The 54,149-nt window shown below is 34.0% G+C and carries 51 protein-coding genes, 2 tRNA genes and 1 riboswitch; of the genes, 48 read left to right on the top strand and 5 right to left on the bottom strand.

Translation table 11 applies throughout. From position 1 onward, the window contains the following. Positions 1-134 precede the first annotated feature (134 nt). The 9 genes from RWR88_RS04590 (at position 135) to RWR88_RS04550 (ending at position 8,552) form a co-directional block, all read left to right on the top strand. Positions 135-803, top strand: coding sequence for a hypothetical protein (locus tag RWR88_RS04590; protein ID WP_314450851.1), 669 nt, complete (start codon positions 135-137; stop codon positions 801-803). Positions 804-1,009: 206 nt separating this feature from the next. After that, positions 1,010-1,771, top strand: a complete 762-nt coding sequence (locus RWR88_RS04585; RefSeq protein ID WP_314349616.1) for an AAA family ATPase — start codon at positions 1,010-1,012, stop codon at positions 1,769-1,771. Continuing rightward, positions 1,764-2,666, top strand: a complete 903-nt coding sequence (locus RWR88_RS04580; protein WP_314349618.1) for a ParB/RepB/Spo0J family partition protein — start codon at positions 1,764-1,766, stop codon at positions 2,664-2,666. Before RWR88_RS04585 ends, RWR88_RS04580 begins: the two co-directional genes overlap by 8 nt. An 11-nt stretch (positions 2,667-2,677) precedes the next feature. Next, on the top strand, positions 2,678-2,881 hold the full coding sequence (locus RWR88_RS04575) for a DUF951 domain-containing protein (protein ID WP_314257870.1): 204 nt from the start codon (positions 2,678-2,680) through the stop codon (positions 2,879-2,881). An 18-nt stretch (positions 2,882-2,899) separates the two neighbouring features. Next, positions 2,900-4,000, top strand: coding sequence for a redox-regulated ATPase YchF (gene ychF, locus RWR88_RS04570; protein WP_314450850.1), 1,101 nt, complete (start codon positions 2,900-2,902; stop codon positions 3,998-4,000). Between the two features lie 27 nt (positions 4,001-4,027). After that, positions 4,028-4,705, top strand: a complete 678-nt coding sequence (locus RWR88_RS04565) for a DUF1129 family protein (RefSeq protein WP_314450849.1) — start codon at positions 4,028-4,030, stop codon at positions 4,703-4,705. A gap of 105 nt (positions 4,706-4,810) precedes the next feature. Then, entirely contained in the window at positions 4,811-6,634 is a 1,824-nt protein-coding gene (locus tag RWR88_RS04560; RefSeq protein WP_314450848.1) for a DUF2207 domain-containing protein, read from the top strand. 33 nt (positions 6,635-6,667) lie between these two features. Then, positions 6,668-7,372, top strand: coding sequence for an O-methyltransferase (locus RWR88_RS04555; RefSeq protein ID WP_314450847.1), 705 nt, complete (start codon positions 6,668-6,670; stop codon positions 7,370-7,372). 163 nt (positions 7,373-7,535) lie between these two features. Then, a complete protein-coding gene (locus RWR88_RS04550) occupies positions 7,536-8,552 on the top strand; it encodes a glycosyltransferase family A protein (protein ID WP_314450846.1) in 1,017 nt (338 codons plus the stop codon). 58 nt (positions 8,553-8,610) lie between these two features. On the opposite strand, the gene RWR88_RS04545 is transcribed toward RWR88_RS04550, so the two are convergent. After that, positions 8,611-9,549 (bottom strand): LPXTG cell wall anchor domain-containing protein, encoded by a 939-nt coding sequence (locus tag RWR88_RS04545; RefSeq protein WP_314450845.1) that lies wholly within the window; start codon positions 9,547-9,549, stop codon positions 8,611-8,613. Positions 9,550-9,665: 116 nt separating this feature from the next. On the opposite strand from RWR88_RS04545, the gene glf reads away from it, so the two are divergent. Further along, positions 9,666-10,778 (top strand): UDP-galactopyranose mutase, encoded by a 1,113-nt coding sequence (gene glf / locus RWR88_RS04540; RefSeq protein WP_314450844.1) that lies wholly within the window; start codon positions 9,666-9,668, stop codon positions 10,776-10,778. Between the two features lie 149 nt (positions 10,779-10,927). Here the strand turns inward: glf and RWR88_RS04535 are convergent, their stop codons facing one another. Further along, positions 10,928-11,812: a LysR family transcriptional regulator gene (locus tag RWR88_RS04535; protein ID WP_314450843.1), complete on the bottom strand. Its 885-nt coding sequence runs from the start codon at positions 11,810-11,812 to the stop codon at positions 10,928-10,930. Between the two features lie 90 nt (positions 11,813-11,902). Here RWR88_RS04535 and RWR88_RS04530 point away from each other — a divergent pair, with 90 nt between their 5' ends. The 6 genes from RWR88_RS04530 (at position 11,903) to nadE (ending at position 19,486) form a co-directional block, all read left to right on the top strand. Then, on the top strand, positions 11,903-12,844 hold the full coding sequence (locus RWR88_RS04530) for a 2-dehydropantoate 2-reductase (RefSeq protein WP_314450842.1): 942 nt from the start codon (positions 11,903-11,905) through the stop codon (positions 12,842-12,844). Positions 12,845-12,942: 98 nt separating this feature from the next. Next, entirely contained in the window at positions 12,943-13,986 is a 1,044-nt protein-coding gene (locus RWR88_RS04525; RefSeq protein WP_314450841.1) for a PTS sugar transporter subunit IIC, read from the top strand. Positions 13,987-14,107: 121 nt separating this feature from the next. After that, positions 14,108-15,040 carry a LysR family transcriptional regulator gene (locus RWR88_RS04520; protein WP_314450840.1) on the top strand — a complete coding sequence of 311 codons (933 nt, stop codon included), beginning with the start codon at positions 14,108-14,110 and terminating at the stop codon, positions 15,038-15,040. Between the two features lie 19 nt (positions 15,041-15,059). Next, positions 15,060-16,772 carry a phospho-sugar mutase gene (locus tag RWR88_RS04515; protein WP_314450839.1) on the top strand — a complete coding sequence of 571 codons (1,713 nt, stop codon included), beginning with the start codon at positions 15,060-15,062 and terminating at the stop codon, positions 16,770-16,772. A 388-nt stretch (positions 16,773-17,160) separates the two neighbouring features. Next, positions 17,161-18,636, top strand: coding sequence for a nicotinate phosphoribosyltransferase (locus tag RWR88_RS04510; protein ID WP_314450838.1), 1,476 nt, complete (start codon positions 17,161-17,163; stop codon positions 18,634-18,636). Between the two features lie 22 nt (positions 18,637-18,658). Further along, on the top strand, positions 18,659-19,486 hold the full coding sequence (gene nadE, locus RWR88_RS04505; RefSeq protein ID WP_314450837.1) for an ammonia-dependent NAD(+) synthetase: 828 nt from the start codon (positions 18,659-18,661) through the stop codon (positions 19,484-19,486). Between the two features lie 64 nt (positions 19,487-19,550). On the opposite strand, the gene RWR88_RS04500 is transcribed toward nadE, so the two are convergent. Continuing rightward, complete coding sequence (locus RWR88_RS04500; RefSeq protein WP_314450836.1) at positions 19,551-20,480, bottom strand: XRE family transcriptional regulator; 930 nt, start codon at positions 20,478-20,480, stop codon at positions 19,551-19,553. Between the two features lie 209 nt (positions 20,481-20,689). Here RWR88_RS04500 and RWR88_RS04495 point away from each other — a divergent pair, with 209 nt between their 5' ends. The 10 genes from RWR88_RS04495 (at position 20,690) to RWR88_RS04450 (ending at position 30,878) form a co-directional block, all read left to right on the top strand. Next, the gene (locus tag RWR88_RS04495; RefSeq protein WP_314450835.1) at positions 20,690-21,409 is read left to right on the top strand and encodes a hypothetical protein; all 720 of its coding nucleotides are present in this window, start codon (positions 20,690-20,692) and stop codon (positions 21,407-21,409) included. A gap of 150 nt (positions 21,410-21,559) precedes the next feature. Beyond that, the gene (locus RWR88_RS04490; RefSeq protein ID WP_314450834.1) at positions 21,560-22,267 is read left to right on the top strand and encodes a glucosamine-6-phosphate deaminase; all 708 of its coding nucleotides are present in this window, start codon (positions 21,560-21,562) and stop codon (positions 22,265-22,267) included. A gap of 58 nt (positions 22,268-22,325) precedes the next feature. After that, the gene (locus tag RWR88_RS04485) at positions 22,326-23,018 is read left to right on the top strand and encodes a phosphoglycerate mutase (RefSeq protein WP_314450852.1); all 693 of its coding nucleotides are present in this window, start codon (positions 22,326-22,328) and stop codon (positions 23,016-23,018) included. Between the two features lie 325 nt (positions 23,019-23,343). Further along, the gene (locus tag RWR88_RS04480; RefSeq protein WP_314450833.1) at positions 23,344-24,018 is read left to right on the top strand and encodes an N-acetylmannosamine-6-phosphate 2-epimerase; all 675 of its coding nucleotides are present in this window, start codon (positions 23,344-23,346) and stop codon (positions 24,016-24,018) included. A gap of 31 nt (positions 24,019-24,049) precedes the next feature. Further along, positions 24,050-25,555, top strand: a complete 1,506-nt coding sequence (locus RWR88_RS04475) for a PTS transporter subunit EIIC (protein ID WP_314450832.1) — start codon at positions 24,050-24,052, stop codon at positions 25,553-25,555. A gap of 121 nt (positions 25,556-25,676) precedes the next feature. Next, positions 25,677-26,507 (top strand): MurR/RpiR family transcriptional regulator, encoded by an 831-nt coding sequence (locus tag RWR88_RS04470; RefSeq protein WP_314450831.1) that lies wholly within the window; start codon positions 25,677-25,679, stop codon positions 26,505-26,507. Between the two features lie 172 nt (positions 26,508-26,679). Further along, the gene (locus tag RWR88_RS04465) at positions 26,680-27,960 is read left to right on the top strand and encodes an ISL3 family transposase (protein WP_314450830.1); all 1,281 of its coding nucleotides are present in this window, start codon (positions 26,680-26,682) and stop codon (positions 27,958-27,960) included. A 413-nt stretch (positions 27,961-28,373) separates the two neighbouring features. Beyond that, the gene (locus tag RWR88_RS04460; RefSeq protein WP_314450829.1) at positions 28,374-29,108 is read left to right on the top strand and encodes a metal ABC transporter ATP-binding protein; all 735 of its coding nucleotides are present in this window, start codon (positions 28,374-28,376) and stop codon (positions 29,106-29,108) included. Beyond that, the gene (locus tag RWR88_RS04455) at positions 29,101-29,931 is read left to right on the top strand and encodes a metal ABC transporter permease (protein WP_314349963.1); all 831 of its coding nucleotides are present in this window, start codon (positions 29,101-29,103) and stop codon (positions 29,929-29,931) included. The genes RWR88_RS04460 and RWR88_RS04455 overlap by 8 nt, the downstream gene beginning before the upstream one ends. Beyond that, a complete protein-coding gene (locus RWR88_RS04450) occupies positions 29,928-30,878 on the top strand; it encodes a metal ABC transporter substrate-binding protein (RefSeq protein WP_314450828.1) in 951 nt (316 codons plus the stop codon). Before RWR88_RS04455 ends, RWR88_RS04450 begins: the two co-directional genes overlap by 4 nt. 91 nt (positions 30,879-30,969) lie before the next feature. Here RWR88_RS04450 and RWR88_RS04445 read toward each other — a convergent pair. Beyond that, positions 30,970-31,041, bottom strand: a tRNA-Arg gene (locus tag RWR88_RS04445). Between the two features lie 305 nt (positions 31,042-31,346). On the opposite strand from RWR88_RS04445, the gene RWR88_RS04440 reads away from it, so the two are divergent. The 22 genes from RWR88_RS04440 (at position 31,347) to pepT (ending at position 53,830) form a co-directional block, all read left to right on the top strand. Next, positions 31,347-32,375, top strand: coding sequence for a sugar-binding domain-containing protein (locus RWR88_RS04440; protein WP_314349514.1), 1,029 nt, complete (start codon positions 31,347-31,349; stop codon positions 32,373-32,375). A gap of 36 nt (positions 32,376-32,411) precedes the next feature. Next, complete coding sequence (gene gap / locus RWR88_RS04435; protein WP_314450827.1) at positions 32,412-33,413, top strand: type I glyceraldehyde-3-phosphate dehydrogenase; 1,002 nt, start codon at positions 32,412-32,414, stop codon at positions 33,411-33,413. 128 nt (positions 33,414-33,541) lie between these two features. Then, entirely contained in the window at positions 33,542-34,732 is a 1,191-nt protein-coding gene (gene pgk, locus RWR88_RS04430; RefSeq protein WP_314450826.1) for a phosphoglycerate kinase, read from the top strand. A gap of 80 nt (positions 34,733-34,812) precedes the next feature. Continuing rightward, positions 34,813-35,571 (top strand): triose-phosphate isomerase, encoded by a 759-nt coding sequence (gene tpiA / locus RWR88_RS04425; protein WP_040507405.1) that lies wholly within the window; start codon positions 34,813-34,815, stop codon positions 35,569-35,571. Then, complete coding sequence (gene gpmI / locus RWR88_RS04420; RefSeq protein ID WP_314450825.1) at positions 35,571-37,100, top strand: 2,3-bisphosphoglycerate-independent phosphoglycerate mutase; 1,530 nt, start codon at positions 35,571-35,573, stop codon at positions 37,098-37,100. Before tpiA ends, gpmI begins: the two co-directional genes overlap by 1 nt. Before the next feature lie 99 nt (positions 37,101-37,199). Beyond that, entirely contained in the window at positions 37,200-38,498 is a 1,299-nt protein-coding gene (gene eno / locus RWR88_RS04415; RefSeq protein WP_006703959.1) for a phosphopyruvate hydratase, read from the top strand. 72 nt (positions 38,499-38,570) lie between these two features. Further along, entirely contained in the window at positions 38,571-39,509 is a 939-nt protein-coding gene (gene pfkB / locus RWR88_RS04410; protein ID WP_314450824.1) for a 1-phosphofructokinase, read from the top strand. 57 nt (positions 39,510-39,566) lie between these two features. Beyond that, positions 39,567-39,661: riboswitch (TPP riboswitch) on the top strand. A 40-nt stretch (positions 39,662-39,701) separates the two neighbouring features. After that, entirely contained in the window at positions 39,702-40,253 is a 552-nt protein-coding gene (thiT, locus tag RWR88_RS04405) for an energy-coupled thiamine transporter ThiT (protein WP_314450823.1), read from the top strand. 176 nt (positions 40,254-40,429) lie between these two features. Continuing rightward, positions 40,430-41,572 carry a 5-methyltetrahydropteroyltriglutamate--homocysteine S-methyltransferase gene (locus RWR88_RS04400; RefSeq protein WP_314450822.1) on the top strand — a complete coding sequence of 381 codons (1,143 nt, stop codon included), beginning with the start codon at positions 40,430-40,432 and terminating at the stop codon, positions 41,570-41,572. 150 nt (positions 41,573-41,722) lie between these two features. Continuing rightward, positions 41,723-42,088, top strand: a complete 366-nt coding sequence (locus tag RWR88_RS04395; RefSeq protein WP_314450821.1) for a MerR family transcriptional regulator — start codon at positions 41,723-41,725, stop codon at positions 42,086-42,088. A gap of 12 nt (positions 42,089-42,100) precedes the next feature. After that, a complete protein-coding gene (gene glnA, locus RWR88_RS04390; protein ID WP_314450820.1) occupies positions 42,101-43,435 on the top strand; it encodes a type I glutamate--ammonia ligase in 1,335 nt (444 codons plus the stop codon). Positions 43,436-43,554: 119 nt separating this feature from the next. After that, complete coding sequence (locus tag RWR88_RS04385; RefSeq protein WP_314450819.1) at positions 43,555-44,856, top strand: peptidoglycan bridge formation glycyltransferase FemA/FemB family protein; 1,302 nt, start codon at positions 43,555-43,557, stop codon at positions 44,854-44,856. A gap of 135 nt (positions 44,857-44,991) precedes the next feature. Continuing rightward, entirely contained in the window at positions 44,992-45,528 is a 537-nt protein-coding gene (locus tag RWR88_RS04380) for a Gx transporter family protein (RefSeq protein WP_314450818.1), read from the top strand. 100 nt (positions 45,529-45,628) lie between these two features. Beyond that, positions 45,629-47,545 (top strand): NAD(P)/FAD-dependent oxidoreductase, encoded by a 1,917-nt coding sequence (locus RWR88_RS04375; RefSeq protein ID WP_314450817.1) that lies wholly within the window; start codon positions 45,629-45,631, stop codon positions 47,543-47,545. A gap of 56 nt (positions 47,546-47,601) precedes the next feature. Next, the gene (locus RWR88_RS04370; RefSeq protein ID WP_314450816.1) at positions 47,602-48,579 is read left to right on the top strand and encodes a polyprenyl synthetase family protein; all 978 of its coding nucleotides are present in this window, start codon (positions 47,602-47,604) and stop codon (positions 48,577-48,579) included. Positions 48,580-48,828: 249 nt separating this feature from the next. After that, on the top strand, positions 48,829-49,365 hold the full coding sequence (locus tag RWR88_RS04365) for an FMN-binding protein (RefSeq protein WP_314349530.1): 537 nt from the start codon (positions 48,829-48,831) through the stop codon (positions 49,363-49,365). 124 nt (positions 49,366-49,489) lie between these two features. Next, a complete protein-coding gene (locus RWR88_RS04360) occupies positions 49,490-50,590 on the top strand; it encodes an FAD:protein FMN transferase (RefSeq protein ID WP_314450815.1) in 1,101 nt (366 codons plus the stop codon). Position 50,591: 1 nt separating this feature from the next. Continuing rightward, positions 50,592-51,530 (top strand): 1,4-dihydroxy-2-naphthoate polyprenyltransferase, encoded by a 939-nt coding sequence (locus RWR88_RS04355; protein WP_314450814.1) that lies wholly within the window; start codon positions 50,592-50,594, stop codon positions 51,528-51,530. 74 nt (positions 51,531-51,604) lie between these two features. Next, positions 51,605-51,757 (top strand): 50S ribosomal protein L33, encoded by a 153-nt coding sequence (gene rpmG / locus RWR88_RS04350; RefSeq protein WP_006703972.1) that lies wholly within the window; start codon positions 51,605-51,607, stop codon positions 51,755-51,757. Positions 51,758-51,776: 19 nt separating this feature from the next. Next, positions 51,777-51,947: a preprotein translocase subunit SecE gene (gene secE, locus RWR88_RS04345; RefSeq protein ID WP_314349533.1), complete on the top strand. Its 171-nt coding sequence runs from the start codon at positions 51,777-51,779 to the stop codon at positions 51,945-51,947. A gap of 96 nt (positions 51,948-52,043) precedes the next feature. Next, a complete protein-coding gene (nusG, locus tag RWR88_RS04340) occupies positions 52,044-52,598 on the top strand; it encodes a transcription termination/antitermination protein NusG (protein WP_314450813.1) in 555 nt (184 codons plus the stop codon). Further along, positions 52,598-53,830 carry a peptidase T gene (gene pepT, locus RWR88_RS04335; RefSeq protein ID WP_314450812.1) on the top strand — a complete coding sequence of 411 codons (1,233 nt, stop codon included), beginning with the start codon at positions 52,598-52,600 and terminating at the stop codon, positions 53,828-53,830. Before nusG ends, pepT begins: the two co-directional genes overlap by 1 nt. Positions 53,831-53,917: 87 nt before the next feature. Here pepT and RWR88_RS04330 read toward each other — a convergent pair. Continuing rightward, positions 53,918-53,990, bottom strand: a tRNA-Thr gene (locus RWR88_RS04330). Positions 53,991-54,149 lie beyond the last annotated feature (159 nt).

Below are 54,149 nucleotides of genomic sequence, written 5' to 3'. Positions count from 1 at the left end.
AGCGCCGATAGTAGTTGGGGGTTTCCCCCTGTGAGGGTAGGACGTTGCCACGCTTCTGATTAGAAGGAGAATTTCTGGAAGGAAATTCTCTTTTTTTGTATACTATTTTTATAAACGATATTGGAGAATATGACATGAAAAAAGTAAATTTTTGGATAATTTGTTTACTAGGAGTTTTTCTAGTAGGCTGTAGCGAAGTAGTTGAAGATAAAGGTTTACAAGATAAATTAGTACAACAAGAAACACAAGTTAAAAACTATCATTTAACATTAAAGCAAAATGAAGTAAAGAAAAAAGACGTAACAAGTTCGACTCAAGTCATTGCGAATGCCTCTGTTTGGAGTGATGGTACAGGATTTGGAACTCGTATTGATAAGACAGACGGTAAAGCTACAAATCAAATTGAAGTAATAAGTGAAGGCAGTAAAGGAGCTATTCGTTATTATCAAGATAAATGGGAGCCAACTATTTCTGCTCAATCAAGCTTACAAAATGTTATAGGATTTACGTATCACAGTGTATTACAACTAGCTCAAGATTTGTCGAATGTTGCTACTTGGCAATCAGATGGAAGTTTTGACTATCAAGGGAGTGATTCTGTTGTACGATTAGCATTAGCTTCAATGAATATTCAAGTTCACGAGAATACGAAAATTATGGTGAAGATGAAAGCTGATGTTAAGACAAACATCATTCAAAGTTTCTCATTAATTTTAAATGAAGAAGACGAAACGATTCAAAAAACTTATGAAGTGATTTTTAATGGAATGAATCAACAGCATAAGAAAGAATTACCACTTTAGTTAGTTTCAAGTTGCGATAAATTAGTTAAAAAGATATTTCATGTTTCAATGGATTTCCTAGGAAAAGACTACTCATATTCCTGTTTTTTTGTTACAATAGGAATGGATAAATTTAAAGAATTGCGAGAAATGGAAAACATTTTGTAGACATGCGAGAGGGAGAATGCTTGCATTCTCCTTTTTTTATGAAGATTGGAGGTAAGACAATGGGAAGAATTATTTCAGTTGCGAATCAAAAAGGTGGAGTTGGTAAGACAACAACAACTGTCAGTTTAGCAGCTTCCCTAGCAAAACTTGGTCAAAAAGTTTTAATTATCGATAGTGACCCTCAAGGTAATGCCACTAGTGGATTAGGGGTGCAAAAAGCTGAGTTAGCTTATGATGTTTATGATGTTATTGTAAATGAAGTGAATGTTCATGAAGTAATTGTACCTACGACACGTGAAAATTTAATGATAGTACCTTCAACTATTCAGTTGGCAGGAGCTGAAATTGAATTAACAAATCAGACACATCGTGAACAAAGATTAAAACAAGCATTAACAACGATTCGTGATGAATATGATTATATTTTTATAGATTGTCCTCCTTCTTTAGGACATTTGACAATGAACGCCTTTACTGCTAGTGATACTGTTTTAATTCCCGTGCAATGCGAATATTATGCATTAGAAGGTTTATCTCAATTGATGAATACTATTACGATGGTTCGTAAGCACTTCAATCCACAATTAAAAATTGAAGGTGTTTTACTAACAATGTTTGATGCACGAACAAACTTAGGTAATGAAGTAAAAGATGATGTCATCAAATATTTCAGAGAAAAAGTATACCGCACCATTATTCCGAGAAATGTTCGTTTATCAGAAGCACCAAGTTATGGACAAGCCATTGTAGACTATGATCCTCGTTCAAGAGGAGCAGAAGTTTATCTTGAATTAGCAAAGGAAGTGTTATCAAATGGTTAAAAATCAAAAATCAAAAGGCCTAGGTCGTGGAATTGATGCACTTTTTGGTGGAAATTTTGATAGTATCGAAAATTTAGAAAAGGTAGATACAACAAATGAAAAGGTTGAAGAAATTTCCATTAGTGAAATTCGTCCAAACCCTTATCAACCTCGAAAAGATTTTAATGAAGAAGCTTTACAAGAATTAGCGGATTCGATTCGTGAACAAGGAGTTTTTCAACCGATTATCGTGCGAAAATCAAGTATTAAAGGCTATGAATTAGTAGCAGGAGAAAGAAGATTACGAGCTTCTAAACTTGCTGGAAAAGAAACTATTCCAGCTATTATTCGTGAATATAGCGAAGAAATTATGATTCAAGTAGCCGTTGTAGAAAATTTACAAAGGGAAGATTTACGACCAATTGATGAAGCATTAGCGTATAAATCTTTAATGGATGCATTAAAACTAAACCAAGAAGAAGTCGCAAAGAAAATTGGGAAAAGTCGTCCTTATATTGCGAACTTCCTTCGACTATTATCACTACCATTAGAAGTTCAAACACAATTACAAGAAGGTCAATTATCAGTGGGGCATGCTCGTGCTTTATTAGGTTTGAAAAAAGCGGACAAAATAATTCCTTTATCTAAAAAAGTGATTGAAGAAGGAATGACGGTTCGAGCGCTAGAAGAATTGATTCAGACAATGAATGAGCCTATTGAAAAAGTGAAGAAACTCAAAAAGATTCAACCAAAACCAGCTTATATTGTTGAATCTGAAGAAAGATTAATGGATAAATTTGGAACATCTGTCCAAATCACTCCGAAAGGAGAACGTGGAAAAATCGAGATTGAATACCTTTCTCAAAAAGATTTAACTCGTATTTTAGATGTATTAGAAATTGAATTAGATGATTAGGAGTGAATAGAATGGCTGTAGTGGAATATGCTCTTGGGGATTGTGTCGAAATGAAAAAACCTCATGCATGTCAAACCAATTCATGGACGATCATTCGAATGGGAATGGATATTCGTATCAAATGTAATCATTGTGGGCAAATGGTCTTAATGCCAAGACGAGAATTTGAACGCAAAATGAAAAAAGTAACTTTGAAGAAAGAAAATAATGAATAGAAAGAGTGTGAAATATACATGGCGTTAACAGCAGGAATCGTTGGATTACCAAACGTTGGGAAATCAACATTATTTAATGCAATTACAAAAGCAGGAGTAGAGGCAGCAAACTATCCGTTTGCGACGATTGACCCAAACGTTGGGGTAGTAGAAGTTCCAGATGAAAGACTTCAAAAATTAACAGAATTAGTAAAACCGAAAAAGACAGTTCCAACAACATTTGAATTTACTGATATTGCAGGGATTGTAAAAGGTGCTAGCCGTGGGGAAGGTTTAGGAAATAAATTCTTAAGCCACATTCGTCAAGTAGATGCAATTTGCCAAGTCGTGCGTTGTTTCGAAGATGAAAATATTACACACGTTGCTGGTAAAGTAGATCCAATTGCCGATATTGAAACAATTAATTTAGAATTAGTATTAGCAGATTTAGAATCAGTTGATAAACGAATTGCTCGTGTTGCTAAAATTGCCAAAACAAAAGATAAAGATGCAGTAGCAGAATTAGCAGTTTTAGAAAAAATCAAACCAGTATTAGAAGATGGTCAATTAGCACGTACGATTGAATTTACAGATGAAGAATTACCAATCGTGAAAGGTTTATTCTTATTAACAACAAAACCGATGTTATATATTGCTAATATTTCAGAAGATGATGTAGCAGAAGGTGGACATAATCAATATGTTCAATTAGTAGAAGAATATGCTGCAAAAGAAGATGCAGAAGTAGTCGTTATTTGTGCACGTGTAGAAGAAGAAGTTGCTGAATTAGAAGAAGAAGAAAAACAAGTTTTCTTAGAAGAAATGGGAATTGAAACTTCAGGTTTAGATATTTTAATTCAAAAAGCTTACCATTTATTAGGATTAGCCACTTACTTCACTGCTGGAGAACAAGAAGTTCGTGCGTGGACTTTCCGCAGAGGAATGAAAGCTCCACAATGTGCTGGAATTATTCACTCTGACTTTGAAAGAGGATTTATTCGAGCTGAAACAGTAGCTTATGCAGACTTATTAGAATTTGGTAGTATGGGTGTTGCAAAAGAAAATGGAAAAGTACGTCAAGAAGGAAAAGAGTATATCGTACAAGATGGCGATGTTATGCTTTTCAGATTTAACGTGTAATCATCATATCTTGTGGGGGATTGAATCATGACAGAAAATCAAACTGAAGTAAAAAAAGTAGATGTTACTACATTACGTAGTCAATTAACGAAAAAAAACGAACAATATGTATTACAACTAGAACGTTCTCTAAAAGAAGCTCAAGTTTCTAAAGCAAAAATCACTTCAACTTTAGAAGAAATGCTTCCAGTTTTAGTAGAAAAACAGAAAAAAGGTTTAACAGCTCGCCAATTATTTGGTACTGTGACACAACAAACACAATCTGTATTGGAAGGGCCTAAAAAAGATCCAACGGTGAAATCACCAGATTGGCAAATTGCTGTAGATGGTGGATTAATGGTCGGAGGATTCTTCGCATTAATTGCTGGAATTACATTATTCTTAAATCCAGAACAATCAGAAGCAATGGGAGTTATTTCCTTACTCATGAACTTTGTAGTAGGTGGTTTAGCATTATTAGCTCTTTCTAAAGTAACTCCAGATATTAATCAACCAAAAGGAAAACGTGGCTATATTCGTTATTTAGTGGTTAGCTCATTAGTGATGCTCGCATGGTTAGTCCTTGTAATGGGAACACAATTGTTGATTCCAACAAGCATTAATTATGTCTTCCCAGCCATCGTGTACTTATTTATTGGATCGGGCGCACTTGTTTTAAAATGGTATTTGAAAAAAACATTGGATATTCGAGGCGGTATTTTATAAGCAAATTTTTGATGATTTAAGGTTAATAAGACTTGATTAGGATAATGGAAGTGGGAGTAGAAATCTGTTATTTCATCCCACTTTCAGTGTATCGGAGGGAATAAAATGAAACCATTACGAAAAATAATAGTAATGCTGATGTTTTTAATGCTACCTCTATTCATTTTTACTTCAACAATTGAAGCTAAAAGTTTAGAAGTAACAAAATATAATATCGATGTTGATGTAAGACCAAATGGGGATGTTCGTTTTAAAGAAGAAATGACCTTTACTGCTGATGGAAGTTATAATGGTATTTTTTATAATTTAGATTATTTTGGAGAAAAAGAACCAAAAGATGTAACCGTTGATTTTAAAACAAGCGATGGAGAAGTTGTTACACTATTAAAAAGTGATACAGGGCATAATAGCACTTATTCAACAGAAACTCTTGGATCTTTATTAAAATTTAAGGTGTTCTTACCTTTCGCAGATAGTTCGAGAACCGTTGTTTTTAATTATACAATTCCACAGTTGATTAAAAATTATAAAGATACAGCGGAATTAAACAGACGAGTAGTTGGACAAGAGTGGGAAGTTACGCAAAAAAATATTCATGTTCATGTTAGTTTACCAGGTGCAGCAACAAAAGAAACATTAAGAGCTTGGGGACATGGAGGAATTGGTGGTAAGGTAGAAATTGATCCGGATTACAAAGGGGTTACATTTACCGTTAAGAAAAATGAACCAAAGAGTTTTGTAGAAACGCATATGGTATTTCCTGTAGAATTAACAAAAGATAATCCTGTGACAAACGATTTTAACGCTTTTGCTGGAATTGTAGATATAGAAGAACGATTAGTGAAAAGAGATCAAGAGGAACGTTCTGTAAAATGGGGTGTAGCAGGTTTTGGAGGACTACTTAGTTTAGTCGCTTTAGTTTGGGCATATTTTAAAGGGAATTTAGCTGATAAAAAGCGTCTTGAAAAAGTACCGTTTGTACCAGAACATTTATATGAATTGCCAGAAGATTTGACACCAGCCATTATGTCAGCAGCTATTTATGATGGTGTAACGATTGATGATTTTAGTGCAACGATAATGGATTTAGTACGTAAAAAAGTTCTAACGATGACGAGTGAAGAACCTTATATTTTAGAGTTGAAACAACATTCGTATCATTTACTACCTCATGAACAATTAGCTTTAGATATTTTATTCAAAAAAATTGCTAAAGGAAATAGTTTAGAATTAGATTTAGTTTCTGAATTTGCAGAGAATTGCCCAGAAAGATATACAGATATGCTAGATAATTGGTATGAAGGAGTAGATGATGCTGCTGATGAATATAGTGTTTATCGTTTCGAGGAGGGAGAAACTGCTCCAAAGGCAAATGGAGCAATTCTTTTAGGGATAGCAGGGCTTCTTCTGTTTGTTGGCGGTGTATTTTGGGCTACTAAGAATCTGTTCCCGACTATTATTGCAGGGATTATTAGTTTTATTATTTATCTTGTAACAGTTCGTTTTAGTAAATCAAATGCTCTACAAAGAAGCTTAAAAGGTGAATATGAATATCGTCGTTGGGAAGCATTCCGTCAAATGTTAGTTGATATTTCTAGTTTAGATAGAGCTGATTTACCAAGTATTCAAATCTGGGATCATTTATTAGTTTATGCCATTTCTTTAGGAGTTGCTGAACAAGTCATTGAAGTATTAGAAGAAAAATTCCCTGATTGGATTCAAGAAAGTGTATTCTATTCACCAACCTATGGTTGGCAAATGGCTGTCTATAATGAGATTCTACAGGATTCATTCACTGATAGTTATCTTTCAGCAGTGGATGAAGTTAGTTCAAGTTCCGATTCATCGAATAGCGGTGGATTTGGAGGAGGATTTAGTGGCGGTAGTTCGTTTGGATCTGGTGGAGGATCCGGCGGTGGAGGTTTCTAATTTCCTCATGATAAATCGATAAAAGGAGCAAGTATGTTAAATGAAATGATGTTTCGACCAGTCGTTAAACCTGAAGTGGTCGAATATATGAGAAAAAGTCAACGTTCCTTTCCTGGTAAATTAGGAGAGCTAGAACAAATGGCGAATGATTTAGGAATTCCAATTATTCCTCATGAAACAGCGGTATATTTAGATTTCTTATTAGGACTATATCGTCCAACTCACATTTTAGAAATTGGAACTGCTATTGGTTTTTCTGCTAGCTTAATGGCGCAATATGTACCTAAAGGCGGTTCTGTAACAACAATTGATCGATATGAATTAATGTATTCAAGAGCAAAAGAGAATTTTAAAAAATTAGGCATTGATGACGTTGTAACTCAAATTGAAGGGGATGCAGCACATGTGTTGCCAACTTTAGAACAACAATATGACTTTATTTTTATGGATAGTGCAAAAGCGAAATACATTGAATTTTTCCCTCATTGTATGCGAGTATTAAAAACTGGTGGAGTACTTGTGGTAGATGATATTTTCCAAGGTGGAACAATTTTACAAGATGAGAGTGAAATACCACGAAAAGTTCGAAAAATTCATCGCCGTCTAAACTTATTTTTAGACTTTGTTCAAAAAGATGAAGCGTTGAAATCCACTCTAGTTCCATTAGGAGATGGCATTATTATGATTCAAAAATTAGAAGAAAAAGATTATCTTCCGATGATTGAAGCATTATTATAAAAATGAGACTCTTTCTTTTCTATGAAAGTAGGAAAGGAAGAGTTTTTTGTGTTTTGATAAAGAGAAAAGTATAGATTAGAAATAAAATGTATATTTTATTGACAAAAAGCATATAAAAAATGGTAGAATAGATAAAAGAAATAGAACCCGAAAGGACTTAGAAATGAAATTACTAACCATAGCAGTTCCTTGTTATAATTCACAAGAATATATGCATTACTGTATCCAATCATTAGTGACCGGTGGAAATCTAGTAGAGGTCTTAATTATTAATGATGGTTCAAGTGATAATACACAAAATATAGCAGAAAAGTTTGAACAACAATATCCAGGTATTGTCCGTGCGATTTCTCAAGAAAATAAAGGGCATGGTGGTGCTGTTAATACAGGCATGCAACATGCAACTGGGAAATATTTTAAAGTAGTAGATAGCGATGATTGGGTCGATGTCCGTGCTTATTTAAAAATTTTAGAGCATCTGCAACAATTAGAAGATGCACAAGAAGAAGTTGATGTAGTCATTACAAACTTTGTTTATGAAAAAGAACAAGCTAGAAGAAAGAAAATTATGAGATATCAGTCTTCTTTCCCTGAAAACACAGTGTTTACTTGGCAGGATGCAAAGCCGCTTCGAAAAGGAAAGTATATGATGATGCATTCCTTAATGTATCGACTAGATATTTTAAAACAATCAAAATTACAATTGCCAGAACATACTTTTTATGTGGATAATTTATTTGTATTTATTCCACTTCAGTATTGTCAAAAATTGTATTATATCAATGTCGATTTCTACCGTTATTTTATCGGACGAGAAGATCAATCGGTTAATGAACAAGTGATGATTCGCAGAATTGATCAACAAATTAGAGTGAATCAATTATTGATGGAAGCTTATCATAGTGATTGGGAATTTCCAAAAGTTTTAAATGACTATTTATTAAATCATTTAGAAATTACAACATTGATTTCTTGTGCCTTATTAAATAAAGCAGGTACACAGGAACACCAAGAGAAAAAGAAAGCTTTATTAGAAAAATTAAAAGAAACCAATACGCCAGTTTATAAAGAAATTCGTAAAAATGTAATTAGTAAAATTGCGATGAACGATAATGCACCTGCTAGACAAATGTCGAATTTGATTTATACCGTGACTCAAAAAATAGTTGGATTTAATTAGAAAATCCCCAACGATTGGAGAAAAGTCTCAATCGTTGGGGATTTTGAATTGTTGTTATTTATTCGTTATTTGAAGTATTTGTATTACTGATAGCTTCAGTAGTTGGTTTCGCGTTATCTGAGGAAGCTTCAACATTTGATTCTGCAATAGTTACAGCAGAAGCTGTAGTTGTCGTAGGCTCAGTTGAAGTTGTAGTTGTTGCAGTAGTTACCGTAGCTTCAGTTGAAGTTCCTGCAGTAGTAGTAGTAGGTACTTCATATTCTGGTAATTCAGGTTGTACCAGAGGTTCACCTTTTTCTGACAAAACTTCAGCTTTTTTATGCGCTTCAGGCATTCTAGGAACTTCGCCTTTGAATTCAGGTTTTTCGTATACCAAAGATTCACCTTTAGTAGTTTCAAACTTAGTAGTTTCACTTGTATTTGGAATAATGATATAACCATATAGACAGTGGTCTGAAGTTGGTACAAATGTAGTAACTGGAATGGTTGTTATTTTTGTTTCATTTTCTGCCATCACATTTCTTAAATTATAAAGAGATGTCACAGAAGCTGTAATCAATAATACCATCCATACTTTTTTCTTATGGTATTTAATCATAAGAAATGCTAAAGCAACTAATACTCCTGCAGTTAAAACAATCGTTAAGGATTGTTGTGTTCCAGTTTGTGGCAATGATTGTTTTGCTTGAGCTTTTAAAACAGTTGTAAGTGTTGTTGTTTGTGGGGCACTTTCAATTGTTTTCTTTTGTGTAGCTTCACTTGTTTTTTCTATTTCATCCGTCAATTTACAGTGTTGCTTTGAATACACAAGAGTATAGGTAGTACCATCTGTTGGTAATTCATCTTCTGAATTTACTCGGATAATGTTTTTTACTTGCCCTTGATTTAATGTTTCTAATTCAACAGTATTAGCTACTTGTGCATAAATTGAATGATTTAAACCGCTAAATAATACTGTTGTTAGAAATATTGCTGATAATAATAATTTTTTTATCATAATTTCCTCCTTTTTCTTCATTTAATATTTTATATACATTAGGAAGATGTGTCAAGGTGCTATCTGAATACATCTATGTTACAATAATGTTATAAATATATAAGGAGAATAAATAAATGGCATATGATTATTTAGTAGTAGGGGCAGGATTGTTTGGAGCAGTTTTTGCACGTGAAGCTGCTAATCGAGGATATAAAGTAAAAGTAATTGAAAAACGTTCACATATTGCAGGAAATATTTATACAAAAGAAGTTGAAGGGATTCAAGTTCATGAATATGGAGCACATATTTTCCATACAAGTGATAAAAGAATTTGGGATTATGTGCATCAGTTTGCCATATTTAATCGTTATACAAATACGCCTGTTGCGAATTTTAATGGTGAAATCTATAATTTACCATTTAACATGAATACTTTTAATAAATTATGGGGAGTTGTGACTCCGCAAGAAGCAGCAGCCAAAATTGAAGAACAGCGAGCAGTATTAAATGGAAAAACTCCTGAAAACTTGGAAGAACAAGCTATTTCTTTAGTAGGGGAAGATGTCTATTACAAGTTAATTAAAGGTTATACTGAAAAGCAATGGGGACGTTCTGCAACAGAATTACCAGCCTTTATTATTCGCCGATTACCTGTTCGATATACGTATGATAATAATTATTTCAACGATACGTATCAAGGGATTCCAATTGGTGGATATACTCAAATGGTTGAAAATATGTTCAATCATGAAAATATTGAAGTGGAATTAAATGTTGATTTCTTTGAGAAAAAAGAAGAGTATTTACAAAGCGGCGCTAAAATTATTTTCACAGGAATGATTGATGAGTTTTTCAATTATGAATTGGGAACGTTAGAATATCGTAGTTTGCGTTTTGAAACAGAAGTGTTAGACACAGAAAACTTCCAAGGAAATGCAGTTGTGAATTACACAGATCGTGAAACTCCCTATACTCGTATTATTGAACATAAACATTTTGAATTTGGAACACAAGAAAAGACAGTTATTACAAAAGAATATCCATCAGATTGGGAAAAAGGTCAAGAGCCTTATTATCCGGTCAATAATCAACAAAATAATGATTTATATTCTAAATATAAAAAGCTAGCTCAAATAGTCCCTCAAGTAATCTTCGGAGGGCGCTTAGGGCAATATCGTTATTATGATATGCACCAAGTAATTGCAGCAGCGTTAGAAGTAGTTAAACAAGAATTTGAAGAAAAATAACAAATAAGGAGGACGTTTTTAGGACGCCTCCTTATTTTGTTATAAGAAATAATAATCACTTCATAAAAAAATCTAATTGGTAATTATTCTGAAAGAGATGTACAATTTTGTTAGTGAATCATTGAGCATAAAATGCTGATGAACTCATTTTACAGTTGTCTCAATAATTGAATCAATTCAGTTACAATAGGAGACGTTTTAGAAGTAGTTTTAGTAGCTAAGCCGATTGGAAAGAAGGAATGTTTATCTTTTAATGGAATCCATATTAATTCTTCATCGGTATAGTAATGTTGGTATTGCGTAGCCATTAAACAAACAGTATTCAATGTTTTAACACTAGCTAAAACGACTTCCCAATTATCATCTGTATATAAAATATGAGGATGAACATTAAATTTTTTTGCTTGGGAATGTAAAAACTGCCCAATAATATACTGAGTTGTTAAGGTGGAAAAAGATTGTGTCGCTAACTCTTCAAAAGTAACAAATGATTGTTTTGCAAGGGAATGATTTTTTGAAACAACAACACTGACATCGTAGCCTAGTTTCGGATTTGAAAAAGCTTCTAGTGTAATGGTCGGTTCATAATTAGGGAAGGATAAAATTCCTAAATCAATTTCGTTTTCAGCTAATTTTTGTTGTAATTCATAAGATCCCCCTTGAACCATTGTAATTTCAATATTAGGATGTGAAAACATAAAATTGGAAAATAGGGGCATGAATTCCATTGCGAATAATGTTGGGAGACCAATTCGAATGGATTGTCTAGAATTTATTTGAAGCTGTTGCATTTTTTGAGTTAATTGTTCAAATTGTTGTACTAAAGCTTTCCCTTCTTCGTACAATAATTGTCCACTAGCAGTTAGTTGCTTTTTACTAGAATCATACACAAATAAATGTGTATTAAATTCTTGTTCTAGTTTTTTAACTGTTTGAGAAAGGGTAGGCTGTGTTATAAAGAGACTTTTAGCAGCATCGGAAAAGCTATGATGTTCAACGATGCTAATAAAGTACATGAGTTGTTTAATGTCCATAATCATTCTCCGTTCTAGTTGTTTGTTATCATTTTAACAAGCAAACTTCTGAACTTCAATGGAGAATAGTAAAAATTAGGAGGAATTATTATGAAAATTGTAATTGCAGGAGCAGGCGCAATGGGAAGTCGTTTCGGAGTGATGTTACATCAAGCTGGACACGAGGTGTTATTTGTAGATGGTTGGGAAAGTCATGTTCAAGCAATCAATGAACAAGGACTTCAAGTAAATGATAATGGAGAAGAAAAGATATTTCGTATTCCAGCAGTGTTACAATCTAAAGCAAAAGAGGATACACAAGCAGATTTAATTATTTTATTTACAAAAGCGATGCAGTTAGATCAAATGTTGCAAGATATTCAATCGTTAATTCATTCGGATACAAAAATATTATGCTTATTAAATGGTATTGGACATGAAGAAATTATTGAAAAATATGTTGCACCTACTCATATTTTATTAGGTAATACAATGTGGACAGCCGGAATGAATGGACCTGGAAAAGTAACGTTATTTGGAAATGGAACAGTTGCTTTGAAAAATTTAGCACCAGAGGGAGTAGAGGATGCTAAAGAAGTAGTAGACGTATTAAATTCAGGTGGACTTAATGCGACTTATTCTGAAAATATTTTATTTGCCATTTATAAGAAAGCTTGTGTCAATGGAACAATGAATGGGCTTTGTACCATTTTAGATTCCAATATGGCAGATTTTGGAGAAACAACGACTGCTCATGAAATAGTTGAAGCTATTGTTACAGAATTTTCATTAGTTGCAAAATATGAAAATGTTGAAATAAACGTGAAAGAAATTGTTGATTACATTGAAATGAATTGTTATAATCGTGACACAATCGGTCTTCATCATCCATCGATGTATCAAGATTTAATCTTGAATAATCGTTTGACGGAGATTGATTATATTAATGGAGCAGTGGTTAGAAAAGGTAAGAAATACGGAGTTCCAACACCTTATTGTGCCTTTTTAACATCATTGATTCATTGTAAAGAGCAAATTTTGAAAGCTCACTAATAAAAGGTGGAGAAAGTGTAGAAATTAATTTGTGAAGTGTTTCTAGAAAGTTTCAATAACTTTTATAAAGGAGTAGACAAAAAGAAAGAAGGGGTTATATGGAAGCTCAAGAAAAAATGACTGCAAAAGTCTTTATGAACAAAATCTTACAAGGAACTGCATTAGGGGTAATTATTGGTTTAATTCCAAACGCTGTATTATCTGCAATTTTAAAATATTTTAGTCAATATCCACTAGCAGTTCAAATTACACAAATCGCTGTAATTTTCCAATTAGCAACACCTTTAATTATTGGTGCATTAATTGCTTTACAATTTGGTTTTAAACCAATGCCAATGATGGTGACAGCCGGAGCAAGTTTTGTGGCGTCAGGTGTTGTAAAATTTAATCCAGAACTAGGAAAATATGTTGGAGCCGGTACTGGAGACTTAATTAATACAATGTTAACAGCTGCGATTGCAGTATTAGCATTAATGTGGATTAAAGATAAATTCGGTTCTACAGCCGTAGTTGCAATGCCAATCGTTGTTGGTGTTGGTGCTGCATTTATCGGTTTACAATTATTACCATTCGTTGCGAAATTAACAGCTGCAATTGGAGCAGTTATTAACGAATTCACTCATTTACAACCAATTTTAATGTCTATTTTAATTGTATGTTCATTTGCATTCTTAATTATTTCACCAATTTCAACCGTTGCGATTGGTTTAGCGATTCAATTAAACGGTGTGTCTGCTGGTGCTGCTGCGATGGGGGTAGCTGTAACAGCTGTAGTATTAGTCGTTCATTCATGGAAAGTGAATAATTCAGGAGTAACTTTAGCGATTGCTTTAGGAGCTATGAAATTAATGATGCCAAACTTATTCAAATATCCAATTATTTTAGTGCCAACTTTAACAACAGCAGTGATTTCTGCGATTCCAGTGGCATTATTTGAAGTCAGTGGTACTCCTCAATCTGCAGGTTTTGGTTTAGTAGGTTTAGTAGGGCCATTAGCTTCTATTGATGCAGGATTAAATATTGCTCTAGCAGTTGTTGCTTGGTTAGTTGTACCAGTTGTTGCAGCATTAGTAACTAAATTTGTTTATGAAAAAATGTTGAAATTATACGATTCTAATGTTGTATTTAAATTCCAACAATAAAATAAATCATTGAAAAGAACTGGGCTTTAAGCTCAGTTTTTTTTATTTGCGAAAACTATAGGGTAGCATGAAATTAAAAAGTCATTTATAATAAAGATAAGATGGCAAAAGGAGAAAAAATATGCGTATTCAACAATTAGTTTATTTAGAAAAAATTGCAGAAAAAGGATCCATTAATGAAGCCGCAAAAGATTTATTTTTAACGCAACCAAGTCTGTCAAATGCCATGAAAGATTTAGAGCAAGAAATGAATATTCAACTCTTAGTTCGGCATAAAAATGGAGTTTCTCTAACCGAAGAAGGTCGAGAGTTTTTAGTCTATGCTAGACAAATATTGGATCAAGTAAACTTGATGGAAGAAAAGTATAAACGTAAAACAAAACGGAAACGGGATTTCTCAGTTTCAGCTCAACATTATGCGTTTGTTGTTCATGCTTTCGTAGCATTAATTCGACAAGAAGCTGGTGATGAATACCAATTTACGTTAAGAGAAACAGAAACTCAAAATATTTTAGAGGACTTAATGAAATTCAAAAGTGAGTTAGGAATTTTATATTTAAATAATTTTAATCGCCAAGTTATGAAGAAATTATTTAAAGAAAAAAACTTAGAGTTTAAGCCACTTTTCACAGCAAAACCTCACGTGTTTATTAGTAGAGAAAATCCATTAGCTTCTCAATCTAGTATTACACTAGAAGAATTAGAAGACTATCCTTATTTATCTTATGAACAAGGAGAAGAAAACTCCTTCTATTTTGCTGAAGAGATTTTAAGTACAATGGAACATAAGAAGAGTATTAAGGTAAGTGACCGTGCGACGATTTTTAATTTAATGGTCGGGTTAAATGGGTATACGATTAGTTCGGGAATTATTAGTAGTGAATTAAATGATGATAAAATTGTGGCAATTCCATTAGCGATTGAAGATGAATTAGAAATTGGATATTTAAAACATCATCAAATGGAATTATCACCTGTGGCACATATCTTTTTAGAATTATTAATTACGCATATTAGAGGCTATGGCTTTGAAGTTGCGACAGTATTAGATTAAAACAAAGGAGAATGATGATATGAATTGGCAAGATGTTGCATTAAAATGGGAAAAGTTTGAAGGGTTAGAAGATTATTTAAAAACACAATTAGAAAACTTTTCTGAAAAAGAAAAAGAGGAAGCGTTCTATGCTCCATTAGAATTTGGAACAGCAGGAATGCGTGGAATTGTTGGTCCAGGGATTAACCGTATGAATATTTATACAGTTCGTCAAGCAACAGAAGGGTTAGCGCGATTAATTGAAACATATGGAGAAGAAGCGAAAAAACGTGGGGTAGCAATTGCTCATGATTCTCGTCATTTCTCTCCTGAATTTGCATTAGAATCTGCAAAAGTTTTAGTAAAACATGGCATTAAAGCTTATGTATTTGAAGATTTAAGACCAACACCTGAATTGTCTTATGCGGTACGTCACTTGCATACATTTGCAGGAATTATGATTACAGCTAGTCATAATCCAGCTGCGTATAATGGATATAAAGTATATGGTGAAGATGGAGGACAAATGCCTCCAAAAGATGCAGATGCTTTAACAGAATTTGTTCGCCAAGTTGAAAATCCATTAGCAGTAGACGTCGTGACAAAAGAAGAATTAGAACAATCAGCATTATTTGAATGGATTGGTGAAGCAGTAGATGCTGCTTATTTAGAAGAAATTAAATCAGTTTCAGTAAATCCAGCCCTATTATCTAATACAAAAGACTTATCTGTTGTTTATACTCCATTACATGGAACGGGGTTAATGTTAACAAAACGAGCATTAGATCAAGCAGGATTTACAGGATTACAAATTGTATCTGAGCAAGCAACTCCAGATGGAGACTTCACAACTGTAAAATCTCCAAATCCTGAAGAAGCAGGTGCATTTGAATATGCGATTCGTTTAGGAGATGAGACAAAAGCAGATGTGTTATTAGCAACAGACCCAGATGCAGATAGAATGGGTGCTGCCGTTCGCCAACCAGATGGAACTTACCAAGTGATTACTGGAAACCAAATTGCAGCGATTTTATTAGATTATTTATTATTTGCTCATCAAAAAGCAGGAACGTTACCAGCAAATGCAGCTGCAGTAAAATCAATTGTATCTAGTGAATTACCAACAGTCATTGCAGAACATTATGGTGCGAAAATGGTCAATGTATTAACTGGTTTCAAATTTATTGCAGAACAAATTAAAAATTATGAAGAAACAAATGCTCATACATTTATGTTTGGCTTTGAAGAAAGTTATGGATATTTAGTTCAACCATTTGTTCGTGATAAAGATGCGATTCAAGCAGTATTGTTATTAACAGAAGTAGCAGCACACTTCAAGAGCGAAGGGAAAACTTTATATGATGGTCTTCAAGCTTTATATGAAAAATATGGTTATTTCTTAGAAAAAACAATTTCTGTAACAGTTCAAGGATTAGAAGGCCCTGCTAAAATCAAAGCTTTATTAGATGGATTACGTAAAGAAGTTCCTTCTAACTTTGGTGGCATTAAAGTAGCATTGGCGCAAGACTTTTCGGTGAACCAACAAGTAGATGCAGAAGGTATTGTTTCTGAAATTGGCTTACCAACTTCAAATGTATTAAAATATATTTTAGAAGATGGTTCATGGATTGCGGTAAGACCAAGTGGAACAGAACCAAAAATTAAATTCTATATGGGTGTGAAAGCTGCTACTCAAGAGGAAGCAGAAGAAAAATTAGCAAAATTCCAAAAAGACTTGGATGCCTATATTTAATATAAAAAATTAGAATGAGACTTCTCTGAAGTAGCAGAGGACTACAGTAGTTGTATAGTCAAGATTAATGCTACAAGGAGAAGTCTTTTTTGTTCTCTATCGGACAATTTATCTTAAAAAAGAAAATTTTAGGAATTTTTCCAAAAAACTCTTGCTACTTTGTGAAAAGAGGAGTAAACTAATAGTAGGAAGAATACATTGATAAATAAAGAGACTAGATAAAATAGTTTATTCATTTTGAAGGTATTTAAGTGTAAAAATGATGGTTGAAAGAGGGGCTAGGCGACTAGCCCCTTTTGCCGTAAAAAAAGAGTTTAGAAAGTTTGTACAAACTATGAAAACTGGTGTACAATAAATGTAATTATAATGAAAAGAGGGTTATGGAACCATGAAATTCCGTTATCATGATGATAGTTTAACGCTACATACTGATTTGTATCAAATTAATATGATGAAGACTTATTGGGAAACAGGTCTTCATGAGAAAAAAGCAATTTTTGAAGCATATTTTAGAAAGTTACCTTTTGAAAATGGGTATGCAATTTTTGCAGGTTTAGAACGTTTAGTTCACTATATTGAAGATTTAACATTTAGCCAAACAGACTTAGATTATTTAAGAAGTTTAGACATTTATCCAGAAGAATTTTTAGACTATTTGAAAAACTTTAAATTTAAAGGGAATATTCATTCTGCTGTTGAAGGAGAATTAGTATTTGCAAATGAGCCATTAGTTCAAGTCGAAGGAACTCTTGCAGAATGCCAATTAATTGAAACAGCCTTATTAAATATTATTAATTTTCAAGCATTGATTGCTACAAAAGCTTCTCGTATTCGTACTGTAGCAGGAGATGATCCTGTATTAGAATTTGGAACAAGACGAGCTCAAGAATTAGATGCAGCATTATGGGGAACAAGAGCAGCTTATATTGGGGGATGTAATGCGACAAGTAATGTTCGAGCTGGAAAAATGTTTGGAATTCCTGTTTCTGGAACTCATGCGCATTCTCTAGTTCAAGCGTATCGTGACGATTATGAAGCATTTAAAGCTTATGCTTCTACTCATCGTGATTGTGTATTTTTAGTCGATACGTATGATATTTTACGTTCAGGTGTTCCAAATGCCATTCGAGTAGCGAAGGAATTTGGAGATAAAATTAATTTCTTAGGAGTTCGTATTGATAGTGGAGACATGGCGTATATGTCGAAAAAAGTTCGTCAACAATTGGATGATGCAGGCTATACGGAAGCTAAAATTTATGCCTCAAGTGATTTAGATGAAAAAACAGTTCTGAACTTAAAAATGCAAGGGGCTAAAATTGATGTTTGGGGAATTGGAACACGTTTAATTACAGCTTATGATCAACCAGCGTTAGGCTGTGTTTATAAATTAGTAGCGATTGAAGATGAAAATGGCGAAATGGTTCCAACCGTAAAAATTTCTAATAATGCAGAAAAAGTTTCAACACCAGGTAAAAAACAAGTGTGGCGTATTACTCGTAAGAGTGATGGAAAATCTGAAGGGGATTATATTGCACTATGGCATGAACGTCCAGATGAATTAGAAGAGTTATATATGTTCCATCCTGTTTACACATACATTAATAAAACAGTGACAGATTTTGATGCTCGTCCAATTTTACAATCAATTTTTGAACAAGGTAAATTAGTTTATACATTACCTTCATTAAAAGAAATTAAAGCGTATAAAGATGAACGAGTAGAAGCATTATGGGATGAATATAAACGTATTTTAAATCCAGAACAATATCCAGTTGACTTATCTACAGAAACATATCAACAAAAATTAGCTAGTATTGAAGCCGTTCGTGCAGAAGTGAAAGAAAAAGCAAATCGTTTAGGGTAATCAGATAGAAAAGGAAAAAATCATGAGACCATTACAACAAAAAATTATTGAAACGTTAAAAGTACAACCGAAAATTGATGTTCAACAAGAAATTGAAAGAACGATTCAATTTTTAAAAGAATATTTAGTGAAACACCCTTTTTTAAAAGGTTATGTTTTAGGAATTAGTGGTGGACAAGACTCTACTTTAGCCGGTAAATTAGCTCAGTTAGCGATTGATGAATTGAACCAAGAATATCCAGAAAAAGATTATCGTTTTTACGCAGTTCGTCTGCCTTATGGAATTCAAGCAGATGAACAAGATGCGATGGATGCCATTGAATTTATGCAAGCAGCAGATATATTGCGAGTGGATATTAAGCCTGCAGTGGATGCATCTATGAATAGTATTACAAGTTTAGGATTACCAATTAGTGACTTTAATAAAGGAAATATTAAAGCTCGAGAACGAATGATTGCACAATATGCGATTGCAGGTCAAACAGGATGTGCAGTGATTGGTACGGATCATGCAGCAGAATCTGTAACAGGATTTTATACAAAATTCGGTGATGGTGGAGCAGATATTTTACCATTATGGCGCTTAAATAAACGACAAGGACGTCAGTTATTAGAATATTTAGGCGCTCCGGAACATTTATATTTAAAACAACCAACGGCAGATTTAGAAGAAGAACGTCCATCACTTCCAGATGAAGTAGCTTTAGGCGTGACGTATGAAGCAATTGATGATTATCTTGAAGGAAAAGAAATTGCAGAAAAAGATGCTCAAACCATTGAAAGTTGGTATATTAAATCTGAACATAAACGTCATTTACCAATTACCATTTATGATGATTTTTGGAAATAATCTAAAAAATAAAACTCTATTAGATAGGATGATTCCCAATCTAATAGAGTTTTTTTATGTTGCTTTATTGTTCTAAAGGTTGACCTGTTTTATTCAGTTGAGTGACTTTTGAAAAGAAATCTTCCCTCAGACGAATGAGTAATTGATTCTGGGACGTCTTTTCAAGATGATCTAGAGTTGCGAATATATGTTTAGCAAGTTCTAAACCATAGACATCATTTTGACGAAGGAAATTACAGGAGCGTTCCATAGAAAGAGCAATAAATTGTGTCAATTTCATGCTTAGCTCTGGAAAAGCGTTCATCACTTCGAGTGTTTTTTGTGCTAATTTTTCTGCTTTATCATAATGTCCTTGGATAGAGTAGTTTTTGACTCCTGCTCGTAGAGCGGAGAGATAGTATTCAGAAGCACGAGTATAATGGTATTCCGTTTGAGTTTTCAAAACATCTAGTAAATGATAAAGTCGATAATCTAAAAATTCAATCGAAAAATGTGAAATGATAGCAGAAAATACATTCACCTCAACATAGTTCCAGTATTCAACTTTAGTAAGATAAGCTTTGATATATTCCAATTCTTCATAGTCTTTTGGTGTTAAAAGAGAGTCTCCGACAATAGAGGCAATTCCGAATTTACTAACAACACGATTGGCAATAATGAAGTGTTCTGCAATACCGGAATTCTCTAAGGGTTGGTTTAGAAGGTCTAGAGCCTTTTTATATTCTCGTTTGGAAACTAAATTAGCTACTTCAACTTGACGTTTATGAAATTCGGTAGGAAACATTTGAGCTCTAATTTTGTCGAAAGTCTCTTTATCAATTCCAATATTATCCATGATTTCTTCAAATTTTTGAATTGTAATACGGGATTTTCCTTGTTCAAATTGTCTCAAAAAATGTGGCGTAACAGTCGTTCCTGCAGCTTCTTTTTGAGTAATCCCTCTATCTTCCCGAATTTTTTTGAAAACTAGTCCATAAATACTTTCATCGTTCATACTTGTTCCTCCTAAATGTATGCGTTGTTTTCTTGATTATATCAATTGTGTAAGTGTTTTTAAAGAAAAGGTATGTATAGTTTCTTTTTAGGGTTAAAAGTATGAATAGATATTCTAACAAGGTAAACATAGTTACGTTTTTAAAAGATTTATCAATAAATTCGTTATACTGCAATTGTAAGAAATCAAAATAAAAGGAGATGTTTCTAATGAAACTACAAAAGAAAATTGCAATGTTAGGAGTTGCTTTAGCTACAACTGGAATGTTGGCAGTATCAAATTTACCAACTGTATCTGCACAGGCGGAAATTTTTAATGTAGCTGAAATGAAGAAAAATGTAGAAGGGCGTAAAGATTTATTACTATTGTATGAATATGCTTTTCTTTATAAAAATCAAAATAATCCAGATGCTATTATAGAGTATCAAAATAGAACGGTAACTGTTCAAGAAAAGCTAAAGGAAGTTCCTCTTTCAAAATTTGAAAAAGCTTTGGGATATAGTCCAGAAAAATTGAAAGAATATAGAAGTAGTGCTATTAAGAATTTAGAAAAAAATCAGCCAAAAGGGATTTGGAAACAAACTGAAGAAGGTTGGCATTATGTACTTTGGTATGGAAATGGAGGAGTTAGTGCTGAAGGATGGATCAAAGACGGTGGGAATTGGTATTATTTAGGTACTAATGGAGTAATGGTAACTGGTTGGGCTCAAGTGAATGGAAAATGGTATTTCTTACAACCATCAGGAGCAATGGCAACAGGTTGGGTTAAAGACAATGGTACATGGTATTATCTTGATTCATCAGGAGCAATGAAAACAGGTTGGTACGAAGTAAATGGGAAATGGTACTATTCATATGCTTCAGGAGCATTAGCTGTTAACACAACAATTGATGGCTATACTGTTAATGAAAATGGTGAATGGGTTTAAGAAATTATAGAATAAAAAGGATGACAGAATTAGGCGACTTCGTGTTGCCTAATTTTTTATAGGCAAAATTGAAAATCGTTAAATAGCTATATTCATTTCAAAAAAAATCTGTTACAATACTGGTAATGACAAGTTGAGGGAGGAAGCGTTATGGACATTAAAATTGTGAAAAATCAAGAAGAAGGAGCTTTAGTTGCGTTTGAAGTTTTTAAAGAAGCTTATGAAAATGGAGCAAAAGTTTTTGGGTTAGCAACAGGGTCAAGTCCTCTTGGTTTGTATGAAAAAATTCGTCAAAGTTCATTAGATTTTTCTGATAGAGTCTCTGTAAACTTAGATGAATATGCTGGTCTATCGAGTGAAGATAAACACAGTTATCATTATTTTATGAACGAACAATTATTTGCAGCAAAACCATTTTTAAAGAGCTATTTACCAGATGGTTTAGCAGAAGATATTGATGCTGAAGTGGAACGTTATGAAAAAATTTTACAAGATAATCCTGTCGATTTTCAATTATTGGGGATAGGGAGTAATGCCCATATTGGATTTAATGAACCAGGAACACCTTTTACACAAAGAACACATAAAGTAGCTTTAGCACAAGCAACGATTGAAGCCAATAAACGTTTCTTTGATCGAGAAGAAGATGTACCAAGATATGCTTATTCAATGGGACTACAATCAATTATGGATGCAAAACAAATTGTGTTAATTGCATTCGGTGAAAAAAAAGCAAAAGCAATTTTAGATACGGTAAAGGGGAATGTTACGACAGATGTGCCTGCTAGTATTTTACAGAAGCATCCAAATGTAACAATTATCGTTGATGAAGCTGCTGCAGCATTATTAAATAGATAATGAAATAGGGTATACCATTACTCGGGAAAAGGTTTAGGAGAAAAAGGAGAGCGATATGATGGTAAAATTAGTTTTTGCGCGCCACGGCCAGTCAGAATGGAATAAGGCCAATCTCTTCACTGGTTGGGCGGATGTTGATTTGTCTGAAAAGGGGATTCAACAAGCAATTGATGCCGGAAAATTAATTAAAGAAGCAGGGATTGAATTTGATCAAGCCTATACTTCAGTGCTAAAACGTGCCATTAAAACAACCGATTTAGCATTGGAAGCTTGTGATCAATTATGGATACCTGTTGAAAAATCATGGCGTTTAAATGAACGTCATTATGGTGGTTTGACTGGGAAAAATAAAGCAGAAGCTGCTGAAAAATTTGGAGATGAACAAGTACATATTTGGCGTCGTTCTTATGATGTGTTACCTCCAAAAATGGATCGCGATGATGAGTATTCAGCACATGGCGATCGTCGATATGCAAAGTTGGATGATTCTGTAATTCCAGATGCAGAAAATCTTAAAGTGACTCTGGAACGTGTTCTGCCATTTTGGGAAGATAAAATTGCTCCAGATTTAAAAGCTGGTAAAAATGTTTTTATTGGTGCTCATGGTAATTCGATTCGTGCGCTAGTAAAACATATTAAAGGATTATCAGATGATGAAATTATGGGAGTGGAAATTCCAAATTTTCCACCATTAGTGTTTGAGTTTGATGAAAATTTACATGTTATTTCAGAATATTATTTAGGAAAATAATCTTCCAAAACTTTGAAACTGAATAGATATACCCTAGGACTTATCGATTGAACGGTAAGTCCTTCATTATTTTATGGCTTTTTGTCAAATAGGGTTGGTGGATTTTCTCCATCAACCCTATAAATTAATAGAACTTTTTTTATAAAATTTTTTCAAAATAATTAAAATTTGTGAAAGTAATTTCTAATTTTGGTAGATAATGAAGAGTGAATGGGCATAAATTTGAAATTACTTTCTAAAATAAGGTGATGTATTGAAAATGCTTTCTTCTACAATTATACTTATAAGTGTAAAGGCTATATTAAAAAAGAAAAGGGGGCTGAATATGAGTATTCAAGGGCAATTAATCGTATCTTGCCAAGCGCTGCCACATGAACCGTTGCATAGCGATTTTATTATGGCTCGTATGGCAGTCGCAGCGAAGGAAGGAGGAGCAAAAGGAATTCGTGCTAATTCTGTAATTGACATCAAAGCTATAAAAGAAGCAGTAGATTTACCTGTAATTGGAATTATTAAAAGAGATTATGATGATGCAGATGTTTATATTACAGCTAGTATGAAAGAAGTGGACGAGTTAATGGAAGCAAAACCAGAAATTATTGCATTAGATGCTACCATTTCTAGCCGTCCAAATGGACAAACTTTAGATGAATTTTATCAAGAAATTCGTCAAAAATATCCAACTCAAAAACTAATGGCAGATTGTTCAACAGTTGAAGAAATGATTCATGCGGATGAATTAGGTTTTGACTATATTGGAAGTACATTAGTAGGATATACTCACCAAAGTAAAGGGGATAAAATCGAAGCAAACGATTTTGAAATTCTTCGTGAAGTCTTAAAGGTTATCAAACGTCCACTCATTGCAGAAGGAAATATTGATACACCTGAAAAGGTTAAACGAGTATTAGAGTTAGGAGCTTATAGTGTAGTTGTTGGATCAGCAATTACAAGACCTCAATTAATTACAAGGAAATTTGTAGAGGCGATTCATTCATAAAAGGAAAATAATTTTTTTAGGAGGAAACCATATGTTTAAAGTATTACAAAAAATTGGTAAGGCCTTTATGTTGCCGATTGCTATTTTACCGGCAGCTGGTTTGTTATTAGGGATTGGTGGTGCGTTGTCAAATCCAACTACAGTAGCTACTTATCCAGTGTTAAATAATAGTCTTTTACAAGCAATTTTCACAGTAATGAGTTCAGCAGGGGAAGTTGTATTTGCGAATTTAGCGTTACTACTCTGTGTGGGCTTATGTATTGGCTTAGCAAAACGTGATAAAGGTACAGCAGCACTTGCTGGGGTAACTGGTTACTTTGTTATGACAGCAACAATCAAAGCACTTGTTAAATTATATATGGCTGAAGGAGCTTCAATTGATACAGGTGTAGTTGGGGCTATCGTAGTAGGTTCTGTAGCAGTTTATTTACATAATCGCTATAGCAACATTCAATTACCACAAGTACTTGGATTCTTTGGTGGTAGTCGTTTTGTTCCAATCGTTACTTCATTTGCTTCAATTGTAGTCGGAGGAATTTTCTTTGTAATTTGGCCTCCATTCCAACAATTATTAGTATCAACTGGTGGTTATATCTCACAAGCTGGCCCATTTGGAACATTCTTATATGGATTCTTAATGCGTCTATGTGGTGCGGTTGGGTTACACCATATGATTTACCCATTATTCTGGTATACAGAATTAGGTGGAGTTGAAGTAGTTGCAGGTCAAACTGTAGCAGGAGCTCAAAAAATCTTCTTTGCTCAATTAGCAGATCCAACACATGTTGGTCTATTTACTGAAGGAACTCGTTTCTTCGCAGGTCGTTTCTCTACAATGATGTTTGGTCTTCCAGCAGCCTGCTTAGCAATGTATCACTGTGTTCCAAAAGATCGTCGTAAAAAATATGCTGGTTTATTCTTTGGGGTAGCTTTAACATCATTCATTACTGGTATTACAGAACCAATTGAATTTATGTTCTTATTCGTAAGTCCAGTACTTTATGTTGTTCATGCATTCTTAGATGGTGTAAGCTTCTTTATTGCTGATATCTTAAACATTTCTATTGGTAATACATTCTCAGGTGGGGTTATCGACTTTACATTATTCGGGGTATTACAAGGTAATGATAAAACAAATTGGTTATTACAAATTCCATTTGGTTTAGTATGGAGTGTTCTATACTATGTAGTATTCAGATGGTTTATCGTTCAATTTAACGTTGCAACTCCAGGACGTTTAGATGAAGAGTTATTAGATGATGAAAAACCTGTTGTAGAAACAAAAGATACATTAAAACAAGATAGCGTTCGTATTATTGAAGCTTTAGGTGGAGCTGAAAATATTGAAGATGTAGATGCATGTATCACTCGTTTACGTGTAGCAGTCCGTTCTGTAGAAAAAGTTGATAAAGCAACGCTAAAAGCAATTGGTGCAGTAGATGTACTAGAAGTTAAAGGCGGCGTTCAAGCGATTTATGGTGCGAAAGCTATTCTTTATAAAAATAATATCAATGAAATTTTAGGTGTAGATGACTAATTTTTATAAACACTTAATATAGCTAGGGGATGAATTTCTCCTAGCTTTTTTATTTTCAAAACACGAAATAGAAAAAATATGATACACTAACACTAACCAAAAAAGGTAAGGGAGTTACAGTATGATATCTTTTGAAAAAAAAGTTACACCATTAATTGAATCGATTTATGACACATTAACCCCTAATGAAAAAACGATTGCTCAATATTTTTTAGAACAAAACTCAGCTGAAGAATCATTATCAGCAAAAGCAGTTTCTGAGAGATTGTTTGTATCTATACCGTCATTAACTCGATTTGCTCAAAAATGTGGTTATAAGGGATACCGTCAATTTATTTATGATTTTCAAGAAAGTAAAAAAGAAGGACAAGTAATTCATAATGATTTGACAAAAAGTGTTTTAGCAGATTATGAAGAATTATTGTCCAAATCATTTTCGTTAATTGATGAAAGTCAAGTGATTAAAGTGTGTGGGCTGTTGAATAATGCTAAACGAGTTTATATTTATGGTCAGGGGAGTTCGGGTTTAGCAGCTCATGAGATGAAATTTCGATTTATGAGATTAGGAATGATTTGTGAGGCGATTACGGATTTACATACAATGTTAATGAACCGAGTTTTAGTAGATGAACAATGTTTGGTGATTGGTATTACAGTTTCTGCAAATGCAAGTGTAGTAGAAGCAGTTCGCCAAGCGAAAAAGCAAGGAGCTAAAACGGTTTTAATTACTTCAAAACGAAGTGAGGAAAGTGAAAAAGCTTGTGATGAATTAGTATTAATTGCTATGAAGAATGCTTTAGATCAAGGTGGGCTCATTTCGCCACAATTTCCTATTTTAGTTATGGTAGATATTTTTTATAGTTATTATAAAGAAATTGATAAGGATTATAAGCATCATCTTTTTTCGAATACATTAACAGCCCTAGGGGCAAAAGAAGAAGTAGAAGAATAGGTTATATAAAAGGTAAAGAACATGAAAACGCTTTGTTCTTTACCCTTTTTTATATAGGTTGTTCGACAAATCCTGTTGGTGAGAAATCACCGACAGGATTTTTTATATGCAAAAAAGAGAAATCCAGGTTATGATTAAGTCGACCAAAACCAATCAAAGGAGGATTTCTCTCATGGACTATTGTATACGAAAATTACTAGGATTAACAGATAAAAATTTCATTCCAGATAAAATTTGGCTAGAAACAATAACAGAAAACAATGAAACGGTACACCATATTAAAGGAGCTTGGACAAATACTTGTACTTCTTGTCCATATTGTTCTAGCGAAAATGTGATTAAACATTCTCCAATGGAACATAAAATTAGAATTCCACACCTATTTGGACATAAGACTATTTTAGACCTTAAAGTACAACGATTGATCTGTAAAGATTGTTGTAAAACTTGGGTTACAGATTGCCCTCTTGTTCCTAAAAATAGTAATATTTCTTATGATTTAGAGTGCCAAATCATGTTGTATTTAAAAGAAAACTTTTCTAGAAAAACAATTGCCAAACTTCTTTCAATTTCTGATAAGACAGTCGAAAGAGTGATGAAAAAGTTTAAAATAAAGACAATGCAAAGATATAACTATTTACCTAAAGTGCTTTGTTTAGATGAATTTAGAGGCGTTAAAACACAACAAGGGAAAATGAATTTCATTTGTTTAGATGGAGAAAATCACCAATTAATTGATATTTTACCTGGTAGATCACTTCATGAATTGATTTCTTTCTTTATGAAGTTCTCCCATAAACAACGTTTAAAAGTAAAATATTTAGTGATGGATATGAATGCTTCTTATCAAAACCTTATTAAAACAGTATTTCCAAACGCTGTTATCGTAGTAGATCGATTCCATATCGTTCAACATATGAATCGTAATTTTAATCAACTTCGAGTAGTGATTATGAAGCAATTCTCAGCGAAATCAACGCAACAGAAGACATTGAAACGCTACTGGAAAGTGCTGTTAAAAGCAAGCGATGAATTAGATGAAGAAAAATTAAGGTACAATTATCACTTCAAAACCTATCTTACTCAAGCACAATTGGTAGAAAAATTATTGAGTTATGACGAAGTGTTATCAGCTGCATATGATTTCATCCAAGAACTTAGAAAAGCCTATAAGAAAAAAGATTATGAGGCATTTATGACATGTATAAAAGAGATACCGAGACAATTACCTTATGAATTTAAGAAGAAGTTTGAAGTATTCAAACGTTTTAAGGATGGGATTTATCAAGCATTTATAACAGGATATTCCAATGGAGCTATTGAAGGGACGAATAATCTCATTAAAGTGATTAAACGTGTGGCATATGGATATCGAAATTTTGAGAATATGAAATTAAGAATCAAGATTATCAAAGGATGTTTCTTTACCCCGGTCAATAGAAAGTCATTATGATTTAAGAAAGTATGTATAGAGTCGTTTTAACTTGACAATGAGCCTCCATGGGCATGTTGAATTGGGGGAAGCGAAAAATAATATCAAATTTCACAGCCCCCAAACCGCTAATCGCGGATAACATGCCCCTGCTCATTATAAAGTTAAAACTAGATTTCGTTCATAGTTATGTTTGTGGTTGATTGTTAAATCGATTAAATCGTTAATTTTCTTCCACCTTGTTCATTTAAAATTAAAGACTTAATTTGGTGTTAAATTTGATTCACCAACAGAATTTGTCGATGAGCCTTTATATATAAATCGGAATTTTTCAAAAATGTTTTGGAATACCTAAAAAACTCTTGACGAGAGAAAGTATTTAGGGTAACCTAATTATTGGCATAAGAAATATGATAAAAAGAAAGGAGATATTCATGATTAAAGTTGAAAATCTTGGTGTATCATATGCGATGCAGCCAGATGTATTGAAAGACTGTCATGTAGAAGTGAACGGCCCGACAATTTTGGGAATTATTGGTCCTAATGGTGCAGGTAAATCTACCTTTTTAAAAGCAATGTTAGGATTAATTTCACACACGGGAAAAGTGACGTTCGATGGGAAAGAAGCAAGTCAATCATTAGAAAGAATTGCTTATGTTGAACAAAAAAGTAATCTTGATTTTACATTTCCAATTACGATTCGTGAGTGCGTAGCACTAGGGAAAAGCGTTAAAATGAAACCATTTCAGCGTTTAAACGTTCAAGATTGGAAAGATGTAGATGAAGCGATTGAAGAAGTTGGTTTAACAGAATTAGCTCATCGTCCAATAGGAGCATTATCTGGTGGACAATTCCAAAGGGTATTATTAGCACGTTGCTTAGTGCAAAAAGCTGATTATATTTTCCTAGATGAACCATTTGTAGGGATTGATATGATGAGTGAAAAAGTCATTATGACTTTAATTCGTCAATGGAAAGAAGAAGGTAAGACTATTTTAATGGTACATCATGATTTATCGAAAGTGCGTGATTATTTTGACCAAGTCATTTTAGTGAATCGTGGAATTGTCGATAGTGGAAAAACTGAGGAAACATTTGTTCCTGAAAAAATCAGAAAAACATACGGTGGAGAAGTTTTTATTGCACAAGGGGGAGCAGCTCATGAATAATTTTTTACAAGGATTAATGAACTATCATTTTGTGCAAAATGCTTTAATTTCTTCTGTTCTAATTGGAGCAGTTGCCGGAATGATTGGATGTTTTATCATTTTACGTGGAATGTCGTTGATGGGAGATGCGATTTCTCATGCGGTGTTACCGGGGGTAGCATTATCTTATATTATCGGCGTTAACTTCTTCTTTGGAGCACTAGCATTTGGATTATTAGCATCGTTTATTATTGCGTTTATTAATCGAAATAGTGTCGTGAAAAGTGATACAGCGATAGGAATTACCTTTAGTTCGTTTTTAGCTTTAGGGATTATTTTAATCGGTGTTGCAAAAAGTTCAACAGACTTATTCCATATTTTATTCGGGAATATTTTAGCGGTACAAGATTTTGATTTAGTAATTACAGCAATTGTAGGAATATTCGTTTTTGTAACGATTATTTCTTACTTTAAAGAATTACAAGTAACGAGTTTTGACCCAGTCTTTGCTCGTTCAGCAGGGCTGAATGTATCATTCTATCATTACTTATTGATGTTTCTTTTAGCATTAGTTTCGATTACAGCGATGCAAAGTGTCGGAACAGTTATGATTGTAGCATTACTGATTACACCAGCAGCGACAGCTTATTTATATTCGAAGAGTTTAAAAACTATGCTTGCTTTATCAGCAATGTTTGGTTCGCTTTCTTCGATTGTAGGTTTAGTAATCGGATATACGTTTAATATTGCAGTAGGTTCTACGATTGTATTAACTGCTGCAGCATTCTTTGTGATTAGTTTTATTGTCTCACCAAAACAAAGGGAAGGTAGGAAGAAAGCATGAAAATCGGGAAATTATTAACAGTCGGTTTATTATCATTAGTAGGTTTTGCAGGATGTTCAACAAATACAACATCTACAACTACAACTACAGCAAAAAGTAATGAACCTAAAAAAGTACAAGTAGTAGCAACAAACTCTATCATTTATGATATTACTAAAAATGTTGCTGGGGATTTAGCGGACATTCACAGTATTGTTCCAATCGGACAAGATCCGCATGAATATGAACCATTACCACAAGATGTTCAAAAAATTCATGATGCAGATTTAATTTTCTATAATGGAATTAACTTAGAAAATGCTGAAGATGCATGGTTTACAAAAATGGTTAAAAATGCAGGTAAAGTTGCAGACAAAGACTATTTTGCAGTAAGTGATGGCGTTGATGTGATTTATCTTGAAGGTGAAAACGAAAAAGGTAAAGAAGACCCTCACGCATGGTTAAACATCGAAAATGGTGTAATTTATGCTAAAAACGTTGCAAAACAATTAATTGCTAAAGACCCAGAACATAAAGATGTTTATCAAAAAAATGTTGATAAATATGTAGCTGAATTGGAAAAATTAGACAAAGATGCAAAAGAACGTCTTGCTAAAATTCCTCAAGAGAAAAAATTGATTGTAACTAGTGAAGGTTGCTTCAAGTACTTCTCTAAAGCTTATGGAGTTCCATCAGCTTACATCTGGGAAATTAATACTGAAGAAGAAGGTACTCCCGAACAAACAACTCGTTTAGTAGAAATTCTTAAAAAATCTAAAGTTCCTTCATTATTCGTTGAATCAAGTGTTGACGACCGTCCAATGAAGACAGTTTCACAAGAATCAGGTAAACCAATTTACTCAACAATCTTTACTGACTCAATTGCTGATAAAGGTAAAGATGGAGATAGCTACTTAAGCATGATGAAATGGAACTTAACTAAAATTATTGAAGGTTTAGAAAAATAATTAGCAGTCTAATAGTATGGTGAACTATAAAACTGCAAATAAGCCAGGGTGTTAAGCCCTGGCTTTTTTGCGGTTAAATAACTTTTAATAACGCCATCTGAGGGAATCGAACCCCCATTATAAGAACCGGAATCTTATGTGATATCCATTACACTAAGATGGCTAACAATGTAAGAATATTTTATCCAAATTCATATGAAAAAACAAGAAGAAACCCTTACAAAAAAGACTAGAAATCGTGAGAAGTAGACAAGATAGAAGGGGATATCTAAAAAAAGTAAAAAGAATTTAGGGACTAAAAACGTCCCTGTTAATTTCTTTTTTTAAAAATATTAAACACTTTCAAGTTGCATTTTATAGAGATTGTTGGTACAATATTTTTGTAATTAAAAAAGTTTTCTATGTATAGATAGCTAGTTTTTAGGGGACGGTTTTTAGCCCAGTAATGAAATGAAGGGAATCGAAATTATGGATTGTATGACATTGATGCAACTTCTAGTCCCAGAAAGCAATCAATTGTTAAAAATTCGTTTCCAAATTTTGCGAGCGATACAACGAACACAACCGATTGGACGAAGAGGGCTTGCTAAACAGTTGGAAATATCAGAACGTATACTTCGTTCTGAAACAGATATACTAAAAGAACAAGGTTTAATTACGTATTCTGCAAAAGGAATGTTTGTGACAGAGTTAGGCAAAGATACGTATCTTGGATTAACTTCTATTATCCAACAATGCATTGAAATGACTGATTTTGAAAAAGAAATTTCAAAGAAGTTGGGAATTCGTTTTTGTAAAGTGGTTGCTGAAAGTGGCACTGATAATGGGAAACAAATAAGCAATCAAGTACAAGAATTGATGAAATGGATGTTGCCAGTTGATCAATCAATCGTTACAGTAACGGGTGGTAGAACGATGGCAACGGTAGCAGAATACTTTTCAAAAGAAATTTTACAACAAAGAGAGATTTCTTTTGTTCCTGCTAGAGGAGGAGTGGGAGGTTCCACTTTAATCCAAGCAAATAGTGTTAGTGAAAAGATGGCGATGAAGACTGGTGGAGAACACTTTTCTCTATATGTACCAGAACATGTTAGTAAAGAAACGTATTTACCTTTATTACAAGAACCATTGGTTTCTCAAACATTATCGATGATGAAACAAGCTAATTGCTTATTATATAGCGTTGGGAATGCAAGTGTTATGGCTGAAAGAAGAGGATTGTTACCTCAAGAAAGTCAGTTTATTGCGAATAAGCGTGCTGTAGGTGAAGCATTCGGTTGTTTCTTCGATGCAAAAGGAAAGGTTGTTTTTAAACTTCCACGAGTAGGTTTGCATCTTAGTGATTTAGAGTCCATTCCGCATAGTATTGCTATCGTGGAGGGCGCTCAAAAAGCAGAAGCTTTAATAGCTTATGCTAAATTAGCTCCTATCGATCGAACTTGGTTTGTGATTGATGAGAGTTTAGCAAATATGGTTTTGAACGGGGAAACCCGCTAAAAATAAAAAAAATTATTCCTAGGAGGAAAAACTATTATGACAGTTAAAGTTGGTATTAACGGTTTCGGACGTATTGGACGTTTAGCATTCCGTCGTATTCAAGAAGTGGAAGGATTAGAAGTTGTTGCAATCAACGACTTAACAGATGCTAAACAATTAGCACACTTATTAAAATACGATTCAACACAAGGACGTTTCAACGGAGAAGTTGAAGTATTAGAAGGCGCATTCCGCGTAAACGGTAAAGAAGTTAAAGTATTAGCTAACCGTAATCCTGAAGAATTACCATGGGGAGAACTAGGCGTTGATATCGTTTTAGAATGTACTGGTTTCTTCACTTCTAAAGAAAAAGCTGAATTACACTTAAAAGGTGGAGCTAAAAAAGTTGTTATCTCTGCTCCTGGTGGTAATGATGTACCAACAGTTGTATACAACGTAAACCATGACATTTTAACAGGTAAAGAAACAGTTATCTCTGGTGCTTCATGTACTACAAACTGTTTAGCACCTATGGCTAAAGCATTAAACGATAACTTCGGAATCGTTGAAGGATTAATGACTACAATTCACGGTTATACTGGTGACCAAAACACATTAGATGCACCTCACGCAAAAGGTGACTTACGTCGTGCTCGTGCTGCAGCAGTAAACATCGTTCCTAATACAACTGGTGCTGCTAAAGCTATCGGTTTAGTTATTCCAGAATTAAACGGTAAATTAGATGGAGCTGCACAACGTGTTCCTGTACCAACAGGTTCATTAACAGAATTAGTAACAGTATTAGAAAAACCAGTTACAGCTGAAGAAGTTAACGCTGCTATGAAAGCTGCTGCAACTGAATCTTACGGATATACTGAAGAACCATTAGTATCTACTGATATCGTAGGTATCGCTTATGGATCATTATTCGATGCAACTCAAACTAAAGTTATGACAGTAGGCGACAAACAATTAGTTAAAACAGTTGCTTGGTATGATAACGAAATGTCATACACTGCTCAATTAATCCGTACTTTACAATACTTTGCAAATTTATAATTTAAAGTTTTGATAGAGCTAATCGTATCGAATTTTTCAGGGCGATGGGAGCATTCGCTTCCTCGCCCTGTTTTCATAATGTGGGTATTACACTCGCTCCAAATATATATAACTTAGGAGGCTATTCTATGGCTAAAAAAATTGTAACAGATTTATCTGTTGGAGGAAAAAAAGTATTAGTACGTGTTGACTTTAACGTTCCATTAAAAAATGGTGTTATTACTGATGATAACCGTATTGTACAAGCATTACCAACTATTCAATATTTAATTGATAATCATGCTAAAGTAATTCTTTTCTCTCACTTAGGAAAAGTAAAATCTGAAGAAGATAAAGCTCGTTTAAGCTTACGTCCAGTTGCTGAACGTTTATCAGAATTATTGAAAAAAGAAGTAACATTTGTTCCAGAAACACGTGGAGAAGCATTAGAAACAGCTATTAATGGTTTAGCTGAAGGAGATGTTTTATTATTTGAAAATACTCGTTTCGAAGATTTAGATGGTAAAAAAGAATCTAAAAACGATCCTGAGTTAGGAAAATATTGGGCATCTTTAGGAGAGTTGTTCGTAAATGACGCATTTGGTACAGCTCACCGTGCTCACGCATCAAACGTAGGAATTGCTAGTCAATTAGAATCTGCTGCAGGTTTCTTAATGGAAAAAGAAATTAAATTCATTGGTGGAGCTGTAGATAATCCAGAACGTCCATTCGTAGCTATTTTAGGTGGAGCGAAAGTTTCAGATAAAATTGGCGTTATCGAAAGCTTAATTGATAAAGCTGATAAAGTGTTAATCGGAGGAGGAATGGCTTATACATTCTTCAAAGCTATGGGTCGTGAAGTAGGTCTATCATTATTAGAAGTAGATCGTATTGAATTAGCAAAACAAATTATGGAAAAAGCTGGCGACAAATTAGTGTTACCAATCGATAACGTTGTTGCTAAAGAATTTTCAAATGATGCAGTTGCAACAATTGTAGCATCTGACGCAATCCCTGCTGACCAAGAAGGTTTAGACATCGGTCCTAAGACTGTAGAATTATTTGCTAGCTACTTAAAAGATGCAAAAACAGTTGTATGGAATGGGCCAATGGGTGTATTCGAATTACCTAACTTTGCTAAAGGAACAATTGGTGTTTGTGAAGCTATTGCAGATTTACAAGGCGCTACAACAATCATCGGTGGAGGAGATTCTGCAGCAGCAGCAATTTCTTTAGGATATGCGGATAAATTTACTCATATCTCAACTGGTGGTGGAGCTTCATTAGAATACTTAGAAGGTAAAGAATTACCTGGTGTAGCTTCAATTAGTGATAAATAATTTAAATAATGAAAAAGACTCACTGAAATGATTTGTTCATTTTTGTGAGTCTGCTTCATACAAAATTTTAGGAGGACAAAATTATGCGTAAACCAATTATTGCAGGAAACTGGAAAATGAATAAAAATCCTAAAGAAACTCAAGCGTTTGTTGAGGCTTTAGCAGGAAAATTACCATCATCAGAAGTTGTTGAGTCTGCTGTTGCAGCTCCAGCAGTTGATTTATCTACTTTATTAGCTGCAGCTGAAGGTTCAGAATTAAAAGTAGCTGCTCAAAACTGCTATTTCGAACAAGAAGGTGCTTATACTGGAGAAACTTCTCCAAAAGTATTATCTGAAATGGGAGTTCACTATGTTGTGATTGGACACTCAGAACGTCGTGAATATTTCCACGAAACAGATGCTGACATTAATAAAAAAGCAAAAGCAATTTTCGCAAATGGTATGTTACCAATCATCTGTTGTGGTGAAACATTAGAAACTTATGAAGCTGGTAAAGCTGCTGAGTTTGTAGGAGCACAAGTTTCTGCAGCATTAGAAGGATTATCAAACGAACAAGTTTCATCATTAGTGATTGCATATGAACCAATTTGGGCAATCGGAACTGGTAAATCAGCTTCTCAAGATGATGCTCAAAAAATGTGTAAAGTAGTACGTGATGTTGTAGCGAAAGACTTTGGTCAAGAAGTAGCTGATAAAGTACGTGTACAATACGGTGGTTCTGTTAAACCTGAAAATATTAAAGAATACATGGCTTGTCCAGATGTAGATGGAGCTTTAGTAGGTGGAGCAAGCTTACAACCTGAATCATTCTTAGCTTTATTGGAGGCAGTAAAATAATGTCTAAATCACCAGTAGCGATTATTATCTTAGATGGTTTCGGATGGAGACCAGAAGTAGAAGGTAACGCTGTAGCACAAGCAAAGAAACCAAATTTTGACCGTTATTATAATGAATTTCCTCATACAACATTAAAAGCATCAGGTTTAGATGTAGGTTTACCAGATGGACAAATGGGGAACTCAGAAGTAGGTCATACAAATATCGGTGCAGGTCGTATTGTATACCAAAGCTTAACTCGTATTGATAAAGCGATTTTAGATGGTGAATTCGAAACAAACCCAGCATTAAATGGTGCATTTAACCATGTATTAGAAAATGGTTCTGCATTACACTTATTCGGATTATTATCTGATGGTGGTGTACACAGCCATATTAATCATTTATTAGCATTAATTGAAACAGCAAAAGCAAAAGGGATTTCTAAAGTTTATGTTCATGCATTCATGGACGGACGTGACGTGGATCCAAAAGCTGGTCCATCTTACATTAAGACTTTAGAAGACAAAATTGCAGAAGTTGGAGTAGGTCAAATCGCAACTGTATCAGGTCGTTATTATGCAATGGACCGTGACAAACGTTGGGAACGTGTTCAATTAGCTTATGATGCAATTGCACATGCAAAAGGCCCTCAATTCGAATCAGCTCAAGCAGTCATTGAACATAGCTATGCTGAAAATGTAACAGATGAATTTGTAATTCCATCAGTAATTGTTAAAAACGGACAACCAGTTGCAAAAATTGAAGACAATGATGCAGTTATCTTCTTTAACTTCCGTCCTGACCGTGCGATTCAATTATCAAATGCATTTACAGATAAAGAGTGGACAAACTTTGATCGTGGTGAACGTGCTGCAAATGTTAAATTTGTGACAATGACATTATACAATCCAAGTGTGGATGCAGAAGTTGCATTCCCACCAATTCCTATGACAAATGTTTTAGGAGAAGTTTTATCAAAAGCAGGACTTGCACAATTACGTATTGCAGAAACTGAAAAATATCCACACGTTACATTCTTTATGAATGGTGGACGTAATGAAGAATTCCAAGGAGAAAACCGTATTTTAATTCCTTCTCCAAAAGTTGCAACATATGACTTAAAACCTGAAATGAGTTGTTATGAAGTAGGAGATGCATTATATAATTCGATTCAAAATGATGAAAATGATGCAATCATCTTAAACTTCGCAAATCCAGATATGGTTGGACACTCTGGTATGTTAGAGCCAACGATTAAAGCAATCGAAGCAGTAGATGAAAACTTAGGTAAAGTAGTGGATGCTATTTTAGCTAAAGGTGGTACTGCCATTATCTTTGCTGACCACGGTAACTCAGAAACAATGGTTACTCCAGAAGGTACACCACATACTGCACATACAACAGTTCCAGTACCAGTTATTGTAACGAAAAAAGGTGTTACATTACGTGAAGGTGGCCGTTTAGCAGACGTTGCACCTACAATGTTAGACTTATTGAATGTAGCAAAACCTGAAGAAATGACAGGCGAAAGCTTAATTCAAAAATAATCTAAAAAAAAGGCTTTCAATTTAAGGAAAAGATTGCATATAAAGCATTTTTCGACTAAAATAGAAACGTACAAATAAATATAAAGGAGTTAATAAATCATGCCATTTATTACAGATGTATTAGCAAGAGAAGTATTAGATTCACGTGGTAACCCAACTATCGAAGTTGAAGTTTACACAGAAAGCGGAGCGTTCGGACGCGGTATGGTTCCTTCAGGAGCTTCTACTGGTGAATACGAAGCAGTTGAATTACGTGATGGCGACAAATCTCGTTACTTAGGAAAAGGAGTTCAAAAAGCTGTTGATAATGTAAACAACATTATTGCTGAAGCAATCATCGGTTTTGACGTTCGCGAACAAATGGCGATCGACAAATTAATGATCGAATTAGATGGAACTCCAAACAAAGGTAAATTAGGAGCTAACGCAATTTTAGGCGTATCTATCGCTGTTGCTCGTGCGGCTGCTGATTACTTAGATCAACCATTATACCAATACTTAGGTGGATTCAACACTAAAGTATTACCAACACCAATGATGAACATCGTAAACGGTGGATCTCACTCAGATGCTCCAATCGCATTCCAAGAGTTCATGATTTTACCAGTTGGTGCACCAACATTCAAAGAAGCTTTACGTTGGGGTGCTGAAGTATTCCATGCATTAAAAGCTATTTTACACGACCGTGGTTTAGTAACTGCTGTAGGTGACGAAGGTGGTTTCGCTCCAACATTTGAAGGTACTGAAGATGCTGTAGAAACAATCTTAGCTGCTATTAAAAAAGTTGGTTTAGAACCAGGTAAAGATGTATTCTTAGGATTTGACTGTGCTTCATCAGAATTCTTCAAAGATGGCGTATATGACTACACAATCTTCGAAGGTGAAAAAGGTGCTAAACGTACTCCTGCTGAACAAGTAGAATACTTAGCTGAATTAGTTGAGAAATACCCAATCATCACAATCGAAGACGGATGTGACGAAAACGACTGGGATGGATGGAAATTATTAACTGAACGCTTAGGCGGTAAAGTTCAATTAGTAGGTGACGATTTATTCGTAACTAACACAGAAATCTTATCTCGTGGTATTGCACAAGGCGTTGCAAACTCAATCTTAATCAAAGTTAACCAAATCGGTACTTTAACTGAAACATTCAACGCAATTGAAATGGCTCAAAAAGCTGGATACACTGCAGTTGTATCACACCGTTCAGGTGAAACTGAAGATTCAACAATTGCTGATATCGCAGTTGCTACAAATGCTGGACAAATCAAAACTGGTTCATTAAGCCGTACAGACCGTATTGCTAAATACAACCAATTATTACGTATTGAAGATCAATTAGGTGACTTAGCGGTTTACCAAGGTCTTTCAGCATTCTACAACTTAAAAAAATAATGACATTTTAGGATGTTTTTAGAGGGCTAGCGTTTCGCTAGCCCTATTTTTTACATTGAAAGTGGTGAGAAGATGATTTACACAATTACGTTTAATCCTGCAGTAGATTTAGTGATTCAAGTTCCGAATTGTCAATTAGGAATATTGAATCGCTCTATGGGTGAGGAATATATAGCAGGTGGTAAAGGGATTAATATGTCGATTGTATTAAAGCGATTAGGTATTAATAATATTGCTACAGGATTTCTTGGAGGTTTTTCAGGGAACTATATTGAAGAGTTTCTAGAAAAAGAAGGGATTACCCCTCAGTTTATTTCTGTTGAAGGGACTACTAGAATTAATGTTAAAGTTAAAGGAGAAGTAGAGACAGAAATCAATGCAGCTGGTCCTAGCGTGGGTGTAGAGCAATTTCAACAATTAATGAATTATTTCGAAGATGTTTTAAAAGAAGGAGATATCGTATTTTTAGCAGGAAATGCTGCTCCAGGATTAGATGAGATGTCTTATGTTGAAATTGCAAAGCTTTGTCATGCAAGAGGGGTAAAGTTAGTGCTTGATACTACAAAAAATTCATTATTAGCCTGTTTACCTTATCAGCCGTTTATGATTAAGCCGAACCAACATGAATTAGAAGAATTATTTGGAGTAAAAATTGAAACACAAGAAGAAATGTTGAACTATGCGTTTCAATTACGAGAAAAAGGGGCTCGTAATGTCTTGATTTCTTGTGGAGGTGAAGGAGCATTTCTAGTTAATGAAACAGAACAAGTATTTACTTCAAATATACCAAAAGGTATGCTAATCAATTCTGTAGGTGCTGGAGATTCGATGTTAGCTGGCTTTATGGCGAAATTTATTGAGACAAATGATTATAGAATGAGTCTGAAGCAAGGGGCAGCATCTGGTAGTGCGACAGCTTTTTCAGTAGGAATTGCTACAAGAGAGTTGATAGAAGAATTAATCCCACAAATAGAAATAACGGAAATTTCAAGACAATGGAAGACTATTTGAGAAATAAGTGTTGAATCTATCCTTGTAAGAGCGTATACTAAATTCATGTTTTAAAAAAAGGATACAAAGAGGTTCCGTTGGCTGAGATGTCTTTACAAACTCTTAGAACCTGTTACGTTAATACGTGCGTAGGGATTGTATGAATAATTGTCTACAATGGGTCTCTTTGTAAAAAAACAAGGAGGCTTTTTTATGTCTGTAAAAAGAATTGCGTGGGTAGAAGGAGCGATTGTAGCGGCGTTAGCGATGGCGTTGTCATTTGTTCCTGATTTTATGGGATGGTTTTCTCCATCTTTTGGAGCAATTGTTTTAGTAGTATTTGCATTGAGAAGAGGATTGTACCCAGCTTTATTTTCAGGTTTAGTATGGGGAGTATTACATTTCCCGCTTGGGAAAGTAGTTTATTTATCATTCTCTCAAGTGGTTTTGGAATATATAATTGCATTTGGAGTAATGGGATTCGCTGGTTTACTTCATCATCAATTCCAAAAGGCTATTCGTAATGATAAACAAGCGTTAGCAATTTTTTATATTTTTATTTCTTCAATCATCGGTGTTGGAGTTCGTTATTTCTGGCATTTTGTAGCAGGATTTTTATTCTGGGGTAAATATGCACCAGAAGGAGTATCGCCATATTGGTATTCATTCACAGTGAATGGAATTGCTGGATTACAAACATTAATTGTAACGATTGTTGTAGCGATTTTATTGTTGAAATATCCAAAAATTTATAAAGAAAATTAAATTGTACGAAATTTATATTTAGAGAAACTCTTATAGAATAACTCGATTCTATAAGAGTTTTTTTGTCAATGGATATAGCTTTAAACTATATTTAAATATAGTAAATTAGTATGTGACAATAACGGAGTAGTCAGTTACAATGTAATTACGTTAGTTAGAGAAGAGAGGTAATCAAGATGACAAAACACGCACCATTTAAATTTGATACAGTAGGAAGTTTTTTAAGACCAGAAAATTTAAAACAAGCTCGTGAAGAGTATGAAAAAGGAAATTTTAGTTACCAAGAATTAAAAAACTTTGAAGATGCAGCAATTCGTGATTTAGTAAAAAAAGAAATCGAAGCGGGATATAAAGGAATTACAGACGGGGAATTCCGTCGTGCTTATTGGCATTTAGATTTCTTCTGGGGATTAGGAGGAATTAAACATGTTCAAGCTAAAACAGGATACCAATTCCATGATGAAGTGACTAAGCCAGACTCAGCTACTGTAGTAGGAACGATTCATGGACGTAACCATCCATTCGTAGCTCACTACACATTTTTAAGAGATTTAGTCGCAGATAATGATGAAGTTGAAGCTCGTATTACAATTCCATCACCATCTCAATTATATTTTGAATTAATTCGTGATGAAGAACATGTGGAACAATTGAATAGTGTATATTCAAACTTTGATGATGTGGTAGCAGATATTTCAAAAGCATACTTAGAAGTGATTCAACAATTATTTGATGAGGGATTACGTACATTACAAGTTGATGATTGTACATGGGGTATTTTAGTGGATGATAACTTCTTAACACTTTGGGGACAAGGTCGTGATAAAGAAGAAGTAAGACGTGAATTAGCAGCAACATTTTTACGTTTAAATAATGCTGTGTATAAAAATGTTCCAGAAGGATTAGTTGTAAATACTCACGTATGTCGTGGAAACTTCCATTCTACTTGGGCTGCAAGTGGTGGTTATGCATCAGTTGCTGAAGAATTATTCGAGCAAGAAGAAGTGAATGCTTATTACTTAGAATTTGATACAGATCGTGCAGGAGATTTTACTCCATTAGCAAAAGTTTCTGGTGATAAAAAAGTCGTTTTAGGATTAGTAACTTCAAAATTTGGAGAATTAGAAAGCAAGGAAGAATTAATTTCTCGTATTAAAGAAGCGAGCCAATATATTCCATTAGAGAGATTATCATTAAGTACTCAATGTGGATTTGCATCAACTGAAGAAGGAAATATTTTAACAGAAGAGCAACAATGGGCAAAATTAGCGTTAATTAAAGAAGTTGCCGAAGAAGTTTGGGGAACTGAAAACGAATAATAAAATGGAAAGGCTGGGGAAACCTAGTCTTTTTTGTTGAAAAGAAAACCATGTTAGAAAATATAACATAAAAAGTAAGGGAACCCTTGACTTTTATGTGCGTTATTTTTACAATACAGCTATCATAGAGAATAAGAGAGGTGTTTGAGAATGGGAGAAAAAGAATTACGACGTTCTTTAGCAGTATTTCCAATAGGAACAGTCATGAAATTGACTGATTTAACGGCGAGACAAATTCGCTACTATGAAGAACAACGTTTAATTACACCTGAACGTTCCGACACTAATCGCAGAATGTATTCACTAAATGATGTAGATCGATTATTAGAAATCAAAGACTACTTGTCGGATGGATTGACGATTGTTGCGATTCAAAAAATTTATTCGAATAAAAAGAAAAATCCGTTAGAAAAAACTTCATCAAATGATGGATTAACGGATGAAGATGTTCGACGAATTTTGTATAACGAAATTATGCATATTGGAAGATTATCTGGACAAGAGAAATTATTATAGAGGTGGAGAAAAATGACAATCACACAAGAAGAAATTTTAAAACAAGTTGAGGAAATGGACGTTCGTTATTTACGTTTGATTTTTACGGATATTTTAGGAACGATTAAAAATGTGGAAGTACCAATTACTCAATTAAAAAAAGTATTATCGAATAAAATGATGTTCGATGGTTCATCCATTGAAGGGTTTGTTCGTATTGAAGAAAGTGATATGTATTTATACCCTGACTTAGATACATGGGTTGTATTCCCATGGAGTAGTAAACACGGAACAATCGCGCGCTTAATTTGTGATGTATATAAACCAGATGGAACACCATTTGCAGGAGATCCACGTTCAAACTTAAAACGTATTTTAGAAGAAATGGAAGACTTAGGATTTTCTAATTTTAACTTAGGACCAGAGCCAGAGTTTTTCTTATTCAAATTAGATGAAAAAGGAGAACCAACGCTTGAAGGAAATGACCAAGGAAGTTACTTCGATTTAGCTCCAGTCGATTTAGGGGAAGAATGTCGTCGTGAAATTGTACTAGAATTAGAAAAGATTGGATTTGATATTGAAGCAAGCCACCATGAAGTAGCACCAGGACAACATGAAATTGACTGGAAATATGCACCAGCTGTAGCAGCGTGCGATAATATTCAAACCTTTAAATTAGTGGTAAAAACAATTGCGCGTAAACATGGATTGCATGCAACCTTTATGCCAAAACCAGTATTTGGGATTGCAGGAAGTGGAATGCACTTTAACTTATCATTATTTGATAAAGAAGGGAATAATGCCTTCTATGATCCTACAGATGAACATGGACTAAGTGATACTTGTCGTTATTTCATTGCTGGAGTTATGAAACATGCGAAAGCTTTAACAGCGATTTGTAATCCTACAGTCAACTCTTATAAACGTTTAGTGCCTGGATATGAAGCGCCTGTATATATTGCATGGTCAGCTCAAAATCGTTCTCCATTAATTCGTATTCCTGAAGCAAGAGGACTTTCTACTCGTATCGAATTAAGAAGTGTGGATCCAGCAGCAAATCCTTATTTAGCAATGGCAGTTATTTTACGTGCTGGTTTAGAAGGGATTCGTGAAAAATTACCAGTTCCTGCTCCAGTAGACCGTAATATTTATGCAATGTCGACAGCAGAAAGAAAAGAAGTAGGAATAGATGATCTTCCAAGCAGTTTAGCAGAAGCGATTGATTGCTTGAAAGCTGATACAGTTGTAAAAGATGCATTAGGTGGACATATTTACAGTAACTTTGTGGAAGCGAAGAAATTCGAATGGGCAGCGTATCGTTCACAAGTCACACAATGGGAATTAGATCAATATTTAAAACTATTTTAAGATAGACAAGAAGCCGAGCGAAAGCTTGGCTTTTTTATATGATTCTTCCTAACATTTTTTGACAATCCACTATATAAGTGTCATACTATTCAATGACAACACGTGAGAGGAAGTTAGAGATGTATATTAAAGATATGAAAAATTCTATAGCAGAATATCATGAGTTTTTACAAACTCAAGGGAACTGTACTCTTTTTCAAACTCCGGAATGGGGAGAAGTGAAAACAAGAGGAGAATGGAGTAATGATATTCTCTTTGTAATGAATGATCAAGATGAACCAGTTGCAGCGACGATGATTTTATACCGTGCCCTTCCTGTAGTGAAAAGATATTTAGCGTATGCTCCTAGAGGGATTGTGACGGATTATCATAATGCAGAACAATTTAAAGAAGTGATTGAAGCTTTGAAAGCTTATTTAAAACAAAAACGAGTATTTGGTTTGAAAATTGACCCTGAAATTATGTGGAGAGAACGATTAAATGACTTTTCAATTGTAGAAGATGGAATCAATCAAGAATCCGTTCGCCAATTATTATTAGAATCAGGATTTGTAAGTCAACCACTAGATTTAGGGTTTGATGGCATTCAACCAAGAATGACAATGATTGTAGAACTAGAAGATAAGGGGAAAGGAATTTTAGATACTTTCTCTTCTAAAGAAAGATATAAAGTTACAATGGCTCAAAAACGTGGAGTTGTTTGTTATAAAGGAACTATCGAAGATATTGATGATTATGAAGTGTTAAATCGTATTACTGCTGAACGTGATCAATATATTGCGAGAAGTAAAGAGTATTTAACAACTATCTATGAAACATTACATGCTCACGATATGATGGATTTATATTTTGCAAAAATTGATTATCATGTTGCAAAAGAATCAACAGAAAACAGAATTCACCAAGCAAAAGCTGAGGTGGAAAAAATTGCTTCACAAGTTGAAAGTACTCAAAATGAGAAAAAGAAGACAAATTTATTGAATCAAAGAGAAAGCTTGTTGAAAAATATTGGGAAATATGAGCAAGAAATGATTGAGTTAGAAGCGCTGTGTAAAGAATATCCAAATGGAAAAGTTTTAAGTGGAGCATTTGTCGCAACGTATAAAGAAACGGCATATTATTTATACGGAGCGAATATTACAGATGATGCAGGATTAAATGCAAATAAAGCTTTACAAACATGGATTATGCAACAAATGTATGATGAAAAAGGTATTCGTCATTATGATATGTTTGGAGTTTCAAGTAATGCAGAAGATCATACAGGTATTACTAAGTTTAAACAATCTTTTGATCCAATTTTAGTGGAATATATTGGAGAGTTTGATTTACCGATTAATCGTTTCTGGTTTACAATGTTTCAAGATGTTGCACCAAAAGTGATGGAATGGAAGAGAAAATTATTAATGCGCCGTTCATAAATGACGTACTGCCCCAAAAGTAAGAATAAAAGTTACTTTTGGGGTCTTTTTATGTTCGTTTTTTAGATATCTTTTTAAGATTTTTACGAGTTATGGTACAATTATAAGACGAGTTTAATGAGAGGTGGTAGATAAATGAAACAAAATCTAACGTTGAAAAAAATGTTATTTATTTCGTTATTAACAGCTCAAGGAATTATTTTGAGTTTACTAGAACAAGCGATTCCTTTTCCTTTTGCATTTGCTCCGGGAGCTAAATTAGGAGTTGCCAATATTATTACGGTCATCGGTTTATATACCTTGTCGCTCCAAGAAGTTATATTAGTAGTTTTATTAAGAACATTGTTGACTGCTTTGTTAGGTGGAACTTTTTCTACTTTACTATACAGTAGTGCAGGAGCGGCGTTTAGTTTGTTAGGAATGTTACTCGTTAAAAAATTAGGACCGAAGCGTGTGAGTTTAATTGGCGTGAGTGCTACTGGAGGAATTTTACATAATTTTGGGCAATTAGTCATTGCGAGTTTTATTGCTAAATCTTGGACAGTACTTTTATATTTACCTGCAATGTCGATTGTAGGGATTTTTGCGGGTATTGCGATTGGGATTGCTGCAAATTATGCTTTAAATCATGTCAAAATATTAAAAGCATATCGTGAAAAACAAGAAATGTAAATTTATGAAAACTTTCAAGAAAAGAAATTGATTAGACAAAATGTTGATTTTATACTATAATGCTTAAGTGAAAAAATTACAAAACGAGAGGGGATTTCTAATGACGAAAACAAATATTGTTGTTATCGGTGCAGGATTTGCAGGAGTAGCAGCAACGAAGAAATTATCACGTCATTTCAGAAAAGATAAAGATGTTACAATTACATTAATTGATAAACATCCATATTTAACATACATGACGGAGTTACATGAAGTAGCTGGAGGTCGTGTAGAGCCTGAAGCAATCCAATATGATTTACAAAAACTATTTGCACGTTCAAAAAATGTTCAATTAGTAACGGACAAAGTAGTAAGCTTAGATAAAACTAAAAAAGTTGTAACAACAACTTATAAATCTTTCCAATATGATTATTTAGTAATCGGTATGGGTGGAGAAGCAAATGACTTTGGTGTACAAGGTGTGAAAGAACACGGATTTACATTATGGTCAATGGAAGATGCGATTAAAATGCGCGAACACATTATTCACTGTGTAGAACGTGCAGCTAAAGAGCATGTAACTCCAAAACGCCGTGCTTTATTAACATTTACAGTATGTGGGGCTGGATTTACTGGGGTAGAATTAGTCGGTGAAATCATGGACTGGATTCCAGTATTAGCAAAACAATATAACTTAGATGAAAGTGAATTCTCGTTATATATTGTTGAAGCAGTTCCAACGATTTTAAATATGTTAGATGAAAAAGATGCTGCTAAAGCTGAGAAATTCATGACTAGCCGTGGCATTAAAGTGATTAAAGGAAACGGAATTGAAGAAGTAAAAGAAAACAGCATTCGTTTAGTAGACGGTACTGTCATTCCAACTTACTCATTATTCTGGACAGCTGGTGTTAAAGCGAATACTGAATCTGAAGTATTTGGATTCAAATCTGCTCGTGCAGGTCGTTTAGTCGTAAATGAATTTATGCAAGTAGATGGAGAAGAAAACATTTATGCAATCGGGGACTTAGCTTATTATGAAGAACCTGATAAAGAAAATCGTCCAACTCCACAAATTGTTCAAGCAGCTGAACAAACTGGACATACAGCAGCGAAAAATATTATTGCAGATGTAGAAAATGATGCAAAAGTTGCTTATAAAGGAAAATATGATGGATTCATGGTTTCAATTGGATCTCATTATGGTGTAGCTTTCTTAATGGGCAAATATCACTTAAGTGGTTTCTTTGCAATGTTGATGAAACATTTAGTAAATATCAAATACTTCTTAGAAATCTTCTCATTATATTATGCGATTCAATATGTATTCCACGAATTCTTCCATATTAAAGATCGTCGTAATATCTTCCGTGGACATTTGTCTCGTTACGGAAATGTTCTTTGGGCACTACCATTACGTTTATTCTATGGTGGAATGTGGACAATCGAAGGATTGAAAAAAATTTTTGGTCTTTGGGGTGCACATAGCTGGATTGATGGAACGCACTTAGCATTCCCATTCCCTTGGTTAGTTGAACCAACTAGTGCAGCAAGCGGTGCAGCTGAAACAGTTGCAGCTGCAAGTGGAGCAGCTACTCAAACAGTAGCAGAAGTAGCAACTTCATTTGGATTTAACTATTCATATGGGGAACAACCAATGATGGTATTAGATAAAATGCCAGACTGGTTTGCTTCAATTATGCAAATTATGATTCCAAACGTTGAAGTAGCTCATGTAATGCAAACAATTATGTCATTTGTAGAATTAGCGATTGGTTTAGCAATTATGGCTGGATTCTTAACATGGATTGTTAATGCAGTAACAGTTGGATTAGTAACAACATTTGTATTGTCAGGTATGTTCTACTGGGTAAATATGTGGTTTATCCCAGCAGCCATTGCTTTAATGAACGGTTCAGGACGTGCATTTGGTTTAGATTACTACTTCATTCCATGGTTCCAAAAAACTGCTGGTAAATGGTGGTATGGAACTTCGAAACATATTTATGGTTTCGGTGCAGATAAACAAGAACGTTAAATGAGATAAAAGTCGGCTTCGCCGGCTTTTTGTCTATAGTGATTGGAGAAAAAATTATGGAAATGATTCATTCAATGTGGAATGAATACCCGTTTTTAAAACAAGAATTATCAGCCATTCGTCAGTTAATGTTAGACAGTGTTGAAATGGAAGATGAAGACATTCACCAAGCGATTGTGGCGATGTTACAGCAAGGTGGAAAAATGATTCGTCCTGCTTATCTGACATTATTTGCTAACTGGAGTAAAAATGGGAACTGGCAACAAGTAAGAGCCGTTGCAGCTGCTTTAGAATTACTACATGTAGCAACATTGCTCCATGATGATGTTATTGATGAAGCAGATATGAGAAGAGGTCGAGATACACTAAATGCTCGTTATGGAAATCGTGTAGCGATTTATGCTGGAGATTTTGTTTTAACGAGTTGCTATCAACTTCTTTCAACGCATTTATCTGATTTAGAAGGAATTACACTTCCAACTAATGGAATGGCAAGAGTTGTAGAAGGCGAATTAGCACAAATGAGAAATCGTTATCGCTATGATTTAGGGCTTCAAGAATATTTGAAACGAATCGAAGGGAAAACAGCTCAATTATTCATGGTTAGCTGTTATATGGGCGCAACATTAGGACAAATGGATGATGCGCTTAGAGCAAAGAAAATTGGTCAGCAAATTGGTATGGCGTTTCAAATTTTAGATGATATTTTAGATTATCAAGTAACTCCTCAAGAATTTGGAAAACCTGTTTTAGAAGATGTTGCGCAAGGAATTTATACAGCGCCATTAATTTATGCACTAGAAAAAGAGCCTCAAAAAATAATTCCATTACTAGAGAAAAAACAAGAGATTTCTGAACAAGAGAGATTGTTATTAAGAAAATTAGTGCATGATTCTGGTGGGTTGCAAAAAGCACAACAATTAGCAATGCGATATACGAAACAAGCTTTGTCTCAAATTGAACGTTTGCCTGAAAGTGATATGAAGGCAACGTTAACGCAATTAACACAACAATTATTAGAACGTACGATGTGATTATATGATGGACTTCAAAGGATATATTCTTTGAAGTTTTTTTAGAAATAAATTCTCTGAAGGGAAGAGAGTGTTCATCATTCTTGGAAATTCTCTTTTGAGAAGTCTCGTTTTGAGTTGAAAAGGTTGTTGATATTATACTATGATGAAGCGTACATTGCTTTGAGTTTGCAAAGAAAAAGGAACATGGTATAATAATACCTAAAGAATTTACAAAAATTCTAAAATAAAGAGAAAAGGATGAATAAAATGACATTCAAAAAATCATTAGCAACAGCAGCTGTTTTATTATCATCAGTAGTTGTTTTAACTGCATGTGGTGGAGGTTCAAAATCTACTACTTCATCAACTTCTTCTGAAAAAACTACTCAAGCAGCACAAACTACTCAAGCGGCAAAATCTACTGCTTCAGGAGAATTAAAAGACGGTACTTACAAATTAGTATCAGAAGCTGATAAACGTGGTTGGCATGTTGAATTTACAATCGTAGTAGAAGGTGGAAAAATCACTTCTTCAGATTATGATAACTTAAACAAAGATGGTAAACGTAAATCAGAAGATGAAGCTTATGAAAAACAAATGAAAGATAAAGTTAAAGTTGGACCTGCTGAATACTTCAAAGCATACAATATTGGATTAGTTGAAAAACAAAAACCTTCAGATGTTGAAGTAGTAGCTGGTGCTACAAATGCACACACTTCATTTGTAGAATATGCAAATAAATTAATTGAAGCAGCTCAAAAAGGCGACACTAAAGAAATTAAAGTGGCTGCACCTCAAGGCTAATTTAAATTTGACGATGAACCGGGCTTAGGCTCGGTTTTTTCTTTTGAAATAGGAGTTTAGCTTGAGTTATTGTGAAAAATTTAGTAGACTATTTGAATGGAATTTATACATTAAGGAGAGGTATATGAAAATCAATAAATGGTTGTTAGTGACAACTCTTGCCTTAAGTTCAATTGGATTAGTGAGTTGCCAACAAAAGAAAGTTCAAGAAGCAGAAGTTGTTTCCTCAGCTTCCGTAAAAACACCTAGAGAAATTATTAAGTCTCCCGTTAAGAAGACAGATTTCTTATTAGGTACTGCAGTAGCATTATCTGTGTATCATCCAAATACTGAAGAATTATTAGCGCGTGCTTTTGCAATGGTGAAAGATTTGGAAGCTAGAATTACTGTTAATGCTAGTGGATCTGAAGTCGATGCGATTAATGAAGCAGCAGGAGATCATGCAGTTGCTGTCAGCGATGAAGTATATGATGTCATTAAACAAGGTCTAACTTATAGCGAAGAATTTGATGGTAGTTTTGATATTACGGTCGGACCTTTAACAAGTTTATGGAGAATCGGGTTTCCAGATGCTAGAAAACCATCCCAAAAAGAAATTGATGATGCACTACCTTTAGTAAATTATAAAAATGTCGTTTTAAATGATGAAGAAAAAAGTGTTTATCTAACTCAAAAAGGCATGTTATTAGATTTAGGTGGAATTGCGAAAGGGTTTATTGCAGACCAATTATGGAATTTCTTTAAAAAAGAAGGAGTGACAACAGCGGTTCTTGATTTAGGGGGGAATATTGTCGTAATGGGTGGTTCTCCAGCACGAGATGGGGTAGCTTGGAATGTTGGATTGCAAGATCCTTTAGAAAGTCGTGGTACAACTTTAGGAACGATTTTAGAAAAAGAAAAGACAATCGTTACTTCTGGAATTTATGAACGATATTTAGAAGTAGATGGTAAAACCTATCATCATATTTTAAATCCAAAAACAGGATATCCATATGAAAATGATATTGCAGGAGTTTCAATTATTGTCTCAAGTTCTACAAGAGGAGATGCGTTGTCGACGTCTATGTTCTCGATTGGTGTAGAAGAAGGGTTGAAATATGTGAATCAAAAAGATGATGTAGATGCAGTTTTCATGACAAGAGATAAGAAAGTCTATGTTTCAAATTCGATTAAAAATGCGTTTAAACTAACGAATGATCAATATACATGGGAAGGGACGCATTAATATGAAAGATATGATTGAATTAGTGGAGTTGAGAACGAAAATTGCGAGTGTCATTCCTTTTGTAGTTGGATTACTCTATTCAATTTGGACATTTGGGAATTTCAATGCAGTGAATATGATATTGTTCTTTATTGGAATGGTGTGCTTTGATATGGCAACGACTGTTATGAATAATTTAATGGATTATGTCAAAGCAAAAAATGAAACATATCGCCAAGAAGAAAATATTATTGGAACTTCGTCTTTAACGGTAAAACAAGCTGCGATGATTTTCGGAAGTTTAGTCGGTGTTGCAACAATTATTGGAATCATTTTAGTGATGAGAACAAATCTTATTTTATTATTTGTTGGAATGCTTTGTTTTGTTATTGGAATTTTTTATACTTTTGGTCCAATTCCAATTTCAAGAATGCCATTAGGGGAAGTATTGTCTGGAGTGACAATGGGATTTGGAATTTTTTGGATTGTGATTTTCTTAAATTCTCCAGAAGCCAGTTTTGCATGGATGGGATTAGACGAAGGAATGTTGGTTGTCCGATTAGCGTTGTTAGATCACTTCAAAGTAGTCCTGCTCTCGTTACCGTTAGTATGTACGATTGCGAATATTATGTTAAGTAATAATTTATGTGATTTAGAAACAGATATTACGAACCACCGCTATACATTGGTGTATTATATTGGAAAATCAAAAGCATTAAAATTATATCAAGGGCTTTATCTGATTAGTTTTATAGCTATGGTGTTAGCAGTTGTATTTAAAATTGCACCAATTTTAATGATAGGAACTCTAGTAGTGGGAATTCCAGTGTATAAAAATATTCAAGTCTTCATTCAGAAACAAGAGAAACGATCAACTTTTGCATTAGCCATTAAAAATATGTTAATGATTCATGTCATGCAAATGTTATTATTAGTCATTAGTGTGATATTTTTTCGCTAATGCTTGACAATTGGCACTGAGAATTTTATGATTGAATAGATATGATATAGTAGAAGAAAGAGAGTAGTGAAAATATGGCACAAAAGAAAGCAGCGTTGGCATGCAGTGTATGTGGTTCAAGAAACTACACACTTACTTTAGGGCAAAATAAACGTGTCGAACGTTTAGAGTTAAAAAAATTCTGTAAGTTTTGCAATAAACAAACACTACATCGAGAAACTAAATAATCGAGAGGAGCGGTTTCGAATGCGTTTTTTAGTAAATGTTGTTAAAGAAATGAAGAGAGTAACATGGCCAACTGGTAAAGAAGTTAATAAATATACATTAACAGTTGTAATGGCAGTATTAATTGCGTTAGGATTTTTCACAGTAGTGGATTTTGCCATTGCAAGTGCATTTAAATTAATTATTAAATAATTCGCAAGAGTTATAAAATAGTGGTATAATGAAAACAAGCAAAAACCTTCAAGTAAGAAGGTTTTTTTGTATGAACAAATAATAGGAGGAATTACGATGAGTAATGCAGCAAAAGAATGGTATGTATTACATACTTATTCAGGATATGAAAACAAAGTAAAATCAAATATTGAATTACGTATTAGTTCAATGGGTATGGAAGAAAATATTTTTAGAGTAATTGTTCCAGAGGAAGAAGAAGTAGAAGTAAAAGATGGAAAAGAGAAAGTTACGATTAACAAAACTTTCCCAGGTTATGTATTAGTTGAAATGATTATGTCTGACCAAGCATGGTATGTTGTACGTAACACTCCAGGTGTAACAGGGTTTGTGGGTTCTCACGGAGCAGGTTCTAAACCATCTCCATTATTACCGGAAGAAGTGGATACATTATTAGGTCGCTTAGGAGTGCCAACTCATGCACCAGTAGATTTACACGCTAAAGTAGGAGATTATGTCATTATTACTGAAGGTGCTTTTGATGGTATGAGTGGTAAAGTGACAGAAATTGATGTTGAAAAACAAAAAGTTAAAGTAACGATTGAAATGTTTGGTCGTGAAACGATTGCAGAATTAGAATTCTATCAAGTGAAAGAAGATGACTCTTACTAATGCGAGAAAGCATGTTAGATCGTTTTGTACGATATGCAAAGATTAATACAAGAAGTGATTTAAACTCATCTGCCGTTCCAACAACAAAGAGTCAGTTAGATTTTTTACAAATGTTGGAACAGGAATTGAAGGGGTTAGGCTTTTCAAATATTTCTTTAGATTTAGAAGATGCTTATTTAGTAGCTTGCATTCCGAGTAATTTGCCAGAAGGTAAAACAGCACCATCGATTGGATTTGTAGCACATGTCGACACTGCAGATTTTAATGCTGAAAATATTCAGCCTCAAGTACATTTGAATTATGATGGTGAAGATGTATTGTTGAATTCTAAATTAGGATTGATGATGCGAGTAGAAGAGTTTCCTAATTTGAAAAATTATATCGGCCAAACTCTTATTACAACAGATGGTACCACATTGTTAGGTGCAGATGATAAAGCAGGATTAGTTTCAATATTAGAAGCAGCCATCGATTTATTAGTTAACCCAGAAATTCCACATGGAGATATTTGGGTAGCTTTTGGACCAGATGAGGAAATTGGAAAAGGTGCACATCGCTTTAAAGCAGAAAGAATGCCAGCTCAATTTGCTTATACATTAGATAGTGGAGTGGTTGGGAAATTAGAGTACGAGACTTTTAATGCCGCAAGAGCTGTTGTAAAAATTAATGGAACAAGTGTACACCCGGGTCAAGCAAAAGATGTCATGGTAAATGCACTTGCAGAAGCTGCAAAACTTTTTTCAAAATTACCAGAACAGGAAGTTCCAGAAAAGACAAGTGGCTATGAAGGTTTCTATATGCTTGCAAAACAATCAGGAAATATTGGAATGGTAGAAGCGGAATATATTATTCGAGATCATTCAATGGAGAAATTCCAAGAGCGAAAGAAAAAATTCGCAAAAATTGTAGAAGAACAAAATGCAACTTATGATGTTCCAAGAATTGAATGTCACATTTATGATGAGTACTTTAATATGTATGAAGTGTTAAAAGAAGATATGACTTCAGTTGAAGTAGCAATAGAAGCATACCGACAATGTGGAATTGAACCAGATATCCAACCTTTTAGAGGGGGAACAGATGGTTGTATTATTACATTTAAAGGTATTCCAACACCAAACCTATTTACAGGAGCGGAGAATTTACATGGACAGTATGAATTTGTTACATTAGAAAGCATGGAAAAAGCAAAAGAAGTAGTACTAACCATTATTCAAAACGTAGTAAAATAAAAATAGCCCTCAGATGAAAATCTGGGGGCTTTAAATATGAAATAGATATAGTTTGAAAAATAATGAAAGTCAAACAACTCTACCTAGTGCCGAAAGCAAGGCTCGAACTTGCGACCTACGCGTTACGAGTGCGTTGCTCTACCAACTGAGCTATTTCGGCTTCACAAATCTAGTATACTCCTCCTAAAAACAGAAGTAAACAAGAGAAAAGCTTTAAAATCAACATTTTAAATAGAGAAGAAAATAACAAGAGAAAATATTTCTAAAAATATAAAAAAAGTTACAAAAAAGACTTGAAAAGTAAGTCTAGCTATGGTAA

This window comes from uncultured Granulicatella sp., from assembly GCF_963528195.1.
In the GTDB taxonomy this organism is placed as follows: Bacteria; Bacillota; Bacilli; order Lactobacillales; family Aerococcaceae; genus Granulicatella.
The sequence above is the reverse complement of the archived record's forward strand: the minus strand, read 5'-3'. Positions and strand labels throughout refer to the sequence as shown.

Bases quoted from the DNA above. Each gene is read 5' to 3' on its own strand.
- RWR88_RS04590 (WP_314450851.1), top strand. From the start codon at position 135: ATGAAAAAAGTAAATTTTTGGATAATTTGTTTACTAGGAGTTTTTCTA.
- RWR88_RS04585 (WP_314349616.1), top strand. From the start codon at position 1,010: ATGGGAAGAATTATTTCAGTTGCGAATCAAAAAGGTGGAGTTGGTAAG.
- RWR88_RS04580 (WP_314349618.1), top strand. From the start codon at position 1,764: ATGGTTAAAAATCAAAAATCAAAAGGCCTAGGTCGTGGAATTGATGCA.
- RWR88_RS04575 (WP_314257870.1), top strand. From the start codon at position 2,678: ATGGCTGTAGTGGAATATGCTCTTGGGGATTGTGTCGAAATGAAAAAA.
- ychF (WP_314450850.1), top strand. From the start codon at position 2,900: ATGGCGTTAACAGCAGGAATCGTTGGATTACCAAACGTTGGGAAATCA.
- RWR88_RS04565 (WP_314450849.1), top strand. From the start codon at position 4,028: ATGACAGAAAATCAAACTGAAGTAAAAAAAGTAGATGTTACTACATTA.
- RWR88_RS04560 (WP_314450848.1), top strand. From the start codon at position 4,811: ATGAAACCATTACGAAAAATAATAGTAATGCTGATGTTTTTAATGCTA.
- RWR88_RS04555 (WP_314450847.1), top strand. From the start codon at position 6,668: ATGTTAAATGAAATGATGTTTCGACCAGTCGTTAAACCTGAAGTGGTC.
- RWR88_RS04550 (WP_314450846.1), top strand. From the start codon at position 7,536: ATGAAATTACTAACCATAGCAGTTCCTTGTTATAATTCACAAGAATAT.
- RWR88_RS04545 (WP_314450845.1), bottom strand. From the start codon at position 9,549: ATGATAAAAAAATTATTATTATCAGCAATATTTCTAACAACAGTATTA.
- glf (WP_314450844.1), top strand. From the start codon at position 9,666: ATGGCATATGATTATTTAGTAGTAGGGGCAGGATTGTTTGGAGCAGTT.
- RWR88_RS04535 (WP_314450843.1), bottom strand. From the start codon at position 11,812: ATGGACATTAAACAACTCATGTACTTTATTAGCATCGTTGAACATCAT.
- RWR88_RS04530 (WP_314450842.1), top strand. From the start codon at position 11,903: ATGAAAATTGTAATTGCAGGAGCAGGCGCAATGGGAAGTCGTTTCGGA.
- RWR88_RS04525 (WP_314450841.1), top strand. From the start codon at position 12,943: ATGGAAGCTCAAGAAAAAATGACTGCAAAAGTCTTTATGAACAAAATC.
- RWR88_RS04520 (WP_314450840.1), top strand. From the start codon at position 14,108: ATGCGTATTCAACAATTAGTTTATTTAGAAAAAATTGCAGAAAAAGGA.
- RWR88_RS04515 (WP_314450839.1), top strand. From the start codon at position 15,060: ATGAATTGGCAAGATGTTGCATTAAAATGGGAAAAGTTTGAAGGGTTA.
- RWR88_RS04510 (WP_314450838.1), top strand. From the start codon at position 17,161: ATGAAATTCCGTTATCATGATGATAGTTTAACGCTACATACTGATTTG.
- nadE (WP_314450837.1), top strand. From the start codon at position 18,659: ATGAGACCATTACAACAAAAAATTATTGAAACGTTAAAAGTACAACCG.
- RWR88_RS04500 (WP_314450836.1), bottom strand. From the start codon at position 20,480: ATGAACGATGAAAGTATTTATGGACTAGTTTTCAAAAAAATTCGGGAA.
- RWR88_RS04495 (WP_314450835.1), top strand. From the start codon at position 20,690: ATGAAACTACAAAAGAAAATTGCAATGTTAGGAGTTGCTTTAGCTACA.
- RWR88_RS04490 (WP_314450834.1), top strand. From the start codon at position 21,560: ATGGACATTAAAATTGTGAAAAATCAAGAAGAAGGAGCTTTAGTTGCG.
- RWR88_RS04485 (WP_314450852.1), top strand. From the start codon at position 22,326: ATGGTAAAATTAGTTTTTGCGCGCCACGGCCAGTCAGAATGGAATAAG.
- RWR88_RS04480 (WP_314450833.1), top strand. From the start codon at position 23,344: ATGAGTATTCAAGGGCAATTAATCGTATCTTGCCAAGCGCTGCCACAT.
- RWR88_RS04475 (WP_314450832.1), top strand. From the start codon at position 24,050: ATGTTTAAAGTATTACAAAAAATTGGTAAGGCCTTTATGTTGCCGATT.
- RWR88_RS04470 (WP_314450831.1), top strand. From the start codon at position 25,677: ATGATATCTTTTGAAAAAAAAGTTACACCATTAATTGAATCGATTTAT.
- RWR88_RS04465 (WP_314450830.1), top strand. From the start codon at position 26,680: ATGGACTATTGTATACGAAAATTACTAGGATTAACAGATAAAAATTTC.
- RWR88_RS04460 (WP_314450829.1), top strand. From the start codon at position 28,374: ATGATTAAAGTTGAAAATCTTGGTGTATCATATGCGATGCAGCCAGAT.
- RWR88_RS04455 (WP_314349963.1), top strand. From the start codon at position 29,101: ATGAATAATTTTTTACAAGGATTAATGAACTATCATTTTGTGCAAAAT.
- RWR88_RS04450 (WP_314450828.1), top strand. From the start codon at position 29,928: ATGAAAATCGGGAAATTATTAACAGTCGGTTTATTATCATTAGTAGGT.
- RWR88_RS04440 (WP_314349514.1), top strand. From the start codon at position 31,347: ATGGATTGTATGACATTGATGCAACTTCTAGTCCCAGAAAGCAATCAA.
- gap (WP_314450827.1), top strand. From the start codon at position 32,412: ATGACAGTTAAAGTTGGTATTAACGGTTTCGGACGTATTGGACGTTTA.
- pgk (WP_314450826.1), top strand. From the start codon at position 33,542: ATGGCTAAAAAAATTGTAACAGATTTATCTGTTGGAGGAAAAAAAGTA.
- gpmI (WP_314450825.1), top strand. From the start codon at position 35,571: ATGTCTAAATCACCAGTAGCGATTATTATCTTAGATGGTTTCGGATGG.
- eno (WP_006703959.1), top strand. From the start codon at position 37,200: ATGCCATTTATTACAGATGTATTAGCAAGAGAAGTATTAGATTCACGT.
- pfkB (WP_314450824.1), top strand. From the start codon at position 38,571: ATGATTTACACAATTACGTTTAATCCTGCAGTAGATTTAGTGATTCAA.
- thiT (WP_314450823.1), top strand. From the start codon at position 39,702: ATGTCTGTAAAAAGAATTGCGTGGGTAGAAGGAGCGATTGTAGCGGCG.
- RWR88_RS04400 (WP_314450822.1), top strand. From the start codon at position 40,430: ATGACAAAACACGCACCATTTAAATTTGATACAGTAGGAAGTTTTTTA.
- RWR88_RS04395 (WP_314450821.1), top strand. From the start codon at position 41,723: ATGGGAGAAAAAGAATTACGACGTTCTTTAGCAGTATTTCCAATAGGA.
- glnA (WP_314450820.1), top strand. From the start codon at position 42,101: ATGACAATCACACAAGAAGAAATTTTAAAACAAGTTGAGGAAATGGAC.
- RWR88_RS04385 (WP_314450819.1), top strand. From the start codon at position 43,555: ATGTATATTAAAGATATGAAAAATTCTATAGCAGAATATCATGAGTTT.
- RWR88_RS04380 (WP_314450818.1), top strand. From the start codon at position 44,992: ATGAAACAAAATCTAACGTTGAAAAAAATGTTATTTATTTCGTTATTA.
- RWR88_RS04375 (WP_314450817.1), top strand. From the start codon at position 45,629: ATGACGAAAACAAATATTGTTGTTATCGGTGCAGGATTTGCAGGAGTA.
- RWR88_RS04370 (WP_314450816.1), top strand. From the start codon at position 47,602: ATGGAAATGATTCATTCAATGTGGAATGAATACCCGTTTTTAAAACAA.
- RWR88_RS04365 (WP_314349530.1), top strand. From the start codon at position 48,829: ATGACATTCAAAAAATCATTAGCAACAGCAGCTGTTTTATTATCATCA.
- RWR88_RS04360 (WP_314450815.1), top strand. From the start codon at position 49,490: ATGAAAATCAATAAATGGTTGTTAGTGACAACTCTTGCCTTAAGTTCA.
- RWR88_RS04355 (WP_314450814.1), top strand. From the start codon at position 50,592: ATGAAAGATATGATTGAATTAGTGGAGTTGAGAACGAAAATTGCGAGT.
- rpmG (WP_006703972.1), top strand. From the start codon at position 51,605: ATGGCACAAAAGAAAGCAGCGTTGGCATGCAGTGTATGTGGTTCAAGA.
- secE (WP_314349533.1), top strand. From the start codon at position 51,777: ATGCGTTTTTTAGTAAATGTTGTTAAAGAAATGAAGAGAGTAACATGG.
- nusG (WP_314450813.1), top strand. From the start codon at position 52,044: ATGAGTAATGCAGCAAAAGAATGGTATGTATTACATACTTATTCAGGA.
- pepT (WP_314450812.1), top strand. From the start codon at position 52,598: ATGCGAGAAAGCATGTTAGATCGTTTTGTACGATATGCAAAGATTAAT.